The organism is Citrobacter sp. Colony219, assembly GCF_019382635.1.
GTDB classification, from domain to species: domain Bacteria; phylum Pseudomonadota; class Gammaproteobacteria; order Enterobacterales; family Enterobacteriaceae; genus Citrobacter; species Citrobacter youngae.
Genome location: NZ_CP080033.1, coordinates 3,110,781 through 3,168,451, shown reverse-complemented (window position 1 = coordinate 3,168,451; position 57,671 = coordinate 3,110,781). Strand labels below are relative to the sequence as shown.

Here is a 57,671-nt window from a genome sequence, read left to right as displayed (position 1 = left end):
CAGGAGCACCATGAGTGAGGATGTCATAGTTTAAAGGGGGTGATTGAATAGACTGCAAGCCATACTTTATAGCGGATGAAACAATATAATTTATATAAGGTTTTTATTATAACTAATTGAAATTAAAGAGTAAAGCAAAAAGTGACGCACGTGAGTATTACGTCTTAAAGTATCGATATTTGTTTAAGTTAGATATCCATAAATGATATTGTTAATCATTATATATGTGATAAATATGTTAATGTATAACAAAGTATAAGAAAACATCCATAACATTCAATGAATAATAACATGCGTTATAAATAAGATTGTCATTATTGAAAGAATGATAAATTATTAATTTGCAAAAGGTAATGGCTTAATATATAAAATGCAAAATAGGATTCTTGCCAGGGCTGTTATGGATAATAGTAATTCAAACAATAGCAGGTTGATGAACTTTTACATTACTTGCTTAGTCAGCTATTTTATTGCTGGTGTGTGTCTTTCTCAGTATCAGTTAGAAGTGCAGAGTGTACCTCAAACAACATATTTAATAATCATCGTTGGGTTATTTTTTCTGTACGGCATTGTTTTTCTTTTTATGCTTTTCCAATACCTTTGCAGGAAAGATCTAACATACCTGATGATATTAGGAATGGCATTCCTTAGTAATAATATCTATCTTATAGAAACTATATATATCGTTCAGGATTTAATTAATGATAGCGTTTTGATAGAAAAACGCACAAATGATATCGCTATCTTCTATTATTTTAGGCAAGTTAGTTTTATCGCATTACTTTTTGTATCATTGAAAGCTTATAAAGCGGCTTCCACAGTTATTGAGACTAAAGAAAGAGAACCATGCTACATAATTATAGCATTGTTGATTATGCTGGCAATTGCATTCCTTTCGCATAACTTATCAAGTTATAACGCTGATGTTACGATTGAAATTACCAGTCACAAAACTGACAATAAAACGGTGCACTGGCATATTGGCTACATATATTCACTGATTATTGCATGGGGAATGGTTTTGTTGTATCTGTCAGTGAAAACAAAAATGCATGGTATCTTATGGAAAAGCATCGCGTTACTGTGTTGCTCTGCAATCCTGACGAATGTTCTGCTGTTGAGTCTGGATGAATATAGTATGTATATTTGGTATGTCAGTAGGGGAATCGAAGTTATCAGCACCTTAAGTATCATATCTATATTAATGTACAACACGTTCATTATTCTTAAGAGAGAGGCGGATTCAGCAATAAAAGATGCGATGACTAAGATATATAACCGAAAATTATTCTATAAGGCACTAAAATCATCTTTAGTAAAAGGTGCTATTTGTATAATGATACTGGATATAGATAAATTCAAACGCATCAATGATTCTTATGGCCATCAGGAAGGCGATCACGTTATAAAGAGCATTGTTGATATTGTCAATAAATCGATCAGGGACTCAGACATTTTTGCGAGAATTGGTGGGGAAGAGTTTGGGCTCCTGATTAAGTGTAAAGATAAAGCTGAAGCAATGTTTGTTGCGGAAAGAATAAGAAAAAGTGTTGAGACTGAAACAGCGGAGCCCAATATATATGGCCTGAAAGAGAAAATGACAATCAGCATCGGTGTATATTGTAGTAAATCTGATGATTATTCTGCTGACAAAGTCGTATCATATGCCGATGCTGCGCTGTATGATGCGAAAAACTCAGGGAGAAATAAAGTGGTTTACTATAACAGCTAGAATAATATTAAGCGTTATTGAGTTCACTCTGCGTATCCCCCATATTAAGCCAATTGATATGTTAGGGGGACCGTTGAGAATGAATACACAAAATCATCCCAGGACCTGAGATCCCCGGCGGCGGCGCAGACTGTTCCATGAGTAGATTGCGTTGAATAACACAACACCAGCGGTGACGCAGAAGACGGCACGGAAGCCATAATTTGCCGATATAGCAGCTCCCATTAACGGCCCAGTAACGTTGCCTATATCACGAAACGACTGGTTGTAGCTAAAGATACGCCCGGCGATTTGGTTGGTTGAGTTATACACCAGCAAGGTCTGTACGGCAGGCAGCAATGCGCCATCAGCGGCACCCAGTAAAAAGCGCAGCACGCCTAGCTGCCAGGGCGTCTGGACGAATGACATTGGGATCAGCAGCAGTACGGAGATAACCAATGCAACGATCAGGATCTTCTCCGGACCAATCCTGTCACCCAATTTGCCGAGCTTTGGTGCACTGATTAAGGCCGCAACACCGGGTACAGAGGCAATCATCCCACTGATAAACGCGATATTGCTGACATTACCTGCAAGCTCCCGTACATACAGCGTCAGGATTGGCGCAATGGAGCCGGTTGCAACCTGAATTATCAGGGTAGTGACAAACAAGCTCAGCACCAGCTTTGGATTCTTTAACGACGTCACGACTTCGCGAACGTGCAGCATCTCTTTCTTGCTCACTGGCTGGAAGCGTTCACGGATAAAAAAGAGTGTCAGAATAAAACAGATCAACAGCACCAGGGCTGTGATGAAAAATACAGGGCGCAGACCATACTGATCGGCGAGTAACCCGCCCGCCAGTGGCCCAAGTAAAGCACCGCTAACGCCGCCGGTGGAAAGTGTCCCCAACGCCCAGCCGCTTTTATTGCGTGGCACCTGGGTTGCGATCAGTGCGTTGGCATTAGGAATAAATCCACCGAGCAAACCCAGCAGGGCGCGCAGGATCAAGAATTGCCAGATATTTTGCGCCAGCCCCATCAGCAGCATGACGATGGCCATGCCCAGCGCCGAGCGTAAGAGCATGATTTTCCGGCCTTTACGATCGGCCAGTCCGCCCCAGAAAGGTGAGGCAATCGCTGAAAACAGGAAGGTGATACTGAATACCAGCCCTGACCACATATTCAGGGCACTGTGACCCGTCACGCCAAGACTCTCGACGTAAAGGGGTAAAAATGGCATGACCAGACTAAATGCTGCGCCGGTTAAAAAACAGCCCAGCCAGGCAACGGTAAGGTTGCGTTTCCAGTTTATGGGGACATCAGAGGGTGACATAGCGATCCGCAGTGTGATGCGCTGTTTGCGCTATCGAGTAAATATAAATAAGCAGGCTAATTATGCGCCTGGTTGATAGTTGCTGCAATGCGGATAGCAGTTAAACCTAAAAGGGGAGAGAAGGTGTTGCAGCCCACAGGACTGCAACAAAGACTCAGTACAGAGACGGGGAGCCTTCAGGGCGTGTCTTGAAGCGGCGATGTAACCACATGTATTGCTCGGGGGCCATCATAATGCATTTTTCAACGATTTTATTCATCCAGGCCGCCGTTGTTTCAGCATTGTCCAGCGGTGGTGAACACTCCGGTGGCAGCATGATCAATTGATACCCCTTGCCGTCAGGTTTGCGACGGGGAACAAATGGCACCAGGCAGGCATTCGACATTCGGGACAGCATCCAGGTTCCGGACGTCGTCGCAGCCTGTTCAACGGCGAACAAAGGCACAAATACACTGGCGCGAGGGCCATAGTCGTGATCCGGCGCGTACCAGACCACTTCACCTTTCTTCAACGCTTTAATCATCCCTTTCAGGTCTTTACGATCGAGCATTGATTTATTGGAGCGCATACGCCCCCAGGTTTGTAGCCAGTCGAGCAGAGGATTGTCGTTAGGACGATACACACCAATTCCCGGCTCTTGTAAGCCAAACTGGCGTGCACCCAACTCGAGGGTCAAAAAGTGCAGACCAACTAACAGGATCCCACGCTTTTGTGCCTGAACGTCCCGGATATGCTCCATTCCGATAACTTCAGTCCAGCGTGATATTCGCCTGTCGGACCAAAACCAGGCCATGCCGGTTTCCATTACGCCCATACCGACAGACTCAAAGTTTTTTACCATCATCTGCTGGCGTTCCTGCTCGCTCATTTGCGGGAAGCACAGTTCCAGATTGCGGGAAACAATCTTTGCCCGACGTTTCATCAAGCGTAATGCCAGACGGCCTAATGCGCATCCCAATTTATAGAGCACTGGGTAGGGTAACTGTACGATTAACCAAAGGATGCCAATACCCAGCCAGGTTAACCAATAACGCGGATGCAGTAGCGCAGCCGAAAACTTGGGTAAATTCGTCATGTCTATCCTGTCTTCTAACGACCAATTCCCTGTATTGTCGCATTTTTTTGCGCGTATCTAAAATTTACGACGGGAGAGTGGTGATTAAACCATCAATTGTTGTTGCGTTTTTATCGTGAAGTATGAAATGTAGCGTAAAATGTGTGGATGTAAATTGGCGAAGTTTGCTTTATCATGCCGGCCGATTTTCATTTTTACTGATTGCAGGATACGTACACCATGCCAGTGTTACACAACCGCATTTCGAATGACGCGCTCAAAGCTAAAATGCTGGCGGAATCTGAGCCGCGCACGACGATTTCATTCTATAAATATTTCACCATCGCTGATCCTCAGCAAACGCGTGATGCACTGTATCAACTGTTCACTACACTGAATGTGTTTGGCCGCGTATATCTTGCACGGGAAGGCATTAACGCACAAATCAGTGTACCGCAAAGTAACGTTGATGCGTTTCGCCAACAGTTATACGCATTTGATCCTGCATTATCCGGGTTGCGTCTCAATATTGCATTAGATGATGACGGCAAATCTTTCTGGGTTCTGCGCATGAAGGTCCGTGAGCGAATTGTTGCGGATGGCATTGATGATCCTGATTTTGACGCCAGCAACGTGGGTGATTATCTGAAGGCAGCTGAAGTGAATGCCATGCTGGACGATCCGGATGCGGTGTTTATTGATATGCGCAACCACTATGAATATGAAGTGGGTCACTTCGAAAACGCGCTGGAGATCCCGGCAGACACCTTCCGCGATCAGCTGCCGAAAGCGGTAGAAATGATGCAGGAGCATAAGGATAAAAAAATCGTTATGTATTGTACCGGGGGGATTCGTTGTGAGAAAGCCAGTGCCTGGATGAAACATAACGGGTTTAGCAAAGTCTGGCACATTGAGGGCGGCATTATTGAGTATGCCCGCAAAGCGCGTGAGCAGGGGCTGCCTGTGCGTTTTATCGGCAAAAATTTTGTTTTCGATGAACGCATGGGAGAGAGGATCTCTGACGATGTGATTTCGCATTGTCACCAGTGCGGTACCGCATGTGACAGCCATACCAATTGCAAAAACGATGGCTGCCATCTGCTGTTTATACAGTGTCCAGCCTGTGCGCAAAAGTATAAAGGCTGCTGTAGTGAACTGTGTTGTGAAGAGAGCGAACTACCGGAAGAAGAGCAGCGCCGCCGTCGCGCGGGGCGTGAGAATGGCAATAAGATCTTTAATAAATCGCGTGGTCGTTTAAATACTAAGCTCGGTATTCCCGATCCTGCGCAATAACACGATGCCGGATGGCGGCAAAAGCCTCATCCGGCATCAATAGGATGTTATTTCTGCTGTACGCCTTCCACCGAGATAATTAATTCGACTTCCTGCGAAGCGGGACCGAGATCGGTGGTAATGTTGAAATCCTTCAGCTTTATTTTCCCTTGAGCTTCAAAACCGGCGCGTGTGCCACCCCATGGATCGCCCCCTTGACCCATCAACTTTGCATCCAGTGTTACCGGTTTGGTGACGCCGTTCAGGGTCAGGTTACCGGTGATATCTAAATCGTTGCCCTCTTTCTTCACGCTGGTGGACGTAAAGGTGGCCTGCGGGAACTTGCTCACATTGAGGAATTCTGCACTACGCAGGTGTTTGTCACGTTCGGCATGATTGGTATCAACGCTGTTGGTGTTGATGGTGACATTGACTTTATCGGCAGCCGGATTTTTCTCGTCAAAGGTAAATGTACCGTCGAAGTCTTTAAATGTGCCGTACAGCCAACTGTATCCCAGATGCTGAATGCGGAAATTAACAAAGGCATGCTGTCCCTCTTTGTCAATTTTGTAATCCGCTGCGATAGCAGAGCCGGTCGTGAATAATAAAGAGGCGAGTGTGAGTCCCAGCAGGTTTTTTTTCATTTTAAGCTCCATAGTCAGATGACGATTTTCCCAACATGCGATTAAGGGTATCGTCGTTATCGATAAAGTGATGTTTCAGGGCCATTAACCCATGCAGAAGTGATAAAACCACCACGGCCCACGCGAGCCACAGGTGCACGCTACCGGCGATGTCAGCTTGCACGCCTGCGTTGGCAAACGTGGCGGGAACATCGAACCAACCAAATACGCTTATTGCTTTACCGTCTGCGGTAGAGATCAGATAGCCGCTGATGCCAATAGAAAAAAGCAGGGTATACAGCGTGAGGTGGCCCAATGCCGCCGCAATACGGGTTAAACGGGAATAGCTTTTCAGTGCGGCAGGGGGAGGGGAAACAACCCGCCAGACAATGCGGACAACCAGTCCCATCATCAGCAACACACCGATACTTTTATGCAGTTCAGGCGCCTGGTGATACCAACCATCGTAATAACTGAGTGTTACCATCCATAAACCCAGAGCAAACATGCCATAGACGGCAATAGCGACCAGCCAGTGTAATGCGGCAGACACCACGCCATAGCGCTGTGGACTATTATTGAATTGCATAAATACACCGTTAGATATTTCAGAAGTGAATGAAAATGGCGCGTAAAAGACATTAATGCAACTAATAAATAACAATGGTGATGATATTTGTTTTTATTTCAATAAAATTGATTGATTAAAGGCGCAATCATCAAATCGTTAGTGTGAGTGGCCATTGAGAAGGGCTTGAAAACAAGGAAGGATGAAGATTATGTTATTCAGTTTATTGCAATGAAATTAAGAAATTATCAGTTTTTGTCAATTAATGTCAGCGCATATAGATTAGAAGAACATAATATATATGACGTCCATAATCGCCAGCAGCGACCATAAAATAATGTAGAGCATGAAATGCTCGCGAATATTATTAACCAGATAGTTAAAGATGCGGCGCATCAATGTTATTCCTGTCATTTAAAATGGCCTCACCAACGAGGCCATTGATCAATTATCGCTTAAAACGGGACAGCCTGAATGGCGTCAGGTCAAAGGCTGACGGTTTACCCTGGGCAAACTCAGCCGCAATTTCGCCCAGTACGGAAGCAAACTTAAAACCGTGTCCGCTGAGTCCGGTAATCACCAGCGTGTTGTCATGGTCTGGCAGCGTATCGATAATGAAGTCTTCATCTGGCGAGTTATCGTAAGTACAGGATGCACCATGCAGACAACAGCCGATGCCAGGCAAAATAGCGCGCAGGAATGGGAAGGCTTCCGAACCATCGCTGGCGACAGCGGCAAACGGTTTACGTTCTTCAGGTGAATGAATGACCTGTCCGCCGTTATGCCTGCCAATTTTTAACTCGTCATTTTCAGCCGGAAAACCGTAGTATTGATCGCCATTAGGCAGTTCGCCGGTAAATGCCGGGAATTTGTTTTTGACACTGTAGCGCCCGTCAGCCTGATACCATGCGAATACCTTACGCACCGGCTGTATCGGCAGTTCAGGCAATAATGCCTTGACCCAGGTGCCGGCGCTGACGACAACTTTTTTCGCGTGGTAGTCACCATCGGCTGTTGCAACCGTTACGCCATCATCGTGGTGATGAATTGCCGTGACGGGGCATTTAAACAACTGCGCACAACCTGCCTCTTCAGCCAGGCGAATCCAGGTTTTAATGGCTAGCTCACTGCGCAAAAAACCGGATTCGGCTTCAAACAGCCCGATATAGTTTTCAGGCACGCGAATTTCTGGCCAGCGAGTCATGATGGCTGCTGCATCCAGCTGTTCGACATTGAGTTGCCACTGTTTGGCACTTTGCGCCACGGTCGCTAAAAAGGTCGAATCTGCAGGACCCAGGTTGATAACGCCAGAGCGAACAAAAACAGGCTCTTCATTTTGTGCGGAAAGTTCATCCCACAATGTTTGCGCACGTAGCACCAGCGGAACGTATTTTTCACCTTCGCCATACGCATGACGAATTAATCGTGTATCGCCGTGGTGGCTGCCCTGTTGATGCGGTGGCATATGCGCATCGATCATCAGAACGTTGAGACCGGCGCGAGTGGCGTAGTATCCGGCTGCGGCGCCCACGGAACCGCTGCCAATAATGATTAAGTCGTATTTCATCCGCATCTCTCTGCAATCGCGATAGTATACCTTAAATAATTCGAGTTGCAGGACCAAACGCCCCGGCCGTTTTGAACAGCGCCCCCGAAGGGGTGAGGCCGTAAGGCCGAATCACGCGGCGACGCAGCGAATCCCAGGGATGGGCCGAGTAATAAAGCCAACGCACATGCAACTTGAAGTATGACAGGTATAGCAGAGTAAATAACTGACCCGGAATATTCAACCTGCAAATAAGAAAGGCACCATGAAGGTGCCTTTTGATGGTGTGATGTATCAGGTTTAATGTCGCTGATACTCATTTACCTGGTAATCGCCAGATTCAATTTTAGCGATTCCGGCTTCTAATATCGAAATAAATTGCCTGGCAACATCAGTGGTTAACCAGAGCGTTTGACCGACCTCAGTCCCATCCGGGTCCGGACGATTCGGGGTCTGGTAGTGCAAACGCAGCATCAGCGCATCGTAGCTATCAACAGTGCTGATGTCCCATCCTACAAGCGGATGAGTCTGAATGACTTCATTATTCTTTTCCATCATGCCCCCTAATTCGTGTTACTAGACAACGGTTTTCGAGGTTCAATGCGTTTTTTTCTGAAGCAACTTCAGTATATCAATAAATAAGGGTATTCATTGAAAATTTAAAGAGGGCGGCGCATAAATTTTATGTTTTCAGTGTTATATGATTAATAAAACAACATGTCATTCATTTTTTTTTAGCATGTTGTGCAATTATTTTGGTGTTTTGATTAAAAGATAATCAATGTGTTTAATATAAATTATCTGCTAGCGTGGTGAATGCCAGATTGATTTAAAGGATGCACGCATAAAAAAGCCGGGGCGACCCGGCAAACAAACATCACTGCATATCATTTTTTATTCGTTGATGAACCAGTCATCCGCGCTTTCCCAGGTTTCCTGTAGGATTTCGCTGATGCGTTCTTTGTCCTCTTTTGTTGCGCCAATAACCGACAAGTTGTTGGTACCGGCATAACGAACGGTAACGTTACCTTCGTTATCCGGAAAATGATGATGAATACGGCGGGAGAGTTCATCTGCCAGCGCGTCGATAGCACCGGCTGGTAAAGGTGAAGTTTTGGCAATAGTGACTTCAATACGCATAATAGCCCCCTGTTGTTTATACTGGTTATTTATACAGTTAACTGCGCCAGTTGACAACAGGAGGCTACACTTTTTTAGCGTTTTACTGACCAGCGTACCGTTTCACCGCCAAGGAAAGGCACCAACGTATCGTTTTCCAGCGCAATGTTCTCCGGGACCAGGTGCTCCACGCGTTCCAGCTCAATAAAGGTCTCATTCACCGGCAAACCATAGAACTGTGGGCCATTGAGTGAGCAGAAGGCTTCGAAATGGTCCAGGGCGTTCATCTCTTCGAACACAGTGGCATAGCTGCCCAGCGCGGTTGGCGCATTAAAGCAGCCCGCACAGCCGCAACTGGACTCTTTACGATGACGCGCATGCGGTGCGGAGTCGGTACCCAGGAATGCACGACTGAATCCGCTGGCAACCAGTTCACGCAGCGCCTGCTGGTGAACGTTACGTTTGAGTATTGGCAGGCAGTACAGATGCGGACGAATTCCACCGACCAGCATATGGTTGCGGTTAAACATTAAATGCTGCGGTGTGATGGTTGCTGCAAGAAGCTCGTTGCCATCGCGCACGTATTCGGCGGCATCTTTGGTCGTGATATGTTCAAACACCACTTTTAGCGCGGTTAAACGCTGACGTAAGGGATCCATCACCGTTTCGATGAAACGTGCTTCGCGATCGAAAATGTCGATATCAGCGTGCGTCACTTCACCGTGCACCAACAGTGGCATCCCCAATTTTTCCATGCGCTCCAGTACCGGCATAATGGCATCGACCGAGGTTACACCCTGTGTCGAGTTGGTTGTTGCATTAGCGGGATAAAGTTTCGCGGCGGTGAAGACGCCTTCATTGAATCCACGCTCAAGTTCATTAGGATCCAGCGTGTCCGTTAAGTAGCAGGTCATTAACGGAGTAAAGTTATGTCCGGCGGGTACAGCGTCCAGAATGCGCTGACGGTACGCAATGGCCGCATCAACTGTCGTGACCGGCGGAGCGAGGTTTGGCATAACGATCGCGCGACCATAAGTTTCACTGGTATAAGGCACGACAGTTTTCAACATGTCGCCATCGCGAAGGTGAAGGTGCCAGTCGTCTGGGCGGCGGATCTTTAAAACCTGGGATGGTGCAGTCATTAATATGCTCCGGCTGAGGATAGTCTTTTTTGCCGGAAACAAAGGATAAGCGGAAACGTTTTCGTTTGCACGAAAAAAAAGGGCGCATTAGCGCCCTGTTGTTTATTAATCGGTGAACGGGATAATGATTTCACCCGGTTTAACCTCAATCCCTTTCGCCAGTTTTTTCGCCAATGCTTCGCCTTTGCTGCTGTCTTCACGCAGAATGTAGGCCGGTTGCTGGTTAAAGTAATTCCGCAGCGACTGATTTAAGTAGGGCATCAGAGTTTGCAGTACAGATTGCATTTTCTCTGGTGTGACGGTCGCATCGACCACTTCCATTTCTTGCAGATAAATCGCGCCTTTTTCTTTATTGAAGACTGGCAATGCTTTTAACTTCAACTTCATGGTCGCTTTCTGGCTACCAAAAAGGGAATTCATATCCAGATTGGCGTCGCCTGTCAGAGTCACTTTATTCGGTTCTTCGCGACCAATCTGGCTGGCGAGATTGGTCAGTACGATGTGGGCTTCAGCAACGCCAGGCAGACCAATATCTTTCGAGAAGTCGTTATGCTTAGCCAGTGCCTGATTAATCTCTTGCTCGCTAACCGTGTATTGTGTGAGTTGATTACAACCAACCAACAGGCCGCTGACAATCAGTGCAGCAGCAAAAAAAATCTTTTTCATGGGGTTCCTCAACATGATACTTGTGGCGTAATCGTGACACAAAGCAGCATCCAGCACCAGCGGCCCGGGCACCAGCAGAAAAAACTGAAATTGAGTCCGGGACGTCTGGTCAGCTATCAGGCATCAGGTTCCAGCATGCCGCGTGACGGACGTTTATGGCTAAACTGCCAACCCAGCGCGAGGAAGGTGATAAAGCCGATAATGCCGAGCATCATCCACGGGAGTTCTGGCTGTGACAGTGCTTTACCCATGTCAAACAGCCAGCCGCCACCGATATAACCGATGGCACCGCCGATGGCTAATCCGAGGCGGCTAAAGCCCATGTAACTGCCCCGTGCGCGCGCATTTGCCAACGACGCGCTCAACGTCTCGCGCGCCGGTTCGGCGATGATAGAACCGATATAGAAGGTGCAAATCAGGGTGAAAAGCTGCTGTAAATTCCCGACCAGACCGATGGGCATCATGCTAAGAGACATGATCAGCAGGCCTGCCATCAGCCGATGTTCAAGACGAAAACGTTTTTCACTCCAGCGGGCGATAGGGTAGAGCAGCGTTAAAGAGAGACACGCTTCGATGGCATACATCCACTTCACGGCGGCCGGCGAACCGGCAATATCATTAACCATAATCGGCAGCATCAACATAACCTGTACCGCCAGCATGTAATACCCCGCCAGCGTCAGGACATAGGTGACAAAGCGTTTGTCATGCATCACATGGCTCATGCCTTCGCGCACGGGAATCTTCACGGTAGATAGCTTCCATGCCGGAAGTAGCCAGGCGTTAAACGCGGCGCACAGAACGAACAAAATCGCGCCTACGGCGCAAACCAGACGGAAATCGTACTGTAACAGCCAACTGCCGAGCAATGCGCCGACCACGGCACCGGCACTGTCCTGCATCATCAGAATAGAAAAAAAACGCCCGCGCTTTTCCGGGCGGATCAGTTTGACCACCAGCGCCGAGCGGGGCGGGTCGAATAACGTACCACCTAAACCGGAGAGGAAACAGGAGAACCACAATAGCCAGGGTTCGTGTGCAATCCCCATCGTGGCGAACCCGGCGGCACGCATCAGCATACCGGTCACAATCATCGGTTTGGCACCAAAGCGGTCAGCAATTGCGCCGCCAAAAATCCCCAGACCTTGCTGGATAAATTGGCGCAATCCAAGTGCGATACCGACCATCACGGCGGCCCAGCCCATTTGGTCGACGAAACGGATAGAGATCAGTGGGAAAACGACAAAGAAACCCAGCACGACCAGCATATTATCGATGAGCAGGAAATATTTACCCAGGTTCCTTGCCTGCGAGACTTGCGACATTTCCCCTCCAGGGAAAAAACTCGTCACTCGGTGGAGAGTTTAAAAGATAAGCACCTTCTATTCTGCGGTGTCGTTTGTGCTTTTCCCACCCTTGGCGGGACAATATTTTTTTATCAAAAGTCAGTCTTGATAGAGAGTTTTCATCAAAATGTGTGAATAATTCAAAAAATGGCATTTTGCTCTTTTCACACGGTGTATTTGCACAGGTATAGTAATGCGAATTGCGTATTGAAGACGTTACGGGAAGGAGTAGGTATAGAATGTTTGGCTATCGCAGTAACGTGCCAAAAGTGCGCTTAACCACGGACCGCCTGGTCGTGCGTTTGGTGCATGAGCGTGATGCCTGGCGTCTGGCAGATTATTACGCAGAGAATCGTCATTTCTTAAAGCCCTGGGAACCTATCCGCGATGAAAGCCACTGCTACCCCTCTGGCTGGCAGGCGCGTCTGAGCATGATCTCTGAATTCCATAAACAAGGCACAGCCTGGTATTTCGCGTTGCTCGATCCTGACGAAAAAGAAATTATCGGCGTTGCGAACTTCTCGAACGTGGTGCGCGGATCTTTCCACGCCTGTTATCTCGGTTATTCCATTGCGCAGAAGTGGCAAGGGCAGGGGCTGATGTACGAAGCCCTGACCGCCGCTATTCGTTATGTGCAGCGGACGCAACATATTCACCGCATTATGGCGAACTACATGCCACACAATAAGCGTAGCGGCGATTTGCTGGCGCGACTCGGCTTTGAGAAAGAAGGGTATGCAAAAGACTATCTGCTGATTGATGGACAGTGGCGCGATCATGTGCTGACGGCGTTGACAACATCAGAATGGACCCCCGGTCGCTAAGTTTCAGGCGCACGGCCTGAATAATGGAGAAGACGATGAAATACGAATTAACCGCCACCGAAGCCCGTGTGATTGGCTGCTTATTAGAAAAGCAGGTTACTACACCGGAACAATATCCCCTTTCCGTGAATGGTGTGGTGACCGCGTGTAATCAAAAAACCAACCGTGAACCGGTGATGAATCTATCGGAAGCCGACGTGCAGGATCAGCTTGATAACCTGGTAAAAAGGCATTTTCTGCGTACGGTTAGCGGCTTTGGTAATCGCGTGACCAAATACGAACAGCGGTTCTGTAATTCAGAGTTTGGCAATCTTAAGCTTAGCGCGGGTGAAGTGGCATTGATCACCACGCTGTTACTCCGTGGCGCTCAAACACCGGGTGAATTACGTAGCCGCGCATCCCGAATGTATGAGTTCAGCGATATGGCGGAAGTGGAGTCGACGCTGGAGAAACTGGCTACCCGGGAAGATGGCCCTTATGTGGTCCGCCTGGCGCGTGAACCTGGGAAACGAGAAAGTCGTTATATGCACCTGTTTTGTGGCGAGGTTGATGAGTCACTCGCTGCGGCAGATGAACCGCAGACGGCGTCTGGAGATTTGCAGGCGCGTGTTGAAGCGCTGGAAACCGAAGTGGCAGAGTTGAAACAGCGGCTCGATTCGTTATTGGCACACCTGGGAGACTAACGTGGGAAAATTGCGTATTGGCGTGGTCGGGTTAGGGGGCATCGCGCAAAAGGCATGGTTGCCAGTGTTGGGCGCATCTGCGGACTGGACGCTGCAGGGCGCATGGTCCCCCTCGCGGGAAAAAGCGCAGCGTATTTGTGAAACCTGGCGAATGCCATACGTTGATTCCGTACAGAATTTAGCGGCAACCTGCGATGCCGTTTTCGTTCATTCCAGTACCGCCACTCACTACGCCGTAGTGAGTGAGTTGCTGAATGCCGGCGTTCATGTTTGTGTGGACAAGCCGCTGGCAGAAAATCTGCGCGAAGCTGAACAACTGGTGGAGCTGGCGGCGCGGAAAAAACTGACGCTAATGGTTGGATTTAATCGTCGCTTTGCGCCGCTGTATCAGGATCTACAGGTGCAGTTGGACAATGCGGCGTCAGTCCGTATGGACAAGCACCGTACGAACAGCGTCGGGCCGCACGATCTGCGTTTTACGCTGCTGGATGATTATCTGCACGTGATAGACACCGCGCTGTGGCTGGCAGGAGGAAAGGTTCAACTTAATGGCGGCACGCTGTTAACAAATGACATCGGTGAAATGCTTTATGCTGAACATCATTTTTCTGCCGATCAGCTACAGATAACCACCAGTATGCACCGCCGTGCTGGTAGCCAACGCGAGAGCGTGCAGGCGGTGACGGACGGTGGCCTGATTGACGTTACGGATATGCGTGAATGGCGCGAGGAACGTGGGCAAGGCGTAGTGCACAAGCCGGTAGCAGGCTGGCAAACCACCCTGGAACAGCGTGGTTTTGCCGGATGCGCACGCCATTTTATTGAGTGCGTGCAAAATCAGACGGTTCCGCAGACGGCAGGCGAACAGGCGCTACAGGCCCAGCGCGTTGTTGAAATGCTGTGGCGGGAGGCGATGGCGGAATAACCCCCTGTAACATCTGGCGGTAGTAATTCAATGTAATCCAGGTACTATATGCCAACTCAAAAATAACACCTCTTTTCAGCCCTTGACTGGTTTGTTGGCTTGATAAGACGCAAAGGCGTTGCCAGCAGGCACTGCGAAATTATCGGATATCGGCGCTTATGTCTTATCCGGTAAATGGGCTGATTATGCGGGGTTCTGCCTCAGAGTCTGGAATACAACATAGATGAATTTATTAAAATCGCTGGCAGCCGTCAGCTCGATGACGATGTTCTCACGTGTGCTGGGTTTTGCGCGTGATGCGATTGTCGCCAGAATCTTTGGCGCAGGGATGGCGACAGATGCCTTTTTTGTGGCATTCAAACTTCCTAACCTGCTGCGCCGCATTTTTGCTGAGGGAGCGTTCTCTCAGGCGTTTGTACCGATTCTTGCCGAATACAAAAGTAAGCAGGGCGAAGACGCCACCCGCGTGTTTGTCGCCTATGTTTCCGGGCTGTTGACGCTGGCGCTGGCCGTGGTGACGGTAGCCGGGATGTTGGCTGCGCCATGGGTGATTTTAGTTACCGCGCCGGGGTTTGCCGACACAGCGGATAAGTTCACACTGACCACTCAACTGTTGCGGATCACTTTTCCCTATATTCTACTGATTTCACTGGCCTCACTGGTTGGTGCGATCCTTAACACCTGGAACCGCTTTTCTATTCCTGCGTTTGCCCCGACTTTTCTGAATATCAGCATGATCGGTTTCGCGCTGTTTGCGGCCCCTTATTTTCATCCGCCAGTGCTGGCGCTGGCGTGGGCCGTTACCGTGGGTGGCGTGCTACAGCTGATTTACCAGCTTCCGCATCTGAAGAAAATTGGCATGCTGGTACTGCCGCGTGTGAACTTCCGCGATGCGGGGGCGATGCGCGTCGTCAAGCAGATGGGCCCGGCGATTCTTGGGGTATCAGTCAGCCAGATTTCACTGATTATCAATACGATTTTCGCTTCGTTTCTGGCCTCTGGCTCGGTTTCATGGATGTACTATGCCGACCGCCTGATGGAATTTCCGTCTGGCGTACTCGGCGTAGCATTGGGGACTATCCTGCTGCCATCGCTGTCCAAAAGCTTTTCCAGCGGTAATCATGACGAGTATTGCCGTTTGATGGACTGGGGCCTGCGTTTGTGTTTTCTGCTGGCATTACCGAGCGCCGTAGCGTTGGGTATTCTGGCTAAACCGCTGACGGTTTCTCTGTTCCAGTACGGTAAATTTACCGCCTTTGATGCTGCCATGACCCAGCGTGCGCTGGTGGCGTACTCGGTTGGTTTGATTGGCTTGATCGTGGTGAAAGTGTTGGCTCCAGGTTTCTATTCGCGCCAGGATATTAAAACGCCGGTAAAGATTGCCATTGTAACGCTGATTATGACCCAGGTAATGAACCTGGCGTTTATCGGGCCGCTGAAGCATGCCGGGCTGTCGCTGTCGATTGGTCTGGCAGCGTGTCTGAACGCGTCATTGCTGTACTGGCAGTTGCGTAAGCAGAAAATCTTTACTCCCCAACCGGGTTGGGCCTGGTTCCTGATGCGACTGGTGATTTCTGTGCTGGTGATGTCGGCCGCGCTGGTAGGGATGCTTTACATGATGCCGGACTGGTCTCAAGGTACGATGTTATGGCGTTTGTTGCGTCTGATGGCCGTCGTGGTGGTAGGTATTGCAGCTTACTTTGCTGCGCTCGCCGTGCTGGGCTTTAAAGTGAAAGAGTTTGTACGCCGGACGGCGTAATGAACATCCGATGCCGGATGGCGGCGCAACGCCGCATCCGGCCAACAGAATAGCGTTGCCTGATAAGCACAAGGCCATCAGGCAATCATCAAATAGAGAATTTCTTCCCGCCGCGATGTGCCGCAGAGGTCTGGCCGTTCGCGCCATACAGCGTCGGCTCCTGGTGCGGTTTCAGCACTTGAATTGCCTGTTGATTGCGTTCGATTTGCCCTTCGAGCAGCCAACCATTGTGCTGGTTGAGATCGCGCAAATGCTGTGTCTTCCTGGTGATAGTCTGCCAGCGCTCGGCAATCTCATCATTGGCGCTGCGCGTGGCATCATTTTCCAGGCGGCGCTGCTGTTCCAGATAATCGAGGGTGGCCAGCAAAGAACTTTTTTCTTCTGTAATTCGCTGTAGCTGGCTACCGTTGATCTGCCCTGCAGAAAGCTGATGCTGCTCAGCATCCATCACCGTTTTCAGGTCATTGAGGACGGTCGTCATCTGATCAAGTATTTCTGACAAACGAGTCATACTTTATTTACTCTGTAGGTAGCTCTGTGCCTCGCGGATCAGCGAGTCGGCAATTTTTCCGGTATCCATTTTCAGCTCGCCGTTACGGATCGCGGTTTTCAGCGCTTCGACACGTTCCATGTTGATGTCATTGGTGCCGGGCTGCATCAGTTTGGCCTGAGCGTCACTCAGCATTACGCTGGTGCTGTTTGTCGTCGCTGTTTTTTCCTTCCGCGCTTTTTGTACCGGCGAGTCGCTGGTTTCGCGTGGCTGGACAGTGCTTACTGGCTTCAATGGTGAGGTACGATCAATACTCATTTTTTCTATCCTCATCGAGGGGTTACGCTATAGCGACCCGCTTTAATCATTGGTTGATTATCTATCGGCACTCGCTAAAAAATCTTTAACCTATTATAGGTTAATAAGAATATTCCCATCAGAATCGACGATTCCACTCACCACCTGACCCGAAATCATCCGCACTCGTGCGTTTTGCGCGACGGCTGCATTGTTGAGCGCTTTACCTTCGGCATTGACCCGAAAGCCGTCTCCGTTGGCGATAACCATCACGCGTTGACCCGCTTTTATCCGCCATGCCTGGCGCAACATTGTGAGCTGGATTGGCTGACCCGGAACCAGGTCGCGCAGGCTCACGGCATCCTGAACCTGATTAATGTCCAGTACGGCGCGAGGCGGCAGTTGATCCAGACGACCTCGTTTTAGCGTTACGCTGGCCGCGTTCAGGGCGCTTCCTCGGGCAACAGGGGCCGCTGCGACAACATAGTTGCCGGTGGCTTGCACAGTGACCTGCAGATAGCGTTTTTCATTGGCGCAGCGGGCCAGTACGTTCACGTTACCCCACAGTTTCGCACTGCCGGACACGCTCAGCGCAGGCTGGTCACAGCTGGGCTGCAAGTTTGGCGGCGTACGGACAGTGACGACCACCTCATCGCTAAACCCGGCCAGGCGCTGGGAAAACCACGCGGTTAACTGCGAATTCAGGTCTTGTGCCAGCGTCATAGGGCTGAACAGCAGTGCTGCCACAACTATTCCACGTTTAAACGTTTGCATCAAAACCTCGCGCTTTTTCAGGTAGTGGCAGGATTCTACCTGTGTGACGCAGTCATCAACGCAACAAATAGCGACGCATTTTGCGTTTATTCCGGCGATAACGCGCGCGTGATGGGATTTAAGCTGTCGGCTGAATTTTGTCATTTGCGGAGGAGATATGCTCGATAAGCTCGACGCCGCCTTACGTTTTCAACAGGAAGCGCTGAATTTGCGCGCCCAACGCCAGGAAATATTAGCGGCCAACATTGCCAATGCCGACACGCCAGGGTATCAGGCGCGCGACCTGGATTTCGCCAGTGAATTAAAAAAAGTCATGGTGCGCGGGCGGGAAGAAACCGGCGGTGTTTCGTTGACGCTGACCTCTGCACAACACATTCCTGCCCAGACTGTCTCGGCGCCATCTACGGAGTTGCTCTATCGCATTCCTGACCAGCCGTCTCTGGATGGCAACACGGTGGATATGGACCGGGAGCGTACGCAGTTTGCGGATAACAGCCTGAAGTACCAGATGGGGCTTACCGCGTTAGGTGGGCAAATCAAGGGCATGATGAACGTGCTGCAAGGAGGGAACTAACCCGTGGCGTTGCTCAATATTTTTGATATCGCAGGTTCTGCGCTGACGGCTCAGTCTCAGCGTCTGAACGTGGCTGCCAGCAACATGGCGAACGCCGATAGCGTGACCGGACCTGATGGTCAGCCGTATCGCGCAAAACAGGTTGTTTTTCAGGTCGATGCAGCGCCAGGCGCAGCAACCGGTGGCGTAAAAGTCGCTGATGTAATTGAAAGTCAGGCGCCGGACAAGCTGGTTTATGAGCCGGGCAATCCGCTGGCGGATGCGAATGGCTACGTAAAAATGCCGAATGTCGACGTGGTCGGCGAGATGGTTAACACCATGTCTGCTTCACGCAGCTATCAGGCAAACGTTGAAGTGCTCAATACCGTAAAAAGCTTGATGCTTAAAACGCTGACGCTGGGCCAGTAAAGGAGGCGCACATGTCCGTTGCTGTAAAAATGAATGACCCGAGTACGTCGGGTGTTAATGCTGCCACTGGCAAAAGTTCGCTGACAGGGAGCAACGCGGCTGATCTGCAAAGCAGCTTTCTGACGCTTCTGGTCGCGCAGTTAAAAAACCAGGACCCGACCAACCCGCTGCAAAACAATGAGTTGACTACCCAGTTAGCGCAAATTAGTACCGTAAGCGGCATTGAAAAATTGAATACCACGCTGGGATCGATCTCCGGACAGATCGATAGCAGCCAGTCGTTACAGGCCAGTACGCTGATTGGTCATGGCGTCATGATCCCGGGGACCACCATTCTGACCGGTAAAGGTGCGGAAGAAGGGGCAACGACGACCACGACACCGTTTGGCGTTGAGCTGCAGCAACCGGCAGATAAGGTTACCGCAACCATTACCGATAAAGACGGCAAGGTGGTACGCACCATTGATATTGGCGGGTTGAAAGCGGGCGTTCACACCTTTACCTGGGATGGCACCATGACGGACGGCACGGATGCGCCGAGCGGTTCGTATAACGTTTCGATTGCGGCCAGCAACGCCGGAACGCAACTTGTGGCGCAGCCTCTACAGTTTGCGCTGGTGCAGGGTGTTATCCGCAGTAACGGCGGTAATACGCTGGACCTGGGCACCTATGGAACCACCACCCTCGACGAAGTACGGCAGATAATTTAAGCCTTCACACTTATCAGGAGTAAGTCATGGCCTTTTCACAAGCGGTCAGCGGTCTGAACGCTGCAGCGACCAACCTCGATGTCATTGGTAACAACATCGCCAACTCCGCCACTTACGGTTTTAAATCCGGTACGGCATCCTTTGCCGATATGTTCGCCGGTTCTAAAGTGGGTCTGGGCGTTAAAGTTGCGGGTATTACCCAGGACTTTACCGATGGTACCACCACCAACACTGGACGTGGGCTGGATGTGGCTATCAGCCAGAACGGTTTTTTCCGTATGGTTGACAGCAATGGTTCTGTTTTCTTCAGCCGTAACGGTCAGTTCAAGCTCGATGAAAACCGTAATATCGTTAACATGCAGGGACTGAAACTGACGGGCTATCCGGCGACAGGTACGCCGCCGACAGTTCAGCAGGGTGCGAACCCGGGGCCGATCACGATCCCCAATACATTGATGGCGGCACAGGCAACCAGCAAGGCCTCAATGCAGATCAACCTGAACTCGTCGGATAAAATCCCGACAACGACAAAGTTCGATCCGAAAGATGCTGACAGCTATAACAAAAAAGGCCCTGTCACCGTTTATGACAGCCTGGGCAATGCCCACGAAGTTAACGCCTATTTTGTAAAACAGCCTGATAACAAATGGGCTGTCTATACCATTGATAGCAGCGATCCTAAGGCTGCTGTACCAACCGCACCGACGTCCACGCTGGAATTTGATACCAATGGGGCGCTAATCGGCGGCGGTACATTCAATATCACCACAGCTGCGCTCAATGGCGCACCGGCCGTCACCTTCGCAATGAGTTTCCAGAACTCCATGCAGCAGAACACCGGTGCAAACAACATTGTTGCCACTAACCAGGACGGCTACAAACCGGGCGATCTGGTGAGCTACCAGATTAACAATGACGGTACCGTAGTCGGTAACTACTCCAACGAACAGAAACAGGTTCTGGGACAGATCGTGCTGGCAAACTTTGCCAACAACGAAGGTCTGGCGTCTCAGGGCGATAACGTCTGGGCAGCAACTCAGGCTTCCGGTGTGGCGCTGCTGGGTACCGCGGGTACGGGTAACTTCGGCAAGCTGACCAACGGTGCGTTGGAAGCTTCTAACGTGGATTTGAGTAAAGAACTGGTGAATATGATCGTCGCTCAGCGTAACTATCAGTCGAATGCGCAGACCATCAAAACCCAGGATCAGATCCTTAACACGCTGGTCAACCTGCGCTAAGCGCCTGACGGGATGGCTTAATGGATCACGCAATATATACCGCCATGGGCGCGGCCAGTCAGACGCTGAATCAACAGGCGGTGACGGCCAGCAACCTGGCAAATGCCTCCACACCGGGTTTTCGTGCTCAGCTCAACGCGCTGCGTGCGGTTCCCGTAGAAGGGCTTTCGCTGCCAACGCGTACGCTGGTGGTCGCCTCCACGCCTGGGGCCGATATGACGCCAGGCCAGATGGATTATACCTCCCGTCCGTTGGATGTGGCTTTGCAGCAGGATGGCTGGTTGGCTGTGCAGACCGCCGATGGTAGCGAAGGATACACCCGCAATGGCGCAATTCAGGTGAGTCCAACCGGTGAACTGACCATCCAGGGACATCCGGTGATCGGCGAAGCTGGGCCTATAGCGGTACCGGAAGGGTCGGAAGTGACTATCGCCGCTGACGGAACGATTTCGGCGCTCAACCCCGGCGATCCTGCGAATACGGTGGCGCCAGTAGGACGTCTGAAGCTGGTTAAAGCGACGGGAAGTGAAGTGCAACGTGGTGATGACGGTATGTTCCGTCTGAGTGCGGCAGCGCAGGCTACCCGGGGACCGACACTGCAAGCCGACCCCAGCATCCGCGTGATGTCGGGCGTACTGGAAGGCAGTAACGTCAAACCGGTTGCCGCAATGAGCGATATGATCGCCAGCGCTCGCCGCTTCGAAATGCAGATGAAGATTATCAGTAGCGTGGATGATAACGCAGGCCGTGCCAACCAACTGCTGTCGATGAGTTAATACAGGACATTTTATGATCAATTCATTATGGATCGCCAAAACCGGCCTGGACGCGCAGCAAACCAACATGGATGTGATTGCCAACAACCTGGCAAACGTCAGTACTAATGGTTTTAAACGCCAGCGTGCGGTGTTTGAAGATCTGCTGTACCAGACGATTCGCCAGCCTGGCGCTCAGTCTTCTGAACAGACAACGCTGCCGTCTGGTTTGCAGATTGGTACCGGTGTGCGTCCGGTTGCGACCGAACGTTTACACAGTCAGGGCAACCTGTCGCAGACCAACAACAGTAAAGATGTGGCGATTAAAGGCCAGGGGTTTTTCCAGGTCATGCTACCAGATGGCACGTCAGCTTATACTCGTGATGGCTCTTTCCAGGTGGATCAGAACGGTCAGTTGGTAACGGCGGGGGGGTTTCAGGTGCAGCCTGCAATCACTATTCCGGCTAACTCGCTGAGCATCACCATTGGACGCGACGGTATTGTCAGTGTGACTCAGCAGGGCCAGGCTGCGCCTGTTCAGGTGGGACAGCTCAACCTGACGACCTTCATGAATGATACCGGTCTGGAAAGTATTGGTGAGAATCTGTACACCGAAACGCAATCGTCCGGCGCACCGAACGAAAGCACGCCGGGGCTGAACGGTGCGGGCCTGTTGTACCAGGGTTATGTGGAAACCTCTAACGTCAACGTGGCGGAAGAACTGGTCAACATGATCCAGGTTCAACGTGCTTATGAAATCAACAGTAAAGCGGTATCGACCACCGATCAGATGCTGCAGAAACTGACGCAACTCTAAAGTGACGTCCGGTGGGGTGAAAACCTCACCGGCGCACTGATTTTGAAGATGAAGGCAATGCGAAAATACGCGCTTCACCCATACCCGATTTTGGCCCTGCTGGTGGTTTCACTGACAGGATGCGCCTGGATCCCGGCCACTCCGCTCGTGCAGGGCGCGACGACTGCCCAGCCAGTTCCAGGCCCGACGCCGGTGGCGAATGGATCAATATTTCAGTCTGCGCAGCCGATTAATTATGGCTACCAGCCGTTATTTGAAGACCGCCGTCCGCGCAATATTGGCGATACGTTGACTATCGTATTGCAGGAAAACGTCAGTGCGAGCAAAAGCTCCTCGGCGAATGCCAGTCGTGATGGCAAAACTAACTTTGGGTTTGACACGGTACCGCGTTACCTGCAGGGATTATTTGGCAATGAGCGTGCCGACGTAGAGGCTTCTGGCGGCAACTCGTTTAACGGCAAAGGCGGCGCGAACGCCAGGAACACCTTCAGTGGTACGTTGACTGTGACGGTTGACCAGGTACTGGTGAATGGCAATTTACATGTCGTGGGTGAAAAACAGATCGCCATTAACCAAGGCACTGAATTCATTCGCTTCTCTGGGGTTGTTAACCCGCGCACCATTAGCGGCAGCAACTCTGTACCGTCAACGCAGGTTGCGGATGCGCGTATTGAATATGTCGGTAACGGCTATATCAATGAAGCGCAGAATATGGGCTGGTTGCAGCGTTTCTTCCTTAATTTATCGCCGATGTAAGCGAGGTATCCAGTGTTTAAAACTCTTGTTGGAATGGTACTGGTACTGGCTACCACCTTTGCGCATGCCGATCGCATTCGTGATCTGACCAGCGTGCAGGGCGTGCGGGAAAACTCGCTGATAGGCTACGGGCTGGTGGTCGGGCTGGACGGTACGGGTGACCAGACCACCCAGACACCGTTTACGACACAAACGCTGAATAACATGCTGTCGCAGTTGGGGATCACCGTGCCTACCGGCACCAATATGCAGCTGAAAAACGTGGCAGCGGTAATGGTCACCGCGCAGTTCCCGGCCTTTGGTCGTCAGGGGCAAACCATTGACGTAGTGGTCTCTTCAATGGGTAACGCCAAAAGCCTGCGCGGCGGAACGCTGCTGATGACGCCGCTGAAAGGGGTCGATAGCCAGGTGTATGCGTTGGCGCAGGGGAATATTCTGGTCGGTGGTGCAGGCGCCGCAGCGGGTGGTAGCAGCGTGCAGGTGAACCAGCTCAATGGCGGACGTATTACCAACGGCGCGACCATCGAACGCGAATTACCCAGCCAGTTCGGCGGCGGTAACACCATTAATTTGCAGCTGAATAATGAAGATTTCACCATGGCGCAGCAAATTACCGACACCATTAACCGCTCGCGCGGCTTTGGCAGCGCAACAGCGCTGGATGCACGCACGATCCAGGTACGCGTCCCGAATGGCAATAGCTCGCAGGTACGTTTCCTCGCGGATATCCAGAATATGGAAGTGAACGTCACGCCGCAGGATGCGAAGGTGATTATTAACTCCCGTACGGGATCGGTGGTCATGAACCGCGAGGTGACGCTGGATAGTTGCGCTGTTGCACAAGGCAATCTGTCGATTACGGTTAACCGCCAGGCGAATGTCAGCCAACCGGATACACCGTTTGGTGGTGGACAAACCGTGGTGACGCCACAAACGCAGATCGATCTGCGCCAGAGCGGTGGTTCGTTGCAGAGCGTTCGTTCCAGCGCCAACCTGAACAACGTCGTACGTGCATTGAATGCGCTGGGAGCAACACCGATGGACCTGATGTCTATCCTGCAATCCATGCAAAGTGCGGGTTGTCTGCGCGCCAAACTGGAAATCATCTGATGATTGGTGATAGCAAACTGCTGACCAGCGCCGCCTGGGATGCACAATCACTGAACGAACTGAAAGCGAAAGCGGGTCAGGACCCGGCGGCAAATATCCGCCCGGTCGCCCGCCAGGTTGAAGGGATGTTCGTGCAAATGATGCTGAAAAGTATGCGCGAGGCGTTGCCAAAAGACGGTGTGTTTAGCAGCGACTCCACGCGTTTATACACCAGCATGTATGACCAACAGATCGCCCAGCAGATGACGGCAGGAAAAGGTCTGGGGCTGGCTGAAATGATGGTCAAGCAGATGACCGAAGGGCAGGCGCAACCTGCGGATGATGCGCCGCAGGTGCCGATGAAGTTCTCGCTGGAAACGGTGACCAGCTATCAAAATCAGGCGCTGACGCAACTGGTGCGTAAAGCCATTCCCCGGGCGACGGAAAGCAATGATGAGCCGCTGTCGGGTGACAGTAAAGACTTCCTGGCTCAACTTTCGCTGCCGGCAAAACTGGCCAGTCAGCAGAGTGGGGTTCCTCATCATCTGATTCTGGCACAGGCGGCGCTGGAGTCCGGGTGGGGGCAACGACAAATTCGACGGGAGAACGGCGAGCCGAGCTTTAACATTTTTGGTGTGAAAGCCTCGGGAAGCTGGAAAGGGCCGACCACTGAAATCACCACCACCGAATACGAAAACGGTGAGGCGAAAAAAGTGAAAGCGAAATTCCGTGTTTATAGCTCCTATCTTGAAGCACTGTCGGATTATGTCGGTCTGATATCCCGCAATCCGCGTTACGCAGCGGTGACCGGTGCCGCGACCGCAGAGCAGGGTGCCCAGGCATTGCAGAATGCGGGTTACGCCACTGACCCTAACTATGCGCGCAAATTAACCAGCATGATCCAGCAGCTAAAATCGATGAGCGAAAAGGTGAGTAAAACCTACAGCACGAATCTCGATAATCTCTTTTAAATAGCTCAAGTCTGCTGACCTGCTGCCGATAATACCGAGTATTGAAGGATTACAAGGAACCTCCATGTCCAGCTTGATTAATAACGCGATGAGTGGACTCAGCGCAGCGCAGGCCGCGTTGAACACTGCCAGTAATAACATCTCCAGCTATAACGTTGCCGGCTATACCCGACAAACGACAATTATGGCGCAAGCGAACAGCACGCTGGGTGCGGGGGGCTGGGTCGGCAATGGTGTCTATGTTTCTGGCGTACAGCGTGAGTATGACTCATTTATCACTAATCAGTTACGTGCGGCGCAGAACCAGAGCAGCGGTCTGACGACACGTTACGAGCAAATGTCAAAAATCGACAACCTGCTCGCCAGCAAAACCAGTTCGATCTCAACGTCGATGCAGGGCTTTTTTACCAGCCTACAGACGTTGGTGAGTAACGCAGAAGATCCGGCGGCGCGTCAGGCACTTATCGGTAAAGCTGATGGCTTAGTCAATCAGTTCAGAACGACGGACCAATATCTGCGCGATCAGGATAAGCAGGTCAATATTGCGATTAAGGCCAGCGTCGATCAAATCAACAACTATTCGAAGCAAATTGCCAGCCTTAACGACCAAATCTCCCGTTTGACCGGCGTTGGTGCGGGTGCATCACCTAACGATCTGCTCGATCAGCGCGATCAACTGGTGAGTGATCTGAACAAGATTGTCGGTGTGGAAGTCAGCATTCAGGACGGCGGCACCTACAACGTGACCATGGCGAATGGCTATTCGCTGGTGCAAGGCAGCAATGCTCGCCAACTGGCCGCTGTACCTTCCAGCGATGATCCCTCTCGCACGACCGTCGCTTATGTTGACGGCGTGGCCGGAGAAGTTGCCATCCCGGAAAAACTGATCACGACCGGTTCGCTGGGCGGGCTGTTGACGTTCCGTTCGCAGGAACTCGACCAGACGCGTAATACCCTTGGTCAGTTGGCCCTCGCCTTTGCTGATGCGTTTAACACGCAGCACAAAGAAGGTTTTGATGCCAACGGCGACCCGGGCAAAAACTTTTTCGATATTGGTGGCCCGGCAGTCCTTAGCAATACGAAGAATAAAGGGACCGGTGCGCTTGATGTTAAAATGACGGATAGCTCGTCGGTGCAGGCAACCGACTATAAAATTACGTTTGATGGTACTGACTGGCAGGTAACCCGTCTGGCTGACAATACCAGCTTTAAGCCGACGGTTACTGGCGGAAAAATGTCCTTTGATGGGCTGGAAATCACCGTCAAAAATGGTGCGCTGGCAAATGACAGCTTTACGGTGAAACCCGTGGGTGACGCCATTATTAATATGAAAGTGGCGGTGACCGATGAGTCGAAAATCGCCATGGCTGAAGTGTCCAAAAATGACACTGATCCCAATGTTGATAAAGGTAAAAGCGATAACCGTAACGGCCAGAAACTGCTGGATCTGCAAACCAAGGCAACCATCGGGAATAAAACCTTTAACGATGCTTACGCTACGCTGGTGAGCGATGTCGGGAACAAAACGGCGACCTTAAAAACCAGCAGCACCACGCAAAACAACGTGGTCACGCAGCTTTCAAATCAGCAACAGTCTATTTCCGGGGTTAACCTCGACGAAGAGTACGGGAATTTGCAGCGTTATCAGCAGTATTACCTGGCCAACGCTCAGGTACTGCAAACGGCGAATTCGCTCTTTGATGCACTGCTGAATATTCGCTAAGGGAGAGGAACTCAATGCGTATCAGTACTCAGATGATGTACCAGCAGAATATGCGCGGCATCACCAACTCTCAGGCTGAATGGTTGAAATTTGGCGAGCAGATGTCAACGGGGAAACGCGTGAACAACCCGTCTGACGATCCGATTGCCGCATCACAGGCCGTGGTGCTTTCACAGGCTCAGGCACAGAACAGCCAATATACGCTGGCGCGTACTTTCGCGACGCAAAAAGTGTCACTGGAAGAGAACGTGTTAAGCCGGGCGACGACCGCTATTACCGCGGCACAGGAAAAAATTGTCAATGCTGGCAATGGGACATTGAGTGATGATAACCGGGCATCGTTGGCAACTGATTTGCAAGGGATCCGCGATCAGTTAATGAATCTGGCGAACAGTACCGACGGTAATGGTCGTTATATCTTTGGCGGATACAAAACGGAAGCCCCACCATTTGCCCAGACTGATGGTGCCTATAGTGGTGGAACGCAAAATATCACCCAACAGGTCGATGCCGCTCGGTCAATGGTGATTGGTCATACCGGGGATAAGATTTTTGACTCGGTGACCAGCAACGCGGTTCCGGAGCCAGATGGAAGCAAGTCAGAAACGAACTTATTCGCCATGCTGGATTCCGCTATTGCGGCCCTGAATACGCCGATTGAAGGTGATGATGCGGCAAGAGATGCAGCCAAAGCAGCCATCGATAAATCCAACCGTGGTCTGAAGAACTCACTGAATAACGTGCTGTCTGTCCGTGCTGAACTCGGTACGCAACTCAGTGAACTTAGCGCTCTGGACTCGCTGGGGGCCGATCGCGCGTTGGGTCAAACGCAGCAGATGAGCAATCTGGTTGATGTTGACTGGAATGCGGCGATTTCTTCGTATGTTATGCAGCAGGCTGCGCTACAGGCATCGTATAAAACGTTTACCGATATGCAGGGAATGTCACTGTTCCAGCTCAACCGGTAACGATCCTTTTTGAAACATATCATGAAACTGGATATGTTTGTCTGCCCGCTCCACATACACCCCGGAGCGGGCATTTTTTTAGGCTGCAGTTGTCTGGCTAACAGGTAATTTACCGGTCAGTCTAATTACCAGCGCAACAACGCCACTGAAAGTGGCCAGTGTCACCACGCCTTCCCAGTTTGCCAGCGCATAGGCCTGACTTCCGAGTACAGAACCCAGCGCCATGCCGATAAACACCATGGTAAATAGCAACGCATTCAGACGACCTCTTGCCTGAGGCTCCAGGCTATAAACCAGGTTCTGGTGGGCGACCAGGCTGGATTGCAGTCCGAGATCAAAGCCTATCGCTGACAGGGCAATCAGCAGCCACTGCCCCTGTACTGGCAGGGCCGGAAGCAAGAACATCAGGGCAAATGAAAGCGTGACTAACAGCGCCCCCAACTGTGTTACCCGTCCGGCACCTACTTTATCTGCCAGATGACCTGCCATAGGGGCTGCCAGCGCCCCGGCTGCCCCTGCAATACCAAATGCTCCCGCCATCGCACTGCCCATGTGGTAATGCTCAGAGAGCATAACCGCCAGTGTTGACCAGAAGGCGCTAAAGGCAATGGACAGGAAGCCCTGTGCCAACGCTGCCCGGCGCAGTGCAGGATAACGCTGCCACAGTTGCGCCATGGAGAACATTAATGCCGGATAACTCAGCGTGGAATAGACCGTAAAGCGGGGCAGCATTTTCCACATCAGTACGGCAATCACGGCAATACTGACGGCGGCAAGTTGATACATTTCCCGCCAGCCATAGGCTTCACCTACCAGCCCGCTGATGGTCCGCGAGAGTAGGATCCCCAGCAGAAGACCGGTCATGACGGTACCTACTGTTTTTCCCTGCTTGCCCTCAGGCGCAAGGATGGCTGCGGCTGGCACGATATCCTGAGCCATGGTCGCTGCCATCCCCATCAGTAAGCTAACCAGCAGTAGCGAATGCAACTGACCGGTAAAGCTGCAGGCCAACAGCAGCGCGGCAAGAGAGACGCTTTTTAGCAGGATTAATGTCCGGCGGTCATAACGGTCGCCCAGCGGCAACAAAAACAAAATGCCCAGCGCGTATCCTGCCTGGGTGAGCGTTGGCACCAGCCCCATGCCGGTGACGCTTAAGGCCAGGTCCTGACCCATTAAAGGTAAAAGAGGCTGGGCATAATAGATTGCGGCAACGCTGAACCCAGCGCCCAGTGCCAGAACAAAAATAACCCAACGGGAAAGTGCGGTGTGTGTGTTCACAAATGATTCCTCAATCACGGGATGTGCGGCTATTTTTATCCTTCAACCGGTAGCACGGTAGCGAGCGCAGTGGTAAAACAGTTATACGTTACGCGTATGAATAACGACTAAATGATAAAAACTGAACGTATAGATAGGGTGGAATTGATGCGCACGTTTGTGCGCATCGTCGAGGCCGGTTCACTTTCAGCGGCGGCAAAGCAAATGGGCACCACCCAGGCAACTGTCAGTCGGCGGTTACAATCCCTTGAGACGCTGTTGGGCGTTAAGCTGATTATGCGTACCACCCATGCAATGAAGCTGACTGATGATGGTGAGCGAGGGTATCAGCATGCCAAACACATTATTGATGCCTGGCTGGCGCTGGAGGACGGACTGAACATCACGGAGGATGAACCGGTGGGGACGTTGCGGGTTCGGGCGCCACATGCGTTCGGCCAACAACAACTCCTTGAACCGCTTCTGCAGTTCCTTTCCCGCTATCCACAGTTATCTGTTGAGTGGATGCTGAATGATAAGACCGTTGATTTTCTCAGCGACAATATCGACTGCGCTATCCGGGTTGGGGCTGAGGTTGATCCTGCTACGGTCTCGGTTTTACTGGCTGAAGTCCCGCGAAGTATGGTGGCAAGCCCTGAGCTTCTCGCGCAATTTGGGATTTTGACTCACCCTGAACAGCTATCGGCGCTGCCCTGGATCGCGGTAAATACATTTTATCAGCACAGCGTGTCGTTACTTCACCACCGGCGTAACGAAGCTATCACGTTAAATATTTCTCCCAGATTAAGTACCGACAGTATTTATGTCGCCAGAAATGCTGCACTTGCGGGGCTGGGGGTTACGCTTGTCTCAAGCTGGATGGTTGAAGACGATATCGCCAGCGGAAGATTGATTACGCTATTACCTGACTGGCATGCGTCGTCATTGCCCGTGCATTTGGTTTATCCCTGGGCTCGTTATTATCCAACCCGCTTACGCAAATTTCTGGCGTTGATGAAAGATGTTATGCCACAGGTAGCAGGGATGAGGGGCGTTCACGACGTATAAAAAAAGCCGACCCTGAGGTCGGCTTTTTCATTGCTTAGGACTTACTCAACAGACTGCGGTCGCGTTGCTGGCGCGGTTGCCTGATGGCTGGCACTGTGTCCGCCTGCAGCACCTTTGCCTTCAAAGGCGAATGCCGGGCGCTGCCACTCGCTATGACGCGGCGCTTCAGGCACATATTCCGGAGCCGGAGCGCGGGTCATCGGTGCGGTCGCATGGCTGTGAAGATGTTCTGCGTCAACACGGGTTGCGACAGCGTCAGACTTAACGACTGCGGTTTCGACGACAGGTGCTGCAACAACTTCTTGCGGCGCTGCAACCTCTTCAACAACAGGCGCTGTTTCCACAACCTCGGCAATCTCTTCAACCGCTTCAGGCTGGGAGACAACGACGTCCGCAGGTTCTTCGATAACCGGCGAAGCCACAACTTCAGCTACAGGTTCGGCTTTCGCAGCGATCTCCTCGGCAACCGGTGCGTCAGATTCAGCGATAATTTGCAGTTGCTGCTCGGCCGGAGTAGCAATCACTTCCGGGTGTGCCGTTTCAGCCACAACGGTCTGCGTTTCCACTACGCTAACATCGGATTGCGCGACGTCTGCCTGTGCAGGGACATCCACAATGTGCTCAACGACAGCTGCAGCGGCTTGAGGCTCTACTGCCACAGATGCGTTTTGTTCCAGCTCCAGTTTCTGTTCGCGCTGTTCTTCAACCTGCATGTCCTGAGTACGGGCAACAGGGTAGCTAATCCAGACTTTGCCGGACGCTAATTCCGGAGAAGCACAGGCAACCGTTAACGGCATCGGCGACTGAACCGGATAGCGTTCGTCACGATAGCGACGACGACGCTGCCCGCTTACGCGCAGATGGCGAGGAGAACGACGTGAGCGACGAGGCATACCGTTATTATCACGTGCTTCGTTGTTGTCTTCTTGCTCTGATGCAACGACTGCGGGTAAATCGACTTTAGCCAGTTCGGTACGTTGAGCCGGGGCAGACTGTTCAACAGATTGAGCAACGGCGGTTTCAGCAACAATGGCTGCGGTCGCCACTTCAGCTTCAACCGGCGCGCTGTCAGCGAATCGAACTTTCTGATTCAACTGACGCTGTTTACGACGAGTCTGCGGCTGACGCACGCGTTCTTCCTGCTCGGAATCCTGCGCAGGCTGTTCAGCCAGGTTCAGCTCTTTAACTTCCTGCTGCGCCTGACGTTTGTCATCGTTGCGACGGCGGTTGCGTTCGCGACGCGGAGCCTGCTGCTCGTCACCGGATTTCGCTTTGTCTGCTACATCGCTGGACTGCTGGCGGTTGTCACGAGTTTCAGCAGTCTGCTGCTGCGCCTGACGACGATTACGACGATTTTCATCGCGGTTTTCGCCGTTTTCTGAACGCTCATTACGGTTGTCACGGTCACCACGGTTGTCACGATTATCACGACGCTCGTTACGGTCGCGACGATTGTTCTGACGCGGTTTGCGACGATCCTGCTGGCGTTCCGTTTTCTCTTCAGCTTTCGGTGCCGGTTGTTCAACCGGTTTCACTTCTTCACTGCTGCCAAAGATGGACTTCAGCGCGCCGAAGAAACGGCTAATCAAACCCGGCTGCGCAGCGACAGGTGCGGTCGCGGCAGCAGCTTTAGGCGCGGCAGCTTTCACGGCTGGCTCCTGCAGTGCAGGGGCAGGCGGAACATCAGGCATCGCGAAAGTGGCGAGTGCCGGTTGTTCAGGTTGCTTACGCTCAACGTATTCTTCTTCCGTCGGCAACGCCATCGCTTCTTCGTGCAGTTTCGGCAGCAGGTAGCTCAGGGTAGGCGTTTCTTCCCCTTTGCGTACACGCAGCACGGAGTAGTGCGGGGTTTCCATCTGATCGTTTGGCACGATCACACAGCGCACGCCGTTCTGACGCGTCTCGATGGCATTGACCGCGGTACGTTTTTCGTTAAGCAGGTAGGATGCGATCGGCACAGGAACAATAGCGTGAACTTCCTGCGTATTTTCTTTCAGCGCCTCTTCTTCGATCAGACGCAGAATAGACAGCGACAGTGATTCGTTATCACGTACGGTACCGGTGCCGGAGCAACGCGGGCAGACGTGGTGACTGGATTCACCCAGCGACGGGCTCAGACGCTGGCGGGACATTTCCAGCAGACCGAAGCGAGAAATATGGCTGATCTGAATACGCGCTCTGTCCTGACGAACGGCTTCACGCAGACGGTTTTCTACCGCACGCTGGTGGCGAACCGGGGTCATATCGATAAAATCGATGACGATCAGGCCACCAAGGTCACGCAGACGCAACTGACGCGCAATTTCATCGGCAGCTTCAAGGTTAGTGTTAAACGCCGTTTCTTCAATATCGCCGCCGCGGGTTGCGCGTGCGGAGTTGATATCGATAGCGGTCAGTGCTTCAGTGCTGTCGATAACGATTGAGCCGCCGGACGGCAGACGCACTTCACGTTGGAAGGCGGATTCAATCTGGGATTCAATCTGGTAGTGGCTGAACAGCGGGATTTCACCGGTGTACAGTTTGATTTTGCTGCTGAAATCCGGACGACCCAGCGCAGCGATGTGCTGACGCGCCATCTCCATGACTTTTGGGTTGTCGATGAGGATTTCGCCGATGTCCTGGCGCAGATAGTCGCGGAAGGCACGCACGATAACGTTGCTTTCCTGGTGGATCAGGAACGGGGCAGGACGGCTTTCAGCCGCTTTTTGAATGGCTTCCCAGTGTTTCAGACGGAAGCTCAGGTCCCACTGCAGTGCTTCGGCCGATTTACCGACACCCGCGGTACGTACGATAAGCCCCATGCCATCAGGCAATTCGAGGCTTGCCAGCGCTTCTTTTAACTCGGTACGGTCATCGCCTTCAATGCGACGGGAGATACCGCCCGCACGCGGGTTGTTTGGCATCAAAACCAGATAGCTGCCTGCCAGACTGATAAAGGTTGTCAGTGCTGCGCCTTTATTTCCGCGCTCTTCTTTATCTATCTGAACGATAACTTCCTGACCTTCACGCAACACATCTTTAATGTTGGGGCGGCCATGGGAACTGTAGTTTGCAGGAAAATATTCGCGGGCAATTTCTTTTAACGGGAGGAAACCGTGACGTTCAGCGCCGTAATCAACAAAAGCAGCTTCCAGACTCGGTTCAATACGGGTAATTTTACCTTTATAGATGTTGGCTTTTTTCTGCTCGTGTCCAGGACTTTCGATATCCAGATCGTACAGACGCTGCCCATCTACAAGGGCGACACGCAACTCTTCCTGCTGAGTTGCGTTAATTAACATTCTTTTCATCGTAACTTACTCATTATTCTTACATTGACGACTAAGCTGCGGGCAGAGAAATGCCTTTCCGGGTGTGAACCGATGGCCTCGTGTCTATTCGCGTCGCCAACCTCACGGTTATCGTCAGCTCAAAGAGGCGCAGAGTGTCGGTTGCCTGTATTTCATACGGAAACACAGCGCAATTATCAGGGGAACAGTCTGGGTATTACTCTCCAGAGAAGCTTCCATTGTGCTTGTCGTCTTTCACGCTGTTGGTGCGTTGGCTTCATCTTCTCACCCCAGACACTTACAGGAGTAAGCTTCTGGGGGTTCCCAGACTTGCCGCCTTCCTACAACGCGAAATCCATAGAGCACTTACCGGTAAGGACTGCAACCCGCAGCCCGCTAACTGCCTGAAAGATCAATACGTCTTACGCCATTGCTGCGTTGATGATCGGTCGGGCAAAATTGGGTCATTCCGGAAAAGTTCTTGTTTTAACAAGATTCAACACGGAAACAAGCTCATTATTCCACTGCTAACCTTGTTATAGCAAGATGACTTTTGCCATTTATCACCCGGTTACTCACAGTTTTTACACTTCCGCCTGGTGATTGCTTTAATAACCACCAAATCGGTTCTGTCAAACTTAAGTAATCGGGTATAGCAGTTAATATAAGCATAGAAAAATGTGTGGCGCGAATCTTGATGGCTATTTAAAATCGGCCCCCATGAAAACAGAGACTCCAGCCGTAAAAATAGTTGCCATTACTGCCGATGAAGCAGGGCAACGCATCGACAACTTTTTGCGCACCCAGCTCAAAGGCGTGCCGAAAAGTATGATTTATCGCATTTTGCGTAAAGGCGAAGTGCGGGTGAATAAAAAACGCATCAAACCCGAGTACAAACTCGAAGACGGGGATATTGTGCGTATTCCGCCAGTGCGTGTCGCTGAGCGTGAAGAAGAAGCGATTTCTCCGAATTTGCAGAAGGTCTCTGCGCTGACGGATGTCATTTTGTATGAAGATGACCATATTTTGGTGCTTAACAAACCTTCTGGCACCGCCGTCCATGGCGGCAGCGGATTAAGCTTTGGTGTGATCGAAGGTTTACGTGCCTTACGTCCGGAAGCGCGTTTCCTTGAACTGGTGCATCGCCTGGACCGTGATACCTCCGGTGTGTTGCTGGTCGCCAAAAAGCGCTCGGCGCTGCGTTCACTGCATGAACAATTGCGTGAAAAAGGGATGCAAAAAGACTATCTGGCGCTGGTTCGTGGCCAATGGCAGTCGCATGTCAAAACCGTGCAGGCGCCGCTGTTAAAGAACATTCTGCAAAGCGGCGAGCGTATCGTGCGGGTGAATCAGGAAGGCAAACCGTCAGAAACACGTTTTAAAGTGGAAGAGCGCTATGCGTTTGCCACGCTTGTGCGCTGCAGCCCCGTGACCGGACGTACGCACCAGATCCGTGTGCATACCCAGTATGCCGGACATCCGATTGCTTTTGATGACCGCTATGGCGACCGTGAGTTCGATAAGCAACTGGCGGGTACGGGGTTGAACCGTCTGTTTCTGCATGCCGCAGCGTTGAAGTTTACTCATCCGGGTACGGGGGAAGTGATGCGTATTGAAGCGCCAATAGATAAACAGTTGAAGCGCTGCCTCGAGGTATTACGCAGCAAAGCCTGATGCGCGTTGCGATTTTATCGCGTTAAACCCGTAGGCCGGATAAGACATTTACGTCGCGCCTGATGGCGCTGCGCTTATCAGGCCTACTTGATTACGCCTGTACAGGAGTTCTTTAATCAGGCGTTCAGCGGGTTCATGTCTTCCCTGCGCAGCATCTGACACAACGCGATCAGCGGCAAGCCAATCAGTGTGTTAGGGTCGCGGCCCTCCAGACGCTCAAAGAGTGCGATACCTAATCCTTCACTTTTAAAACTACCTGCGCAATGTAACGGGCGTTCTTTACGCACGTAATCTTCAATTTCCATTTCACTTAAATGGCGAAAATGGACATCGAACGGTTCAACTTCGGTTTGTAGATGACCATTAGCTGAATTATAAAGCGCCAGCCCGGTATAAAACGTGACAATATTTCCACTGGCTTTGGTTAATTGTTGTCTGGCGTTTTCTTCCGTTAACGGCTTGCCGGTTATTTCACCATCAAGAACACAAATTTGATCAGACCCAATTATCAAATGTGATGGAAACCGATGGGCAAGGGATTGCGCTTTTTCCTGTGCCAGGCGTAACACTAAATGTCGGGGTGTTTCGCCGGGTAAGGGGGTTTCATCAACCTCTGGGGCTGCGCATTCAAACGGGATGGCCAATTTTTCGAGCAAAGCGCGACGCCAGGGAGAGGTAGACGCAAGAATAAGTTGAGGCATATTTTTTCCCCCGCATATAGCGTAATGATGAGAGCCATTTTAAACTATGGACTGCGTCCTTCAAGCTGGCTGCGATGGCTTGTCGTGATCGATTTTAAGTCGATGACCCGCAATGTGTGCGAATTATTGGCAAAAGGCAACCACAGGCTGCCTTTTTCTTTGACTATATGACGTTACAAAGTTAATATGCGCGCCCTATGCAAAAGGTAAAATTACCCCTGACTCTTGATCCGGTTCGTACGGCTCAAAAACGCCTCGATTATGAAGGTATCTATACTTCTGATCTGGTTGAGCGCGTCGCCGATTCTGTAGTCAGTGTGGACAGTGATGTGGAATGCTCCATGTCGTTCGCTATCGATAACCAGCGCCTTGCCGTTATAACCGGTGATGCGAAGGTTTCGGTTACGCTCGAGTGTCAGCGTTGCGGGAAACCGTTCCCACTTCATGTTCACACAACATATTGTTTTAGTCCTGTCCGTTCTGACGAGCAGGCTGAAGCACTCCCGGAAGCGTATGAACCGATTGAGGTTAACGAATTCGGTGAAATCGATCTGCTTGCAATGGTTGAAGATGAGATTATCCTCTCCTTGCCGGTAGTTCCGGTGCATGATTCTGAACACTGTGAAGTGTCCGAGGCGGACATGGTCTTTGGCGAATTGCCTGATGAAGCGCAAAAACCAAACCCATTTGCCGTATTAGCCAGCTTAAAGCGTAAGTAATTGAGGAGTAAGGTCCATGGCCGTACAACAGAATAAACCAACCCGTTCCAAACGTGGCATGCGTCGTTCTCATGACGCTCTGACCGCAGTCACCAGCCTGTCTGTAGACAAAACTTCTGGTGAACAACACCTGCGTCACCACATCACTGCCGACGGTTTCTACCGTGGCCGTAAGGTAATCGCTAAGTAATCACGCATGACTCAATGGATTTCCCACTTTGGTGAGAAAAACAAAGAGTACACGCGTGATGAAGCTTAGTGAGGCTTTCCCCGGGTAACTGGGGAAACACCTAACCGGGCAGCGACGATACCTTGACACGTCTAACCCTGGCGTTAGATGTCATGGGGGGAGATTTTGGCCCTACCGTGACAGTGCCTGCAGCATTGCAGGCACTGAATTCTAATTCGCAACTCACTCTTCTTTTAGTCGGGGATCCCGATACAATCACGCCATTACTTGCCAAAGCTGACTTCGAACAACGTTCACGTCTGCAGATTATCCCTGCTCAGTCAGTTATTGCCAGTGATGCCCGGCCCTCGCAAGCAATCCGCGCCAGTCGTGGAAGCTCAATGCGTGTTGCCCTGGAGCTCGTGAAAGAAGGTCGAGCGCAAGCCTGTGTCAGCGCTGGTAATACGGGCGCACTAATGGGTCTTGCGAAACTCTTGCTCAAACCCCTTGAGGGTATTGAGCGTCCTGCGCTGGTCACGGTTTTACCGCATCAGCAAAAGGGCAAAACGGTGGTGCTGGATTTAGGCGCCAACGTGGATTGCGATAGTACGATGTTGGTGCAATTTGCCGTTATGGGTTCCGTGTTGGCAGAAGAGGTGGTTGGGATTGCCAGGCCTCGCGTTGCGTTACTCAATATAGGCGAAGAAGAAACTAAGGGTCTCGACAGTATTCGGGACGCTTCTGCTGTGCTAAAAACAATCCCTTCTATCAATTATATAGGCTATCTTGAAGCCAATGAGTTGCTGACTGGCAAAACGGATGTGTTGGTCTGTGACGGCTTTACAGGTAATGTCACATTAAAGACGATGGAAGGTGTTGTCAGAATGTTCCTTTCACTGCTGAAATCTCAGGGTGAGGGCAAAAAACGGTCGTGGTGGCTGCTGTTATTAAAACGTTGGTTACAAAAAAGCCTGACAAGGCGATTTAGTCACCTCAACCCCGACCAGTATAATGGCGCCTGTCTGTTAGGATTGCGCGGCACGGTGATTAAAAGTCATGGTGCTGCCAATCAGCGAGCATTTGAAGTCGCGATTGAACAGGCAGTGCAGGCGGTGCAGCGACAAGTTCCTCAGCGAATTGCCGCTCGCCTGGAATCTGTATACCCAGCTGGATTCGAACTGCTGGACGGTGGCGAAAGTATCAACTCACGAGTGCACAGGTAACAGTGCCGGCTGAGGGTGCTGTCAACGTACCAGTGATTTGCTCGTGGCGGTATATAACCAAAAAGTGACTGAGCGTACATGTATACGAAGATTATTGGTACTGGCAGCTATCTGCCTGAACAAGTGCGTACTAACGCCGATTTGGAAAAAATGGTCGAGACATCTGATGAGTGGATCGTCTCTCGTACAGGTATCCGCGAACGCCATATTGCTGGGCCAAATGAAACCGTTGCGACGATGGGCTTTGCCGCCGCTAACCGTGCACTTGAAATGGCCGGCATCGACAAAGAACAAATTGGTCTGATTGTGGTTGCTACCACGTCATCAACCCACGCATTTCCAAGCGCGGCGTGCCAGATCCAAAGTATGCTTGGGATTAAAGGCTGTCCGGCGTTTGATGTTGCAGCGGCCTGTGCTGGTTTTACCTATGCACTTAGTGTTGCCGATCAGTATGTAAAATCTGGCGCGGTCAAACATGCGCTGGTTGTCGGATCGGATGTGCTGGCGCGCACCTGTGATCCAACCGACCGTGGGACGATCATTATTTTTGGTGATGGCGCGGGTGCAGTTGTACTGAGCGCATCAGAAGAGCCAGGTATTATCTCCACCCATCTGCACGCTGACGGTAGCTATGGTGAACTGCTGACGCTGCCTAATGCCGATCGCGTGAACCCGGAAAACCCGATTCACCTGACGATGGCGGGTAACGAAGTTTTTAAAGTCGCGGTGACCGAGCTTGCGCACATCGTTGATGAAACGCTGGAAGCAAATAACCTCGACCGTTCTGCGCTGGACTGGCTGGTGCCGCATCAGGCAAACCTTCGCATTATCAGCGCAACAGCGAAAAAGCTGGGGATGTCGATGGATAATGTCGTCGTCACGCTGGACAGACATGGCAATACGTCCGCTGCTTCCGTACCGTGCGCGTTGGACGAAGCCGTCCGCGACGGGCGAATTAAAGCAGGGCAGTTGGTATTGCTTGAAGCCTTCGGAGGTGGATTCACCTGGGGCTCCGCGCTGGTTCGTTTCTAGTATAAGGATTTTAACATGACGCAATTTGCATTTGTGTTCCCCGGTCAGGGTTCCCAAACCGTTGGAATGTTGTCTGATATGGCAGCAAGCTACCCAATTGTTGAAGAAACTTTTGCTGAAGCTTCAGCGGCGCTGGGCTATGATCTTTGGGCGTTGACTCAGCAAGGTCCGGCAGAAGAACTGAACAAAACCTGGCAGACGCAGCCAGCGCTGTTGACCGCATCTGTCGCGCTGTATCGCGTATGGCAGCAGCAGGGTGGTAAAACGCCTGCGCTGATGGCAGGTCACAGCCTGGGTGAATACTCTGCGCTGGTATGTGCGGGTGTTATCGGCTTTGCCGATGCCGTACGTTTGGTTGAACTGCGTGGCAAATTTATGCAGGAAGCCGTACCGGAAGGCACAGGTGGCATGTCTGCTATCATCGGTCTGGATGATGCCGCTATCGCGAAAGCGTGCGAAGAGTCTGCTGAAGGTCAGGTGGTTTCACCGGTAAACTTTAACTCACCGGGTCAGGTGGTTATTGCCGGGCACAAAGAAGCTGTAGAGCGTGCAGGTGCAGCTTGTAAAGCTGCTGGCGCTAAGCGTGCGTTACCGTTACCGGTTAGCGTTCCATCTCACTGTGCGCTCATGAAGCCTGCAGCCGAGAAACTGGCTGTTGAACTGCAAAAAATTACCTTTAACACGCCGACTGTTTCCGTTGTGAACAACGTTGACGTGAAGTGCGAAACCACTGCCGATGCTATCCGCGATGCGCTGGTTCGTCAGCTTTACAGCCCGGTTCAGTGGACTAAGACCGTTGAATTTATGGCATCTCAGGGCGTAGAGCACCTGTATGAAGTCGGTCCGGGTAAAGTCCTCACCGGTTTGACGAAACGTATTGTTGACACCCTGACTGCTTCGGCACTGAATGAGCCGGCGGCGATGTCTGCGGCGCTAGAGCAATAAAAGAGGAAAACCATGAGTTTTGAAGGAAAAATCGCGCTGGTTACCGGTGCAAGCCGTGGCATTGGCCGCGCAATTGCTGAGACACTCGTTGCCCGTGGCGCGAAAGTTATCGGTACTGCCACAAGCGAAAGCGGCGCGCAGGCCATTAGCGATTACTTAGGTGCAAATGGCAAAGGTCTGATGTTGAATGTGACCGACCCTGCATCTATCGAATCGGTTCTGGAAAATATTCGTGCAGAATTTGGTGAAGTCGATATCCTGGTCAATAATGCCGGGATTACTCGTGATAACCTGTTAATGCGCATGAAAGATGACGAGTGGAACGATATCATCGAAACCAACCTGTCATCTGTTTTCCGTCTGTCAAAAGCGGTAATGCGAGCTATGATGAAAAAGCGTCATGGTCGTATTATCACTATCGGTTCTGTGGTTGGTACCATGGGAAATGCGGGTCAGGCTAACTACGCTGCGGCGAAAGCGGGTCTGATCGGCTTCAGTAAATCACTGGCGCGTGAAGTCGCGTCCCGTGGTATTACTGTAAACGTTGTTGCTCCGGGCTTTATTGAAACGGACATGACGCGTGCGCTGTCAGATGATCAGCGTGCGGGTATTCTGGCGCAGGTTCCTGCGGGTCGCCTTGGTGGCGCTCAGGAAATCGCCAGCGCGGTTGCATTTTTAGCTTCCGACGAAGCAAGTTACATCACAGGTGAGACTTTGCACGTCAACGGCGGGATGTACATGGTTTAACCACGATTGAAAAATATTTGCGTTATTAGGGTGAATGGCCTCAAAATAGCGCAAAATCGTGGTAAGACCTGCCGGGATTTAGTTGCAAATTTTTCAACATTTTATACACTACGAAAACCATCGCGAAAGCGAGTTTTGATAGGAAATTTAAGAGTATGAGCACTATCGAAGAACGCGTTAAGAAAATTATCGGCGAACAGCTTGGCGTTAAGCAGGAAGAAGTTACTAACAATGCTTCCTTCGTTGAAGACCTGGGCGCGGATTCTCTTGACACCGTTGAGCTGGTAATGGCTCTGGAAGAAGAGTTTGATACTGAGATTCCGGACGAAGAAGCTGAGAAAATCACTACCGTTCAGGCTGCCATTGATTACATCAACGGCCACCAGGCGTAAGTGAACATCTCCAGGCGGTCATTCGACCGCCTGAGTTTTATCTTTTTTTCCCACTTGAATTATTTTTCCCTCCCTGGAGGACAACCGTGTCTAAGCGTCGTGTAGTTGTGACCGGACTGGGCATGTTGTCTCCTGTCGGCAATACCGTAGAGTCTACCTGGAAAGCTCTCCTTGCCGGTCAGAGTGGCATCAGCCTGATCGACCATTTCGATACTAGCGCCTATGCAACGAAATTTGCTGGCTTAGTAAAGGATTTTAACTGTGACGACATTATCTCGCGCAAAGAACAGCGCAAGATGGATGCCTTCATTCAATATGGAATTGTCGCTGGCGTTCAGGCCATGCAGGATTCTGGCCTCGAAATTACGGAAGAGAACGCTCACCGTGTTGGCGCCGCTATCGGCTCCGGTATTGGCGGTCTCGGTCTTATCGAAGAAAACCATACCTCTCTGGTAAATGGTGGACCGCGTAAGATCAGCCCGTTCTTCGTTCCGTCGACGATTGTTAACATGGTGGCGGGTCATCTGACCATCATGTACGGCCTGCAAGGGCCAAGCATCTCCATCGCCACGGCCTGTACTTCAGGCGTGCACAACATCGGTCATGCCGCGCGTATCATTGCATACGGCGATGCGGACGCGATGGTTGCGGGTGGTGCAGAAAAAGCCAGTACGCCGCTGGGTGTGGGTGGTTTTGGCGCAGCACGTGCGCTGTCTACGCGTAACGATAACCCGCAAGCGGCAAGCCGTCCGTGGGATAAAGAGCGTGACGGTTTTGTGCTGGGCGACGGCGCAGGTATGGTGGTGCTGGAAGAGTACGAGCATGCGAAAGCACGTGGCGCAAAAATCTATGCTGAAGTGGTTGGCTTTGGTATGAGCAGCGATGCTTACCATATGACATCACCTCCGGAAAATGGTGCAGGTGCTGCACTGGCGATGGTCAATGCGCTGCGTGATGCGGCGATTGAACCTGGTCGTATTGGCTATGTCAATGCGCATGGTACGTCCACACCAGCAGGTGATAAAGCAGAAACCCAGGCCGTGAAATCGGTGTTTGGTGATGCTGCACGTAGCGTGATGGTTAGTTCAACCAAATCCATGACCGGACACCTGTTGGGTGCTGCGGGCGCGGTAGAGTCTATTTTCTCTATTCTGGCGCTGCGCGATCAGGCTGTTCCACCAACCATCAACCTGGATAACCCAGATGAAGGTTGTGACCTGGATTTCGTTCCGCACGAGGCGCGTCAGGTTAGCGGTATGGAATACGCACTGTGTAACTCCTTTGGCTTCGGTGGCACCAACGGTTCTGTGATCTTCAAAAAGATCTAAGCACCAGCAGGTAACTTACCTGGCTCTAAGAGAAAAGGCCCGCTTGTCGGGCCTTTTTTTATTCAGTTTTCAGTCCTTGTCCTGGTTGACTCATCCTGCCAAACTAGCGGACCACGAATAAGGAGCCACTATGTTCTTAATTAATGGCCGTGAGCAGGATATGCTGGCTGCAAGCGATCGGGCGACGCAGTTTGGCGATGGCTGCTTTACCACTGCGCGTATTACCGACGGCGAAATTTGCTTTTTTGCAGCGCATCTCCAGCGTTTACAGGACGCATGCCAAACATTGTTTATCCCCTTCGATAAGTGGTCAGAACTGCGAGCTGAAATGGAAAAACTGGCTGCAGGGCACGCGCGTGGCGTACTGAAAGTGATTATCAGTCGTGGCAGTGGCGGTCGTGGTTACAGTGGGGCAGGCTGTCATGAGCCGACCCGTATCCTCTCCGTCTCAGTTTACCCTGCGCATTATGATAGCTGGCGAAAGCAAGGCATCATGCTGGCGTTAAGTCCTGTTCGTCTGGGGCGCAATCCGATGCTTGCCGGGCTTAAACATCTGAATCGACTGGAACAGGTGTTGATTCGCTCTCATCTTGAACAGACGGACGCAGATGAAGCACTGGTTCTTGACAGTGAGGGATGGGTTACGGAATGCTGTGCGGCTAATTTGTTCTGGCGTAAGGGCGATGTGGTTTACACTCCCCGGCTGGATCAGGCCGGCGTGAACGGCATTATGCGACAATTCTGTATCCGGATGCTGGCACAATCGCCGTTCAGTATTGTCGAAAAGTATGCCGGGTTGGAAGAGGTTATGCAGGCCGATGAAATCGTCGTCTGTAATGCGTTAATGCCTGTTATTCCCGTGCGTGCCTGTGGCGACACGCTGCTGTCATCACGTTTGTTATTCGATTTTTTAGCCCCACTTTGTGAGCACCCGAATTAGTCATGAAAAAACTGTTACTCGTTGTCCTGTTATTACTGGTTGTGCTGGGCATTGCCGCGGGAGTGGGAATGTGGAAAGTTCGCCATCTGGCGGACAGTAAGTTATTGATTAAAGAAGAGACGATTTTTACGCTGAAAGCGGGTACGGGCCGTCTGGCCCTTGGCGAACAGCTGTATGCGGACAAGGTTATCAATCGCCCGCGCGTGTTCCAGTGGCTGCTACGTGTGGAACCCGACCTGTCGCATTTTAAAGCCGGAACCTACCGTTTTACGCCCGACATGACGGTGCGGGACATGCTGCAACTGCTGGAAAGCGGTAAAGAGGCACAGTTCCCGTTGCGCCTGGTTGAAGGGATGCGCCTGAGCGATTACCTCAAACAACTGCGCGATGCGCCGTATATCAAGCATACGCTGAGTGATGATAACTACGAGACCGTTGCCCAGGCGCTGAAGCTGGAAAACCCGCAATGGGTGGAAGGCTGGTTCTGGCCAGATACCTGGATGTACACCGCGAATACTACCGACGTGGCGTTGCTAAAACGTGCGCATCAAAAAATGGTTAAAGCGGTGGACACCGTCTGGGAAAGTCGTGCTGACGGCTTGCCGTATAAAGACAAAAATCAACTGGTAACGATGGCCTCAATTATTGAGAAAGAGACGGCCGTTGCCAGTGAGCGTGATCAGGTGGCCTCGGTCTTTATTAACCGCTTACGTATCGGTATGCGGTTACAGACCGATCCGACCGTGATTTACGGTATGGGGGCACGGTATAATGGCAAATTATCGCGTGCGGATCTGGAAATGCCGACAGCCTATAACACTTATACCATCACAGGTTTGCCGCCGGGCCCGATTGCCATGCCGGGTGAGGCTTCGTTGCAGGCCGCAGCGCATCCTGCCAAAACGCCGTATCTCTATTTCGTGGCTGACGGTAAAGGCGGCCACACGTTTAACACTAATCTTGTCAGCCACAACCGCTCCGTGCAGGATTATCTGAAAGTGCTTAAGGAAAAAAATGGGCAGTAACTATATCGTTATCGAGGGCCTGGAAGGCGCCGGAAAAACTACTGCGCGTAATGTGGTGGTAGAGACTCTTGAGCAACTCGGGATTCGCGACATGGTATTTACCCGCGAGCCCGGTGGAACGCAGCTTGCGGAGAAATTAAGAAGTCTGGTGTTGGACATTAAATCGGTCGGCGATGAGGTGATTACCGATAAAGCCGAAGTCCTGATGTTTTATGCCGCGCGCGTACAACTGGTTGAAACGGTGATTAAGCCGGCGCTGGCAAAAGGCGCATGGGTTATTGGCGATCGTCACGATCTGTCGACCCAGGCGTATCAGGGCGGCGGTCGTGGCATCGATCAACACATGCTGGCAACACTGCGTGATGCCGTGCTTGGTGATTTTCGCCCTGACCTGACTCTGTATCTGGATGTGACTCCTGAGGTAGGACTAAAACGCGCTCGAGCACGTGGCGAACTGGATCGTATTGAACAGGAGTCTTTCGATTTCTTTAATCGCACCCGCGCACGCTACCTTGAACTGGCTGCCCAAGACGCCAGCATTCGTACAATTGATGCAACACAGCCGCTTGATGTCGTGATGGAGGATATCCGCACTACCATCACCGAGTGGGTGAAGGAGCAGGGCGCATGAAATGGTATCCATGGTTACGACCGGATTTTGAAAAACTGGTAGCCAGCTACCAGGCGGGTCGTGGTCACCATGCGCTACTGATTCAGGCGTTACCCGGCATGGGTGACGACGCGCTGATTTACGCTCTTAGCCGCTATTTAATGTGCCAGCAGCCAGAAGGACATAAAAGCTGCGGACAGTGCCGTGGCTGTCAATTGATGCAGGCAGGTACACACCCGGACTACTATTCGTTGCTGCCGGAAAAAGGCAAAAGTACGCTGGGTATTGATGCGGTACGTGAAGTCAGCGAGAAGCTGTACGAGCATTCACGCCTTGGCGGTGCGAAAGTGGTGTGGATCCCGGATGCCGCTCAGTTAACCGATGCCGCCGCCAATGCGTTGCTGAAAACGCTGGAAGAACCGCCCGCGCAAACCTGGTTTTTCCTTGCCAGCACAGAGCCAGCTCGCCTGCTGGCGACATTACGTAGCCGCTGCCGGTTACACCATCTTGCGCCGCCGCCTGAGTCGTATGCAATTTCCTGGCTTGCCCGTGAAGTAACAGCGTCGTCAGAAGCGTTGTTGAGCGCGTTACGCCTTAGTGCAGGTTCGCCCGGTGCGGCACTCTCGCTGTTACAGGCGGAAAGCCGGGCGCACCGGACCGACTTCTGTGCGGCACTGGCGAACACATTGCAGTCCGACGACTGGTATATCCTGTTGGCAGCACTCAACCATGAGCAAGCTGCGACCCGTTTACACTGGCTGGCAACGTTGTTTACAGATGCCCTCAAACGTCCGTATGGTGTTGCCCATTTAACCAATCCTGATGCTCTGACGTTGATATCGTCCATCGCTGAGCGGTTATCCGTCGCGCAGATACAGGCGATACTCGGTGACGTTTGTCACTGTCGTCAGCAATTGCTGAACGTGACAGGCGTAAACCGTGAACTGGTATTAACCGATCTTATTCTCCGTACTGAGCATTATCTGCAACCAGGCACCATACTGCCTGTTCCCCATCTTTGAGAGAGACATTATGTTTTTAGTCGACTCGCACTGCCATCTTGATGGCCTGGATTATCAATCTCTGCATAAGGACGTGGATGACGTGCTGGCGAAAGCGGCCGCACGCGATGTGAAATTCTGCCTTGCCGTTGCCACCACGCTATCGGGGTACCGCAGTATGCGCGAACTGGTTGGTGAGCGTGACAATGTGGTTTTCTCATGTGGTGTTCATCCGCTAAACCAGGATGAAACCTATGATGTCGAGGATTTGCGTCGTTTTGCCGCCGAAGAGGGCGTAGTTGCGATGGGTGAAACGGGGTTGGACTATTTTTACACCCCGGAAACTAAAGTTCGCCAACAGGAATCATTCATCCACCACATCCAGATTGGCCGTGAGTTACACAAGCCGGTTATTGTTCATACCCGCGATGCGCGTGCTGATACGCTGTCAATTCTGCGCGAAGAAAAAGTGACGGATTGTGGCGGCGTACTACACTGTTTTACAGAGGACAGGGAAACTGCGGGTAAATTGCTGGATCTCGGATTTTATATCTCGTTTTCTGGCATCGTCACGTTCCGTAATGCTGAACAGCTTCGTGATGCTGCGCGTTATGTTCCGCTGGATCGTTTGTTAGTTGAGACTGATTCCCCATACCTTGCGCCCGTGCCGCATCGCGGAAAAGAGAATCAGCCAGCCATGGTTCGTGATGTCGCCGAGTACATGGCCGTATTGAAAGGTGTTGCCGTTGAAGAACTGGCGCAAATCACCACAGATAACTTTGCCCGCCTGTTTCACATCGACGCCTCTCGCCTGCAATCAGTACGCTAACTGAGTTTTTTTAAAGCTCGTAATTAATAAACAAAGCGAGTAAAGTTCACCGCCATTAAATGGGCGGTGAATAACCAGTTGGAAACATTCAGATACTCATTTTATCGGAATGTGCGAGTTTTTCGGCCATCCACAGCTGAATTGTGATAGCCGTCAAACAAAAACGAACTGAATTATTTTACTCTGTGTAATAAATAAAGGGTACTTAGATACCCTGTCCACGGCGAGGTTCTCCCCCCTCGCCAATGCGTGAGAACGTAGAAAAGCACAAATACTCAGGAGCACTCCTAATTATGTTTAAGAATGCATTTGCTAACCTGCAAAAGGTCGGTAAATCGCTGATGCTGCCGGTATCCGTACTCCCTATCGCAGGTATCCTGCTGGGCGTCGGTTCCGCTAACTTCAGCTGGCTGCCAGCCGTTGTATCGCACGTAATGGCAGAAGCCGGCGGTTCTGTTTTTGCGAACATGCCGCTGATTTTCGCTATCGGTGTTGCGTTAGGCTTCACCAACAACGACGGCGTATCCGCTCTGGCATCCGTTGTTGCTTACGGCATCATGGTCAAGACCATGGCTGTTGTTGCGCCGTTGGTTCTGCATTTACCTGCTGAAGAGATCGCCGCTAAACACCTTGCTGATACGGGTGTTCTCGGGGGGATTATCTCCGGTGCGATTGCAGCGTATATGTTCAACCGCTTCTACCGTATCAAATTGCCTGAGTATCTGGGCTTCTTTGCCGGTAAGCGCTTCGTTCCTATTATTTCTGGTCTGGCTGCCATCTTCACAGGTGTGGTTCTGTCCTTCATTTGGCCGCCGATCGGTACTGCTATTCAGACGTTCTCCCAGTGGGCTGCATACCAGAACCCGGTCGTGGCGTTCGGTATCTATGGCTTCATTGAACGCTGCCTGGTGCCGTTTGGTCTGCACCATATCTGGAACGTTCCATTCCAGATGCAGATCGGTGAATACACCAACGCTGCAGGCCAGGTTTTCCACGGCGACATCCCTCGCTATATGGCGGGTGACCCGACTGCGGGCAAACTGTCCGGTGGCTTCCTGTTCAAAATGTACGGTCTGCCGGCTGCTGCTATCGCTATCTGGCATTCTGCTAAACCAGAAAACCGCGCGAAAGTGGGCGGTATCATGATCTCCGCTGCGTTGACCTCGTTCCTGACCGGTATTACCGAGCCGATCGAGTTCTCCTTCATGTTCGTGGCGCCGATCCTGTACATCATCCACGCTATCCTGGCTGGTCTGGCATTCCCGATTTGTATTCTGCTGGGTATGCGCGACGGTACATCATTCTCCCACGGTCTGATCGACTTTATCGTTCTGTCCGGTAACAGCAGCAAACTGTGGCTGTTCCCGATTGTCGGTATCGGTTATGCGATCGTGTACTACACCATTTTCCGTGTGTTGATCAAAGCGCTGGACCTGAAAACGCCGGGTCGTGAAGATGCGACTGAAGACAACAAAGCGGGCGCGACTGGCGAAATGGCGCCGGCCCTGGTTGCCGCGTTCGGCGGTAAAGAAAACATCACTAACCTCGATGCGTGCATCACGCGTCTGCGCGTCAGCGTTGCTGATGTTGCCAAAGTGGATCAGGCTGGCCTGAAGAAACTGGGTGCGGCGGGCGTTGTTGTCGCGGGTTCTGGTGTTCAGGCTATTTTCGGTACCAAGTCCGATAACCTGAAAACTGAAATGGATGAGTACATCCGTAACAGCTAAGCAGTAAGACGTTGGGGAGAACTAAGGCAGCCTGCGGGCTGCCTTTTTTATTGCCTTAATTGGCCTGAACGCGAATCGGCGCGGTGGCGGCGAACAGCCACGGACGAGCCTCTGCGTTCACGCGGGGGGATAACGTCTCTCTGACCTGCTGGTGGTAATCATCAATCCACTGTTTTTCTGCATCGCTGAGCAAATGCAGTTCAACCAGATTCAAATCAATCGGCACCAGCGTCAGCGTTGAGAAACGACAGAAGCCAGGGCGACTGTTGATAATCTCCACCTGATTCTCAATACGGATCCCATATTGTCCGGCCAGATAATAACCCGGCTCGATGGTAATGATATTGCCCGCAACCAGAGGCCAGGGGTTTACTTTTTTGGCGATGCGATGGGGTTGCTCATGGATGAGTAACTGATGACCCACACCGTGGCCGGTACCGTGATCAAAATCCAGACCTAAATCCCACAACGCCCGACGACTAAAGGCATCCAGTTGATGTCCCTGAGTACCGGTGGGAAACTGCAGTGAGATAAGCGACAAAAAGCCTTTCAACACGGCGGTGTAATGCAGACGACGCTGCGGATCCTGTGGACCAAAGGCGAGCGTTCTTGTTGTATCCGTAGTGCCATTTTGATACTGGCCGCCGGAATCATTCAGGTACATTGCCTGTGTGGTGATGGGGGTGTTTGTTTTCTCGCTGGAATGGTAATGACACATCGCCGCATTGCTGGCAGAGGCGGAAATAGTACTGAAACTTTGCTCTATAAATCCTGGCTGCTGCTGGCGAAACGCCAGCTGCTTGGCTTGTGCTTCCAGTTCAGTGACAGGATTACCTGCTGCCTCGCGCAGCGGAACCTCATGCGCCAGCCAGGCCAGAAAGTTTACCCATGCGGCGCCATCCTGTTCATGGCATTCCCGATACCCTGCCAGTTCAACATCATTTTTATGAGCTTTAATCAATGTGATGGGGTCGGGGGTCCAGAGAACCTCTCCTCCGTTTTGTTCAATGGCGAACCGCAGCGCGACTGGCGCATAGTCTTTATCAACCAGGAAACGCTTTCCTTGGGCAAGTTGCTGGCAGCGCGGAAGAAAGTTTTCTTGCGGGGCCAGCGTGATCGTCTCCAGCAACGATGCAGGCAGCTGCTGCGTCTTATTATTATCAACAAACCACTCCAGTTCGCCGCTGCGATGGAGCAGGGCAAACGAAAACGGCACTGGCACCATAGCCAGATCCGAACCGCGCACATTCAGCAGCCAGGCGATGTTATCCGGCAGCGTGATCGCCAGCACGTCGGCCTGATGCTGGGCCAGTTGTTCCACTATTCGTTCGCGCTTATGTGCGCTGCTTTCGCCGCTTATCTCAACGGGCATTTCACGAATTACACCACAGGGGGCGGCTGGACGGTCGAGCCAGATCTGGTCGAAGGGATCGCGTTCCATCGGAACCAGTTTGCAGTGAGTGGCCGACAGTGCTTCAAATTGGCTGTTGACCATCAGCAGAGGTTCAAAGCCGATACGCGCACCAGAGGTGACGTAAGCATGCAAGTAGTCGGCCAGAGGTTCCTCGTGCAAATGATGGATTTCAAAATCATCGAGAGAGACTTCGTTACGCACCTGGACCTGATAGCGCCCATCGACAAACATCAGCGCGCGATCGCGAAGTACCAATGCAAGACCAGCGGAACCGCTAAAGCCGGTGAGCCAGGCCAGTTTATTGTCATGTGGCGTACAATCTTCACTTTGGTGAGCGTCGGCGCGCGGAACAATCATGCCATCCAGTCCATGCGCTAACAGCAGACTGCGCAGGGCGGAAAGAGGAGTTGAGTTGTGCATAGTTACCTTCAGGCCTTAACGGAACGGCGGTTCGTTGAACGTACGTAATTTACGGGAGTGCAGTCGGTCGCCTTCAGCACGCAGACGGTCGATAGCCCGGATACCTATTTGCAGGTGTTCAGAAATGGCACCTTCATAAAAACGGTTGGCCTGACCAGGCAGTTTGATCTCGCCATGCAGTGGTTTGTCGGAAACACATAGCAGCGTGCCGTAAGGGACGCGGAAGCGGTAGCCCTGAGCGGCGATGGTGGCACTCTCCATATCGATAGCTACCGCGCGGCTGAGGTTAAAACGTAGCGCAGAAGCGGAATAGCGTAGCTCCCAGTTACGGTCGTCGGTGGTGACGACGGTTCCGGTACGTAAACGCTGCTTAACCTCTTCGCCGGGCATGCCGCTGACTTCTTTGGTAGCGTCATACAGGGCGCGTTGCACTTCCGCAATGCTCGGAATCGGAATGTCCGGCGGCAATACGGCATCCAGTACATGGTCGTCACGCAGATAAGCGTGGGCCAGAACATAGTCGCCAATTGCCTGACTTTCACGCAGACCGCCGCAATGTCCAATCATCAGCCAGACGTCAGGACGCAGTACGGCCAGATGATCGCAAATGGTTTTGGCGTTAGAGGGGCCGACGCCGATATTAACCAGCGTGATCCCCTGACCGTCGGCGGTGATTAAATGCCAGGCGGGCATCTGGTGTTTTTTCCACGCCAGATCGGAGATGGCCTCTTCCGGCGCTTCAGTTTCCGCGGTGATCCAGATCCCGCCCGCGCATGACAGCGCGATATACGGGCTGTCCGGATCGAGGATCTGGCTGCAACCCCAGCGCACGAACTCATCGACGTAGCGGGTGTAGTTGGTGAACAGTACAAAGGGCTGAAAGTGCTCAACCGGCGTTCCCGTGTAGTGACGCAGTCGCGCCAGCGAGAAATCGACTCGTCGCGCGTCGAAGTGCGACAACGGGGAGAACTCCGCCGGATGATAGGTACCATCCGCAGTTTCATCGCCAATCTGTGACAGCTCGGTGGTCGGAAAATGGCGCGTCAATCCGGCGCTCATCGAGCGGTCGAGCGTCAGTTCAGAGCCGTCAATGACATACGGATAGGGAATTTCATGTTGCGACGGCTCGACGGAAATATGCGCATCATAATCCTGATACAGCAGCGCCAGTTGTTCTTCAAGATAAGGGCGAAAAAGCGACGGGCGGGTGATGGTTGTGGTATAGCAGCCTGCATGGGTAAAACGGCCATAGGCGCGGGTTTTGGGGGGATTGGTGGCGCTGCCATCCCAGGTGACACAAAGCGATGGGTAAACAAAAAGACCGTTTTGGCGGGCGATGTCGTCAGGGAGCGTCCCTGTTTCAATATACTTACCAATGGCGCTACGCAGTGCTTTAACCGACTGCTCGTACTGTGCGTCCAGTTTATCCAATGCCTGAGCCGGGGTCAGGCTGGAGCCCTTATTGTTCATGTCTGTCTCCTTGTTCCACAGATGTACTGCTCTCCCGATAGTATGTCACAGGAATGTGAAACAAAAGTCAGACGTTGAGGAAGATTATGCGAAGACCCGATGGCCTTCGCACAAAGGTTTACGCGTGTTGCTTATCTCTCATCAGCATTGCGGTCACGGCCGAAATAAGGCATCCGGCCATCAGGTAAATGGCAACGCTGTGCCAGTCGCCACCGGAGAAAGTCACTAATGCAGCGGCAATAAAAGGCGTAAAACCACCGCCGACAACGCTGGCAACCTGATAACCCACGCCTGCGCCACTGTAGCGATAGCTTGCGCCAAACAGGCCGGTAAACATAGGCTGCTGTACGCAGACCACCATATCGTGCGCAATGTTGGCCAGCATAATCGCGAAGAACACTATCCAGAAAATGGACTGCGCTTCCAGCGCCATGAAGAATGGGAAGGCGCTCAGCGTACCGACCAGCGCACCGGTAATATAGACGCGCCGACGGCCAAAGCGATCGGCAAGCCAGGCAAAGCAGGGGATGGTCAAACAACTCAGCCCACCAACCAGTAACCCGATATTCAGAAACAATTCGCGCGGCAGCCCCAGGTTCTGCGTGGAGTAGTTGAGAGCAAATGCGGTAACAATGTACATCGTCAGGAGCTCACACAGACGCAGGGCGATAATTTTCAGAAATGCTCCTGGGTGACGGGTGAGCGCCTCGATAACCGGTAGCCGCTTTTTCACCGGTTGAGGGGCCTGTTTTTGCTGTTCGAATTCAGCCGATTCATCCATTCTGTTGCGCATCCACAACGCGCCCAGAACCAGCACAATGCTGAACAGGAACGGAATGCGCCAGCCCCAGCTCAGGAACTGCTCATCGGTTGTTTGCGAGCTAATCAGCGAGACCAGCCCCGTAGAGAGCAGTAGCCCGACGCCGTAACCGACCTGAACGCCGCTACTGTAGAAGGCTTTTTTATTTTTCGGCGCACTTTCGACCGAGAGCAACGCCGCGCCACCCCATTCACCGCCAACGGCGAATCCCTGAACGGCGCGCAGCGTCACCAGTAGCACAGGAGCCCACCAGCCAATGGTGTCAAAAGAGGGAATAATCCCGATCAGCGCAGTGGCAATACCCATCATCCAGACGGTAAGCATCAACATACGTTTGCGGCCCAGACGATCGCCGAAGTGGCCGAAGATTATCCCGCCTAACGGACGGAACAAAAATCCGACGCCAAAGGTGGCGAATGCGGCAAGTGTTCCCATCGCCGGACTAACCTGCGGGAAAAACTCGCGATTAAAGACCAGCGCGGCGGTGATGCCATAAAGCAGAAAATCATACCAGTCGACCACGGCACCCGCGAAGCTGCCGAGTGCGGCACGTCGGGCACGGTTAAGCGATGAGGTGTCCTGCTGGGGACCCGTGGAGGTGAGGGTGGAATCCATAGTTATCCTGTCTGTACTGTTTTTTAATTATTAGTATTGGAGTTAGGTTACGCACATTGCAGTCGAGGTATAAACGACTGTAATGAGACTACCGCGACAGACGAGAAGATAAAACGATTTTATCCCTTACAAGAGGACAAGATGAAAAATAAGACGATTGAAGAAATTAATAAGCAAAAAGCCCGCTTAAGTTTCCTTAAGCGGGCTTCTCTAAATATGGCTCCTCTGACTGGACTCGAACCAGTGACATACGGATTAACAGTCCGCCGTTCTACCGACTGAACTACAGAGGAATCGTGTGAACGAGGCGCATATTAGCGGGGGCGATGGGGGTTGTCAAAGGGGTAAATGAAATTGTGTGTTCGTTTGCTGACAAATTCAACAAAGCGGCGACCTTTCATGCTTTTTAGACATTTGCCCCATTCTGGTGCGGGTCTACCTCTTGTGGGGCAGCCCGGAAAAACGCGGAATCAGTAGAAGCGATCACTTTCCTGCGCCATCCCTTACTTAACGGGAGCTTAACATTAAATAATCGTCTACAGATGAAACTGGCAAGCATCTTGCAATCCTGAGTTTCATGATTGCCAGCATGGGTTCTGGTATTCCGACAGGAGGCAAAATGAACTTCAGACGACTGAAATACTTCGTAAAAATCGTCGATATTGGTAGCCTGACCCAGGCAGCGGAAGTATTGCATATCGCTCAACCCGCGCTGAGCCAGCAGGTTGCTACGCTGGAGGGGGAGCTGGATCAACAGTTGTTGATCCGCACCAAGCGCGGGGTGACGCCGACGGAGGCGGGGAAAGTGCTGTATACGCACGCCCGGACGATATTACGGCAGTGTGAGCAGGCGCAGCTTGCGGTCAATAATGTAGGGCAGACCCTGAGTGGACACGTCTCTATTGGCCTGGCGCCTGGCACGGCGGCATCATCAATTACCATGCCGCTATTACAGACCGTTCGCGCCGAGCTGCCCGATGTACTGGTCTATTTGCATGAAAACAGCGGGGCGGTGCTGAACGATAAACTGCTCGGTGGTCAATTAGATATAGCGGTGCTTTACGAGCGCTCGCCGATCGCGGGTATTTCCAGTCAACCGTTACTCAAAGAGGATCTTTACCTGGTGGGGACGCGTGAATGTCCTGGGCCTGGTGTCGATTTAACGGCAGTCGCGCAGATGAATTTGCTTCTGCCACGGGATTACAGTGCGGTCCGCCTCCGTGTTGACGAAGCCTTCTCACTGCGCCGCTTAACGGCCAAAGTAATAGGTGAAATTGATTCTATCTCCACCCTAACGGCCGCGATTGCCAGCGGTATGGGGGTGACAGTCTTACCTGAATCGGCAGCCCGGGCATTATGTCATGCAGCGAATGGCTGGATGGCGCGGATTACAACGCCCTCCATGAATCTGCCCCTCTCGCTTAACATGTCAGCCAGAGGCAGTTTGACACCACAGGCTCAGGCGGTGAAAGAGATCCTGTTGTCGCTGGTTAGCCGTCCGGCTCTGGAAAATCGGGAACTACAGCTGGTGAGTTAGACCTTATTCCAGCCAGGAATAAGATGCAGGTTTTTATTATTTGTTATGCCGGGCATCAGACTTTAACAATAGTGTAATGTCTGATGTACCCGGAGCGAAAAGTGAATTTCCAGCAACTTAAAATAATCCGCGAGGCGGCCCGTCAGGATTACAACCTGACGGAAGTCGCGAATATTCTTTATACCTCGCAGTCGGGGGTAAGTCGGCATATTCGTGAACTTGAAGATGAACTTGGCATCGAAATTTTTATTCGTCGTGGTAAACGTTTACTTGGCATGACCGAACCGGGGAAGGCGTTGCTGGTGATCGCTGAGCGCATTCTTAATGAAGCCAGTAATGTTCGCCGACTGGCGGACCTGTTTACCAATGACACGTCTGGTGTGCTGACCATTGCGACCACGCACACGCAGGCACGCTATAGTCTGCCAGCGGTGATCAAAGCATTTCGTGAGCTCTTCCCGGAGGTTCGCCTGGAGCTTATCCAGGGGACGCCGCAAGAAATTGACGTTCTCCTGCAAAATGGTGGCGCAGACATTGGTATTGCCAGTGAACGACTCAGCAGCGATCCGCTGTTGGTGGCGTTTCCCTGGTTTCGTTGGCAGCACAGCCTGCTTGTTCCACTCGATCATCCATTAGTTAAGGCTTCCCCGCTTACGCTTGAGTCTATTGCTCACTGGCCGCTCATTACCTATCGGCAGGGTATTACGGGGCGTTCACGTATTGATGAGGCATTTGCGCGTAAAGGTTTGGTGCCGGATATTATCCTCAGTGCACAGGACTCGGATGTGATTAAAACGTATGTAGCGCTGGGGCTGGGAATCGGGCTGGTGGCGGAGCAATCCAGTGGCGAGCAGGAGGAGGGGACGTTAACCCGCCTTGATACCCGGCATTTATTTGATGCGAACACCGTTTGGCTGGGGCTCAAACGTGGTCAGTTGCAGCGCAATTACGTCTGGCGATTCATCGAGCTATGCAACGCAGGTTTATCTGTGGAAGAGATTAAACGCCAGGCGATGGAGCCTGATGAAGTGATGATTGATTATCAGATATAAAGCAAAAAGCCTGCTTAGTTTCCTAAGCAGGCTTCTTAAATATGGCTCCTCTGACTGGACTCGAACCAGTGACATACGGATTAACAGTCCGCCGTTCTACCGACTGAACTACAGAGGAATCGTGTGAACGAGGCGCATATTACTGACCTCACCATGACGTGTCAACAGTAAAATTAATACGTCATATCAATTGGTTAATTAATCTTCAAATTCAGTATTAATGTACATTTGATGAGCGAAAATGGTCTTCTTCCTGGCTATCGCGCAACCGAAGCATTGGGTTCTGGCGATAGAACTGGAAAAAACGTTGCCACAATGCCGGAAAACGTGGTGCAAACAACTCGGGGGCGCTGAAGAAATACTCGGATAGTACCGCAAAGCATTCTGCAGGATCGGTTGCTGCGTAGGCATCTATACTGCAGGCCGTTTCACCCACCAGATCGATTTCATCCTGGATGTTGTTCATCGCGGCATGGAGATCGTGCTCCCAGTTCGCAATTTCTCTCAGCGGAATAGCCGGAACGCCGCTGGCGCGATCGCCATTACGCATATCAAGTTTATGTGCCACTTCGTGAATAATCAGATTAAAGCCGGAAGCATCGAAGGAATCCTGGATATCAAGCCAGTTCAGGATCACCGGACCCTGTTGCCAGCTTTGGCCTGACTGAATAATCCGTTGATTGTGCACCAGCCCAATATCATCTTCCCATTCGTCATCCAGGACAAACGGGGCAGGGTAAATAAGGACTTCATGAAAACCATCGAGCCACTCGATGCCTAATTCCAGAACAGGCAAACAGAAAAGCAGAGCAATTCGTGCACTTTTCAGTACGTCCAGTTCAAATCCTTGTAGCGCAACCAATCTTTTTTGCTGTAAAAAACGCTCAGCCAGGGCAATAAGCCTGGCTTGTTCTTGTTCAGTAAGATTCACCAGAAGAGGAATTGCCAGGGCATCATCCCAGGGCCAGTCATCATTCCGGGCTGTTTCTTGCTCTTTCCAGGGCCACTTAATCATCGTTTTGCTCGCAAACTCGTCACTTGAACGAAATTGACGGAACTGGGTCTGTTAAAATGCCAAATTACCTGGCATCATGGCAACCACCAGAACGGAGAGATGCCAGAGCGGCTGAATGGACCGGTCTCGAAAACCGGAGTAGGGGCAACTCTACCGGGGGTTCAAATCCCCCTCTCTCCGCCACTATTCAARCACTTGCACGCCTTGCTTTCAACGACAGCAGTCACGGATGTTTTTTTCTTTGAGTATCCTCACAAGTTTGTCGTTCTATTGCCTTGGTGACATAAAAATCCGCTTCAAATAAACAAAAAGCCCGCTTCATATGAAGCAGGCCTGATACGTATTGTGCAAAATTAGAACTGGTAGACTAAACCAACGGCAACAATATCGTCAGTCGCGATACCATTGCTTTCATAGAAGCTGTCATCTTCATCCAGCAGGTTGATTTTGTAATCAACGTAGGTGGACATGTTTTTGTTGAAGTAATAAGTCATACCCACATCAACATATTTGACCAGATCTTTGTCGG

Annotated in this window: 57 protein-coding genes and 3 tRNA genes; 36 read left to right on the top strand and 24 right to left on the bottom strand. The window is 51.6% G+C overall.

The window, feature by feature from the left end:
* The first annotated feature begins 400 nt into the window (after positions 1–400).
* Positions 401–1,732, top strand: coding sequence for a sensor domain-containing diguanylate cyclase (locus JTI85_RS14350; RefSeq protein ID WP_219351660.1), 1,332 nt, complete (start codon positions 401–403; stop codon positions 1,730–1,732).
* 93 nt (positions 1,733–1,825) lie between these two features.
* Here JTI85_RS14350 and mdtG read toward each other — a convergent pair whose 3' ends face one another.
* Positions 1,826–3,046 carry a multidrug efflux MFS transporter MdtG gene (mdtG, locus tag JTI85_RS14345; protein WP_005129095.1) on the bottom strand — a complete coding sequence of 407 codons (1,221 nt, stop codon included), beginning with the start codon at positions 3,044–3,046 and terminating at the stop codon, positions 1,826–1,828.
* A gap of 154 nt (positions 3,047–3,200) precedes the next feature.
* On the bottom strand, positions 3,201–4,121 hold the full coding sequence (locus JTI85_RS14340; RefSeq protein WP_005129093.1) for a Kdo(2)-lipid IV(A) acyltransferase: 921 nt from the start codon (positions 4,119–4,121) through the stop codon (positions 3,201–3,203).
* Positions 4,122–4,340: 219 nt separating this feature from the next.
* Between JTI85_RS14340 and JTI85_RS14335 the strand changes: the two genes are divergently transcribed.
* Complete coding sequence (locus JTI85_RS14335) at positions 4,341–5,393, top strand: rhodanese-related sulfurtransferase (protein ID WP_040230660.1); 1,053 nt, start codon at positions 4,341–4,343, stop codon at positions 5,391–5,393.
* A gap of 47 nt (positions 5,394–5,440) precedes the next feature.
* Here JTI85_RS14335 and JTI85_RS14330 read toward each other — a convergent pair whose 3' ends face one another.
* The 9 genes from JTI85_RS14330 to mdtH form a co-directional block, all read right to left on the bottom strand.
* A complete protein-coding gene (locus JTI85_RS14330; RefSeq protein ID WP_061068131.1) occupies positions 5,441–6,016 on the bottom strand; it encodes a YceI family protein in 576 nt (191 codons plus the stop codon).
* 1 nt (position 6,017) lies between these two features.
* Positions 6,018–6,584 carry a cytochrome b gene (locus JTI85_RS14325; protein ID WP_005129081.1) on the bottom strand — a complete coding sequence of 189 codons (567 nt, stop codon included), beginning with the start codon at positions 6,582–6,584 and terminating at the stop codon, positions 6,018–6,020.
* A gap of 261 nt (positions 6,585–6,845) precedes the next feature.
* Positions 6,846–6,959 carry a YceO family protein gene (locus JTI85_RS14320; RefSeq protein ID WP_071887361.1) on the bottom strand — a complete coding sequence of 38 codons (114 nt, stop codon included), beginning with the start codon at positions 6,957–6,959 and terminating at the stop codon, positions 6,846–6,848.
* A 52-nt stretch (positions 6,960–7,011) separates the two neighbouring features.
* Positions 7,012–8,130, bottom strand: coding sequence for an N-methyl-L-tryptophan oxidase (gene solA / locus JTI85_RS14315; RefSeq protein ID WP_048211217.1), 1,119 nt, complete (start codon positions 8,128–8,130; stop codon positions 7,012–7,014).
* A 279-nt stretch (positions 8,131–8,409) separates the two neighbouring features.
* A complete protein-coding gene (gene bssS / locus JTI85_RS14310) occupies positions 8,410–8,664 on the bottom strand; it encodes a biofilm formation regulator BssS (RefSeq protein WP_003036154.1) in 255 nt (84 codons plus the stop codon).
* A 339-nt stretch (positions 8,665–9,003) separates the two neighbouring features.
* Positions 9,004–9,249 carry a DNA damage-inducible protein I gene (dinI, locus tag JTI85_RS14305; RefSeq protein WP_048211218.1) on the bottom strand — a complete coding sequence of 82 codons (246 nt, stop codon included), beginning with the start codon at positions 9,247–9,249 and terminating at the stop codon, positions 9,004–9,006.
* A 74-nt stretch (positions 9,250–9,323) separates the two neighbouring features.
* Entirely contained in the window at positions 9,324–10,370 is a 1,047-nt protein-coding gene (gene pyrC / locus JTI85_RS14300; protein WP_048211219.1) for a dihydroorotase, read from the bottom strand.
* 105 nt (positions 10,371–10,475) lie between these two features.
* On the bottom strand, positions 10,476–11,036 hold the full coding sequence (locus JTI85_RS14295; RefSeq protein WP_061068127.1) for a lipoprotein: 561 nt from the start codon (positions 11,034–11,036) through the stop codon (positions 10,476–10,478).
* 116 nt (positions 11,037–11,152) lie between these two features.
* Positions 11,153–12,361: a multidrug efflux MFS transporter MdtH gene (gene mdtH / locus JTI85_RS14290; RefSeq protein ID WP_048211221.1), complete on the bottom strand. Its 1,209-nt coding sequence runs from the start codon at positions 12,359–12,361 to the stop codon at positions 11,153–11,155.
* A 260-nt stretch (positions 12,362–12,621) separates the two neighbouring features.
* Between mdtH and rimJ the strand changes: the two genes are divergently transcribed.
* The 4 genes from rimJ (at position 12,622) to murJ (ending at position 16,573) form a co-directional block, all read left to right on the top strand.
* Entirely contained in the window at positions 12,622–13,206 is a 585-nt protein-coding gene (gene rimJ, locus JTI85_RS14285; protein WP_005129064.1) for a ribosomal protein S5-alanine N-acetyltransferase, read from the top strand.
* 35 nt (positions 13,207–13,241) lie between these two features.
* Positions 13,242–13,889 (top strand): YceH family protein, encoded by a 648-nt coding sequence (locus tag JTI85_RS14280; RefSeq protein ID WP_115643184.1) that lies wholly within the window; start codon positions 13,242–13,244, stop codon positions 13,887–13,889.
* A 1-nt stretch (position 13,890) separates the two neighbouring features.
* Positions 13,891–14,814 (top strand): Gfo/Idh/MocA family protein, encoded by a 924-nt coding sequence (locus JTI85_RS14275; RefSeq protein ID WP_116360488.1) that lies wholly within the window; start codon positions 13,891–13,893, stop codon positions 14,812–14,814.
* Between the two features lie 223 nt (positions 14,815–15,037).
* Positions 15,038–16,573, top strand: a complete 1,536-nt coding sequence (gene murJ, locus JTI85_RS14270; protein ID WP_219351659.1) for a murein biosynthesis integral membrane protein MurJ — start codon at positions 15,038–15,040, stop codon at positions 16,571–16,573.
* A gap of 88 nt (positions 16,574–16,661) precedes the next feature.
* Here murJ and flgN read toward each other — a convergent pair whose 3' ends face one another.
* The 3 genes from flgN to flgA form a co-directional block, all read right to left on the bottom strand.
* Positions 16,662–17,084, bottom strand: a complete 423-nt coding sequence (gene flgN, locus JTI85_RS14265) for a flagella biosynthesis chaperone FlgN (protein WP_048211225.1) — start codon at positions 17,082–17,084, stop codon at positions 16,662–16,664.
* A 3-nt stretch (positions 17,085–17,087) separates the two neighbouring features.
* On the bottom strand, positions 17,088–17,381 hold the full coding sequence (gene flgM, locus JTI85_RS14260; RefSeq protein WP_005129057.1) for a flagellar biosynthesis anti-sigma factor FlgM: 294 nt from the start codon (positions 17,379–17,381) through the stop codon (positions 17,088–17,090).
* Positions 17,382–17,474: 93 nt separating this feature from the next.
* Positions 17,475–18,134: a flagellar basal body P-ring formation chaperone FlgA gene (flgA, locus tag JTI85_RS14255; protein ID WP_061068834.1), complete on the bottom strand. Its 660-nt coding sequence runs from the start codon at positions 18,132–18,134 to the stop codon at positions 17,475–17,477.
* A gap of 157 nt (positions 18,135–18,291) precedes the next feature.
* Here flgA and flgB point away from each other — a divergent pair, with 157 nt between their 5' ends.
* The 11 genes from flgB to flgL all read left to right on the top strand — a co-directional run bounded on the left by flgB (position 18,292) and on the right by flgL (position 28,143).
* Positions 18,292–18,708, top strand: a complete 417-nt coding sequence (gene flgB / locus JTI85_RS14250) for a flagellar basal body rod protein FlgB (protein ID WP_003036189.1) — start codon at positions 18,292–18,294, stop codon at positions 18,706–18,708.
* A gap of 3 nt (positions 18,709–18,711) precedes the next feature.
* On the top strand, positions 18,712–19,116 hold the full coding sequence (flgC, locus tag JTI85_RS14245) for a flagellar basal body rod protein FlgC (RefSeq protein ID WP_045441655.1): 405 nt from the start codon (positions 18,712–18,714) through the stop codon (positions 19,114–19,116).
* A gap of 11 nt (positions 19,117–19,127) precedes the next feature.
* Positions 19,128–19,826: a flagellar hook assembly protein FlgD gene (gene flgD / locus JTI85_RS14240; RefSeq protein ID WP_040230672.1), complete on the top strand. Its 699-nt coding sequence runs from the start codon at positions 19,128–19,130 to the stop codon at positions 19,824–19,826.
* A gap of 26 nt (positions 19,827–19,852) precedes the next feature.
* Positions 19,853–21,064, top strand: a complete 1,212-nt coding sequence (gene flgE, locus JTI85_RS14235) for a flagellar hook protein FlgE (protein ID WP_048211226.1) — start codon at positions 19,853–19,855, stop codon at positions 21,062–21,064.
* 20 nt (positions 21,065–21,084) lie between these two features.
* Positions 21,085–21,840 (top strand): flagellar basal body rod protein FlgF, encoded by a 756-nt coding sequence (locus JTI85_RS14230; protein WP_048211227.1) that lies wholly within the window; start codon positions 21,085–21,087, stop codon positions 21,838–21,840.
* 13 nt (positions 21,841–21,853) lie between these two features.
* A complete protein-coding gene (flgG, locus tag JTI85_RS14225) occupies positions 21,854–22,636 on the top strand; it encodes a flagellar basal-body rod protein FlgG (RefSeq protein WP_005129045.1) in 783 nt (260 codons plus the stop codon).
* 57 nt (positions 22,637–22,693) lie between these two features.
* Positions 22,694–23,392 (top strand): flagellar basal body L-ring protein FlgH, encoded by a 699-nt coding sequence (gene flgH, locus JTI85_RS14220; protein WP_003836756.1) that lies wholly within the window; start codon positions 22,694–22,696, stop codon positions 23,390–23,392.
* Between the two features lie 33 nt (positions 23,393–23,425).
* Positions 23,426–24,502, top strand: a complete 1,077-nt coding sequence (locus tag JTI85_RS14215; protein WP_086523801.1) for a flagellar basal body P-ring protein FlgI — start codon at positions 23,426–23,428, stop codon at positions 24,500–24,502.
* Positions 24,502–25,452, top strand: a complete 951-nt coding sequence (flgJ, locus tag JTI85_RS14210) for a flagellar assembly peptidoglycan hydrolase FlgJ (RefSeq protein WP_061068124.1) — start codon at positions 24,502–24,504, stop codon at positions 25,450–25,452. Before JTI85_RS14215 ends, flgJ begins: the two co-directional genes overlap by 1 nt.
* A 64-nt stretch (positions 25,453–25,516) precedes the next feature.
* A complete protein-coding gene (gene flgK / locus JTI85_RS14205; protein ID WP_048211230.1) occupies positions 25,517–27,175 on the top strand; it encodes a flagellar hook-associated protein FlgK in 1,659 nt (552 codons plus the stop codon).
* A gap of 14 nt (positions 27,176–27,189) precedes the next feature.
* Positions 27,190–28,143, top strand: coding sequence for a flagellar hook-associated protein FlgL (flgL, locus tag JTI85_RS14200; RefSeq protein WP_048211231.1), 954 nt, complete (start codon positions 27,190–27,192; stop codon positions 28,141–28,143).
* A 78-nt stretch (positions 28,144–28,221) separates the two neighbouring features.
* On the opposite strand, the gene JTI85_RS14195 is transcribed toward flgL, so the two are convergent.
* Entirely contained in the window at positions 28,222–29,421 is a 1,200-nt protein-coding gene (locus tag JTI85_RS14195; RefSeq protein ID WP_101742058.1) for an MFS transporter, read from the bottom strand.
* Between the two features lie 111 nt (positions 29,422–29,532).
* Here JTI85_RS14195 and JTI85_RS14190 point away from each other — a divergent pair, with 111 nt between their 5' ends.
* Positions 29,533–30,468, top strand: a complete 936-nt coding sequence (locus JTI85_RS14190; RefSeq protein WP_048211232.1) for a LysR family transcriptional regulator — start codon at positions 29,533–29,535, stop codon at positions 30,466–30,468.
* Between the two features lie 41 nt (positions 30,469–30,509).
* Here JTI85_RS14190 and rne read toward each other — a convergent pair whose 3' ends face one another.
* Positions 30,510–33,758 carry a ribonuclease E gene (gene rne / locus JTI85_RS14185; protein ID WP_219351658.1) on the bottom strand — a complete coding sequence of 1,083 codons (3,249 nt, stop codon included), beginning with the start codon at positions 33,756–33,758 and terminating at the stop codon, positions 30,510–30,512.
* A 699-nt stretch (positions 33,759–34,457) separates the two neighbouring features.
* On the opposite strand from rne, the gene rluC reads away from it, so the two are divergent.
* The gene (rluC, locus tag JTI85_RS14180) at positions 34,458–35,411 is read left to right on the top strand and encodes a 23S rRNA pseudouridine(955/2504/2580) synthase RluC (RefSeq protein WP_219351657.1); all 954 of its coding nucleotides are present in this window, start codon (positions 34,458–34,460) and stop codon (positions 35,409–35,411) included.
* Between the two features lie 116 nt (positions 35,412–35,527).
* Here the strand turns inward: rluC and JTI85_RS14175 are convergent, their stop codons facing one another.
* Positions 35,528–36,112, bottom strand: a complete 585-nt coding sequence (locus tag JTI85_RS14175; RefSeq protein WP_048211235.1) for a nucleoside triphosphate pyrophosphatase — start codon at positions 36,110–36,112, stop codon at positions 35,528–35,530.
* Between the two features lie 197 nt (positions 36,113–36,309).
* Here JTI85_RS14175 and yceD point away from each other — a divergent pair, with 197 nt between their 5' ends.
* From yceD to ptsG, 14 genes are all read left to right on the top strand, one after another.
* The gene (yceD, locus tag JTI85_RS14170) at positions 36,310–36,831 is read left to right on the top strand and encodes a 23S rRNA accumulation protein YceD (protein ID WP_003036239.1); all 522 of its coding nucleotides are present in this window, start codon (positions 36,310–36,312) and stop codon (positions 36,829–36,831) included.
* A gap of 16 nt (positions 36,832–36,847) precedes the next feature.
* Entirely contained in the window at positions 36,848–37,021 is a 174-nt protein-coding gene (rpmF, locus tag JTI85_RS14165; RefSeq protein WP_003036242.1) for a 50S ribosomal protein L32, read from the top strand.
* 122 nt (positions 37,022–37,143) lie between these two features.
* Positions 37,144–38,223: a phosphate acyltransferase PlsX gene (gene plsX / locus JTI85_RS14160; protein WP_071887359.1), complete on the top strand. Its 1,080-nt coding sequence runs from the start codon at positions 37,144–37,146 to the stop codon at positions 38,221–38,223.
* A gap of 78 nt (positions 38,224–38,301) precedes the next feature.
* Positions 38,302–39,255, top strand: a complete 954-nt coding sequence (gene fabH / locus JTI85_RS14155) for a beta-ketoacyl-ACP synthase III (protein ID WP_005129019.1) — start codon at positions 38,302–38,304, stop codon at positions 39,253–39,255.
* Positions 39,256–39,270: 15 nt separating this feature from the next.
* Positions 39,271–40,200 (top strand): ACP S-malonyltransferase, encoded by a 930-nt coding sequence (gene fabD, locus JTI85_RS14150; RefSeq protein WP_061068121.1) that lies wholly within the window; start codon positions 39,271–39,273, stop codon positions 40,198–40,200.
* Positions 40,201–40,212: 12 nt separating this feature from the next.
* The gene (gene fabG, locus JTI85_RS14145) at positions 40,213–40,947 is read left to right on the top strand and encodes a 3-oxoacyl-ACP reductase FabG (RefSeq protein WP_003036255.1); all 735 of its coding nucleotides are present in this window, start codon (positions 40,213–40,215) and stop codon (positions 40,945–40,947) included.
* Positions 40,948–41,102: 155 nt separating this feature from the next.
* Positions 41,103–41,339 carry an acyl carrier protein gene (acpP, locus tag JTI85_RS14140; RefSeq protein ID WP_000103754.1) on the top strand — a complete coding sequence of 79 codons (237 nt, stop codon included), beginning with the start codon at positions 41,103–41,105 and terminating at the stop codon, positions 41,337–41,339.
* An 86-nt stretch (positions 41,340–41,425) separates the two neighbouring features.
* A complete protein-coding gene (gene fabF, locus JTI85_RS14135; protein WP_005129014.1) occupies positions 41,426–42,667 on the top strand; it encodes a beta-ketoacyl-ACP synthase II in 1,242 nt (413 codons plus the stop codon).
* Positions 42,668–42,797: 130 nt separating this feature from the next.
* Positions 42,798–43,607 (top strand): aminodeoxychorismate lyase, encoded by an 810-nt coding sequence (gene pabC, locus JTI85_RS14130; protein WP_199953293.1) that lies wholly within the window; start codon positions 42,798–42,800, stop codon positions 43,605–43,607.
* 2 nt (positions 43,608–43,609) lie between these two features.
* Positions 43,610–44,632, top strand: a complete 1,023-nt coding sequence (gene yceG, locus JTI85_RS14125) for a cell division protein YceG (RefSeq protein ID WP_061068119.1) — start codon at positions 43,610–43,612, stop codon at positions 44,630–44,632.
* Entirely contained in the window at positions 44,622–45,263 is a 642-nt protein-coding gene (tmk, locus tag JTI85_RS14120; protein WP_048211240.1) for a dTMP kinase, read from the top strand. The genes yceG and tmk overlap by 11 nt, the downstream gene beginning before the upstream one ends.
* Positions 45,260–46,264 carry a DNA polymerase III subunit delta' gene (holB, locus tag JTI85_RS14115; RefSeq protein WP_219351655.1) on the top strand — a complete coding sequence of 335 codons (1,005 nt, stop codon included), beginning with the start codon at positions 45,260–45,262 and terminating at the stop codon, positions 46,262–46,264. Before tmk ends, holB begins: the two co-directional genes overlap by 4 nt.
* A gap of 10 nt (positions 46,265–46,274) precedes the next feature.
* Positions 46,275–47,072 (top strand): metal-dependent hydrolase, encoded by a 798-nt coding sequence (locus JTI85_RS14110; protein WP_048211242.1) that lies wholly within the window; start codon positions 46,275–46,277, stop codon positions 47,070–47,072.
* 293 nt (positions 47,073–47,365) lie between these two features.
* The gene (gene ptsG, locus JTI85_RS14105) at positions 47,366–48,799 is read left to right on the top strand and encodes a PTS glucose transporter subunit IIBC (protein WP_005128998.1); all 1,434 of its coding nucleotides are present in this window, start codon (positions 47,366–47,368) and stop codon (positions 48,797–48,799) included.
* A gap of 55 nt (positions 48,800–48,854) precedes the next feature.
* Here the strand turns inward: ptsG and JTI85_RS14100 are convergent, their stop codons facing one another.
* From JTI85_RS14100 to JTI85_RS14085, 4 genes are all read right to left on the bottom strand, one after another.
* Positions 48,855–50,633: an aminopeptidase P family protein gene (locus JTI85_RS14100; RefSeq protein ID WP_219351654.1), complete on the bottom strand. Its 1,779-nt coding sequence runs from the start codon at positions 50,631–50,633 to the stop codon at positions 48,855–48,857.
* 15 nt (positions 50,634–50,648) lie between these two features.
* Positions 50,649–52,103, bottom strand: a complete 1,455-nt coding sequence (locus JTI85_RS14095) for an AMP nucleosidase (RefSeq protein ID WP_219351652.1) — start codon at positions 52,101–52,103, stop codon at positions 50,649–50,651.
* Positions 52,104–52,221: 118 nt separating this feature from the next.
* Positions 52,222–53,538, bottom strand: a complete 1,317-nt coding sequence (gene shiA, locus JTI85_RS14090) for a shikimate transporter (protein WP_061068116.1) — start codon at positions 53,536–53,538, stop codon at positions 52,222–52,224.
* Between the two features lie 217 nt (positions 53,539–53,755).
* Positions 53,756–53,831, bottom strand: a tRNA-Asn gene (locus JTI85_RS14085).
* 326 nt (positions 53,832–54,157) lie between these two features.
* Here JTI85_RS14085 and nac point away from each other — a divergent pair.
* Positions 54,158–55,075 carry a nitrogen assimilation transcriptional regulator NAC gene (gene nac, locus JTI85_RS14080; RefSeq protein ID WP_219351650.1) on the top strand — a complete coding sequence of 306 codons (918 nt, stop codon included), beginning with the start codon at positions 54,158–54,160 and terminating at the stop codon, positions 55,073–55,075.
* A gap of 101 nt (positions 55,076–55,176) precedes the next feature.
* Positions 55,177–56,127: an HTH-type transcriptional regulator Cbl gene (gene cbl / locus JTI85_RS14075; protein WP_048211294.1), complete on the top strand. Its 951-nt coding sequence runs from the start codon at positions 55,177–55,179 to the stop codon at positions 56,125–56,127.
* A gap of 42 nt (positions 56,128–56,169) precedes the next feature.
* Here cbl and JTI85_RS14070 read toward each other — a convergent pair.
* Positions 56,170–56,245: transfer RNA gene (locus JTI85_RS14070), tRNA-Asn, on the bottom strand.
* A 99-nt stretch (positions 56,246–56,344) separates the two neighbouring features.
* Positions 56,345–57,142: a DgsA anti-repressor MtfA gene (gene mtfA / locus JTI85_RS14065; RefSeq protein ID WP_219351648.1), complete on the bottom strand. Its 798-nt coding sequence runs from the start codon at positions 57,140–57,142 to the stop codon at positions 56,345–56,347.
* Positions 57,143–57,235: 93 nt separating this feature from the next.
* On the opposite strand from mtfA, the gene JTI85_RS14060 reads away from it, so the two are divergent.
* Positions 57,236–57,325: transfer RNA gene (locus JTI85_RS14060), tRNA-Ser, on the top strand.
* 170 nt (positions 57,326–57,495) lie between these two features.
* Here the strand turns inward: JTI85_RS14060 and JTI85_RS14055 are convergent.
* The coding region (locus JTI85_RS14055) for a porin (RefSeq protein ID WP_219352584.1) at positions 57,496–57,671 on the bottom strand (176 nt) is incomplete at its 5' end.

Coding starts and splice junctions, on each gene's coding strand:
- JTI85_RS14350 (WP_219351660.1), top strand. CDS start 401: ATGGATAATAGTAATTCAAACAATAGCAGGTTGATGAACTTTTACATT.
- mdtG (WP_005129095.1), bottom strand. CDS start 3,046: ATGTCACCCTCTGATGTCCCCATAAACTGGAAACGCAACCTTACCGTT.
- JTI85_RS14340 (WP_005129093.1), bottom strand. CDS start 4,121: ATGACGAATTTACCCAAGTTTTCGGCTGCGCTACTGCATCCGCGTTAT.
- JTI85_RS14335 (WP_040230660.1), top strand. CDS start 4,341: ATGCCAGTGTTACACAACCGCATTTCGAATGACGCGCTCAAAGCTAAA.
- JTI85_RS14330 (WP_061068131.1), bottom strand. CDS start 6,016: ATGAAAAAAAACCTGCTGGGACTCACACTCGCCTCTTTATTATTCACG.
- JTI85_RS14325 (WP_005129081.1), bottom strand. CDS start 6,584: ATGCAATTCAATAATAGTCCACAGCGCTATGGCGTGGTGTCTGCCGCA.
- JTI85_RS14320 (WP_071887361.1), bottom strand. CDS start 6,959: ATGCGCCGCATCTTTAACTATCTGGTTAATAATATTCGCGAGCATTTC.
- solA (WP_048211217.1), bottom strand. CDS start 8,130: ATGAAATACGACTTAATCATTATTGGCAGCGGTTCCGTGGGCGCCGCA.
- bssS (WP_003036154.1), bottom strand. CDS start 8,664: ATGGAAAAGAATAATGAAGTCATTCAGACTCATCCGCTTGTAGGATGG.
- dinI (WP_048211218.1), bottom strand. CDS start 9,249: ATGCGTATTGAAGTCACTATTGCCAAAACTTCACCTTTACCAGCCGGT.
- pyrC (WP_048211219.1), bottom strand. CDS start 10,370: ATGACTGCACCATCCCAGGTTTTAAAGATCCGCCGCCCAGACGACTGG.
- JTI85_RS14295 (WP_061068127.1), bottom strand. CDS start 11,036: ATGAAAAAGATTTTTTTTGCTGCTGCACTGATTGTCAGCGGCCTGTTG.
- mdtH (WP_048211221.1), bottom strand. CDS start 12,361: ATGTCGCAAGTCTCGCAGGCAAGGAACCTGGGTAAATATTTCCTGCTC.
- rimJ (WP_005129064.1), top strand. CDS start 12,622: ATGTTTGGCTATCGCAGTAACGTGCCAAAAGTGCGCTTAACCACGGAC.
- JTI85_RS14280 (WP_115643184.1), top strand. CDS start 13,242: ATGAAATACGAATTAACCGCCACCGAAGCCCGTGTGATTGGCTGCTTA.
- murJ (WP_219351659.1), top strand. CDS start 15,038: ATGAATTTATTAAAATCGCTGGCAGCCGTCAGCTCGATGACGATGTTC.
- flgN (WP_048211225.1), bottom strand. CDS start 17,084: ATGACTCGTTTGTCAGAAATACTTGATCAGATGACGACCGTCCTCAAT.
- flgM (WP_005129057.1), bottom strand. CDS start 17,381: ATGAGTATTGATCGTACCTCACCATTGAAGCCAGTAAGCACTGTCCAG.
- flgA (WP_061068834.1), bottom strand. CDS start 18,134: ATGCAAACGTTTAAACGTGGAATAGTTGTGGCAGCACTGCTGTTCAGC.
- flgB (WP_003036189.1), top strand. CDS start 18,292: ATGCTCGATAAGCTCGACGCCGCCTTACGTTTTCAACAGGAAGCGCTG.
- flgD (WP_040230672.1), top strand. CDS start 19,128: ATGTCCGTTGCTGTAAAAATGAATGACCCGAGTACGTCGGGTGTTAAT.
- flgE (WP_048211226.1), top strand. CDS start 19,853: ATGGCCTTTTCACAAGCGGTCAGCGGTCTGAACGCTGCAGCGACCAAC.
- JTI85_RS14230 (WP_048211227.1), top strand. CDS start 21,085: ATGGATCACGCAATATATACCGCCATGGGCGCGGCCAGTCAGACGCTG.
- flgG (WP_005129045.1), top strand. CDS start 21,854: ATGATCAATTCATTATGGATCGCCAAAACCGGCCTGGACGCGCAGCAA.
- flgH (WP_003836756.1), top strand. CDS start 22,694: ATGCGAAAATACGCGCTTCACCCATACCCGATTTTGGCCCTGCTGGTG.
- JTI85_RS14215 (WP_086523801.1), top strand. CDS start 23,426: ATGGTACTGGTACTGGCTACCACCTTTGCGCATGCCGATCGCATTCGT.
- flgJ (WP_061068124.1), top strand. CDS start 24,502: ATGATTGGTGATAGCAAACTGCTGACCAGCGCCGCCTGGGATGCACAA.
- flgK (WP_048211230.1), top strand. CDS start 25,517: ATGTCCAGCTTGATTAATAACGCGATGAGTGGACTCAGCGCAGCGCAG.
- flgL (WP_048211231.1), top strand. CDS start 27,190: ATGCGTATCAGTACTCAGATGATGTACCAGCAGAATATGCGCGGCATC.
- JTI85_RS14190 (WP_048211232.1), top strand. CDS start 29,533: ATGATAAAAACTGAACGTATAGATAGGGTGGAATTGATGCGCACGTTT.
- rne (WP_219351658.1), bottom strand. CDS start 33,758: ATGAAAAGAATGTTAATTAACGCAACTCAGCAGGAAGAGTTGCGTGTC.
- rluC (WP_219351657.1), top strand. CDS start 34,458: ATGAAAACAGAGACTCCAGCCGTAAAAATAGTTGCCATTACTGCCGAT.
- JTI85_RS14175 (WP_048211235.1), bottom strand. CDS start 36,112: ATGCCTCAACTTATTCTTGCGTCTACCTCTCCCTGGCGTCGCGCTTTG.
- yceD (WP_003036239.1), top strand. CDS start 36,310: ATGCAAAAGGTAAAATTACCCCTGACTCTTGATCCGGTTCGTACGGCT.
- rpmF (WP_003036242.1), top strand. CDS start 36,848: ATGGCCGTACAACAGAATAAACCAACCCGTTCCAAACGTGGCATGCGT.
- fabH (WP_005129019.1), top strand. CDS start 38,302: ATGTATACGAAGATTATTGGTACTGGCAGCTATCTGCCTGAACAAGTG.
- fabD (WP_061068121.1), top strand. CDS start 39,271: ATGACGCAATTTGCATTTGTGTTCCCCGGTCAGGGTTCCCAAACCGTT.
- fabG (WP_003036255.1), top strand. CDS start 40,213: ATGAGTTTTGAAGGAAAAATCGCGCTGGTTACCGGTGCAAGCCGTGGC.
- acpP (WP_000103754.1), top strand. CDS start 41,103: ATGAGCACTATCGAAGAACGCGTTAAGAAAATTATCGGCGAACAGCTT.
- pabC (WP_199953293.1), top strand. CDS start 42,798: ATGTTCTTAATTAATGGCCGTGAGCAGGATATGCTGGCTGCAAGCGAT.
- yceG (WP_061068119.1), top strand. CDS start 43,610: ATGAAAAAACTGTTACTCGTTGTCCTGTTATTACTGGTTGTGCTGGGC.
- tmk (WP_048211240.1), top strand. CDS start 44,622: ATGGGCAGTAACTATATCGTTATCGAGGGCCTGGAAGGCGCCGGAAAA.
- holB (WP_219351655.1), top strand. CDS start 45,260: ATGAAATGGTATCCATGGTTACGACCGGATTTTGAAAAACTGGTAGCC.
- JTI85_RS14110 (WP_048211242.1), top strand. CDS start 46,275: ATGTTTTTAGTCGACTCGCACTGCCATCTTGATGGCCTGGATTATCAA.
- ptsG (WP_005128998.1), top strand. CDS start 47,366: ATGTTTAAGAATGCATTTGCTAACCTGCAAAAGGTCGGTAAATCGCTG.
- JTI85_RS14100 (WP_219351654.1), bottom strand. CDS start 50,633: ATGCACAACTCAACTCCTCTTTCCGCCCTGCGCAGTCTGCTGTTAGCG.
- JTI85_RS14095 (WP_219351652.1), bottom strand. CDS start 52,103: ATGAACAATAAGGGCTCCAGCCTGACCCCGGCTCAGGCATTGGATAAA.
- shiA (WP_061068116.1), bottom strand. CDS start 53,538: ATGGATTCCACCCTCACCTCCACGGGTCCCCAGCAGGACACCTCATCG.
- nac (WP_219351650.1), top strand. CDS start 54,158: ATGAACTTCAGACGACTGAAATACTTCGTAAAAATCGTCGATATTGGT.
- mtfA (WP_219351648.1), bottom strand. CDS start 57,142: ATGATTAAGTGGCCCTGGAAAGAGCAAGAAACAGCCCGGAATGATGAC.